This is a genomic window from Paraburkholderia sp. GAS32 (assembly GCF_050434225.1).
GTDB classification, from domain to species: Bacteria; Pseudomonadota; Gammaproteobacteria; order Burkholderiales; family Burkholderiaceae; genus Paraburkholderia; species Paraburkholderia madseniana.
In genome coordinates this window covers 283804-339788 of the sequence record NZ_JBNPVS010000003.1, presented here as the reverse complement: position 1 = coordinate 339788, position 55985 = coordinate 283804, and the positions used below count along the sequence as shown (strand labels likewise).

The 55985-nt window shown below is 61.9% G+C and carries 54 protein-coding genes (2 of these 54 only partly in view); 20 read left to right on the top strand and 34 right to left on the bottom strand.

Annotated elements, in window-relative coordinates:
* Positions 1 to 731: the 3' portion of a cell division protein ZapE gene (zapE, locus tag P3T25_RS05520; protein WP_266258512.1), read on the top strand. 376 nt of this gene lie to the left of the window's left edge; the window shows 731 of its 1107 coding nt (coding positions 377–1107); its start codon lies off the left edge, out of view; it ends in the stop codon at positions 729 to 731.
* 32 nt (positions 732 to 763) lie between these two features.
* Here zapE and tkt read toward each other — a convergent pair whose 3' ends face one another.
* The 3 genes from tkt to P3T25_RS05505 all read right to left on the bottom strand — a co-directional run bounded on the left by tkt (position 764) and on the right by P3T25_RS05505 (position 4697).
* Entirely contained in the window at positions 764 to 2848 is a 2085-nt protein-coding gene (gene tkt / locus P3T25_RS05515; RefSeq protein ID WP_266239273.1) for a transketolase, read from the bottom strand.
* A gap of 230 nt (positions 2849 to 3078) precedes the next feature.
* Positions 3079 to 3324, bottom strand: a complete 246-nt coding sequence (locus tag P3T25_RS05510) for a DUF6723 family protein (RefSeq protein ID WP_093644253.1) — start codon at positions 3322 to 3324, stop codon at positions 3079 to 3081.
* Positions 3325 to 3590: 266 nt separating this feature from the next.
* Positions 3591 to 4697 (bottom strand): porin, encoded by a 1107-nt coding sequence (locus P3T25_RS05505; protein WP_154560508.1) that lies wholly within the window; start codon positions 4695 to 4697, stop codon positions 3591 to 3593.
* A gap of 283 nt (positions 4698 to 4980) precedes the next feature.
* Here P3T25_RS05505 and P3T25_RS05500 point away from each other — a divergent pair, with 283 nt between their 5' ends.
* Entirely contained in the window at positions 4981 to 6207 is a 1227-nt protein-coding gene (locus P3T25_RS05500) for an AAA family ATPase (protein ID WP_266239319.1), read from the top strand.
* 33 nt (positions 6208 to 6240) lie between these two features.
* Positions 6241 to 7992, top strand: coding sequence for a cobaltochelatase CobT-related protein (locus P3T25_RS05495; protein ID WP_154560452.1), 1752 nt, complete (start codon positions 6241 to 6243; stop codon positions 7990 to 7992).
* 16 nt (positions 7993 to 8008) lie between these two features.
* On the opposite strand, the gene P3T25_RS05490 is transcribed toward P3T25_RS05495, so the two are convergent.
* Both P3T25_RS05490 and P3T25_RS05485 read right to left on the bottom strand, forming a co-directional pair.
* Entirely contained in the window at positions 8009 to 8638 is a 630-nt protein-coding gene (locus P3T25_RS05490) for a glutathione S-transferase family protein (RefSeq protein ID WP_266239271.1), read from the bottom strand.
* A 98-nt stretch (positions 8639 to 8736) separates the two neighbouring features.
* Positions 8737 to 9102, bottom strand: coding sequence for a nuclear transport factor 2 family protein (locus tag P3T25_RS05485; protein ID WP_154560454.1), 366 nt, complete (start codon positions 9100 to 9102; stop codon positions 8737 to 8739).
* Between the two features lie 100 nt (positions 9103 to 9202).
* Between P3T25_RS05485 and P3T25_RS05480 the strand changes: the two genes are divergently transcribed.
* The gene (locus tag P3T25_RS05480; RefSeq protein WP_429357668.1) at positions 9203 to 10156 is read left to right on the top strand and encodes a LysR family transcriptional regulator; all 954 of its coding nucleotides are present in this window, start codon (positions 9203 to 9205) and stop codon (positions 10154 to 10156) included.
* 124 nt (positions 10157 to 10280) lie between these two features.
* Here P3T25_RS05480 and P3T25_RS05475 read toward each other — a convergent pair whose 3' ends face one another.
* Together P3T25_RS05475 and P3T25_RS05470 are read right to left on the bottom strand one after the other, a co-directional pair.
* A complete protein-coding gene (locus P3T25_RS05475) occupies positions 10281 to 11114 on the bottom strand; it encodes a class II glutamine amidotransferase (protein ID WP_429357667.1) in 834 nt (277 codons plus the stop codon).
* Between the two features lie 86 nt (positions 11115 to 11200).
* On the bottom strand, positions 11201 to 11878 hold the full coding sequence (locus P3T25_RS05470) for a MarC family protein (RefSeq protein ID WP_154560457.1): 678 nt from the start codon (positions 11876 to 11878) through the stop codon (positions 11201 to 11203).
* Positions 11879 to 12225: 347 nt separating this feature from the next.
* Between P3T25_RS05470 and P3T25_RS05465 the strand changes: the two genes are divergently transcribed.
* The 3 genes from P3T25_RS05465 (at position 12226) to P3T25_RS05455 (ending at position 14693) form a co-directional block, all read left to right on the top strand.
* Positions 12226 to 12441, top strand: a complete 216-nt coding sequence (locus P3T25_RS05465) for a DUF3311 domain-containing protein (RefSeq protein ID WP_154560458.1) — start codon at positions 12226 to 12228, stop codon at positions 12439 to 12441.
* On the top strand, positions 12438 to 13910 hold the full coding sequence (locus P3T25_RS05460) for a sodium:solute symporter family protein (RefSeq protein ID WP_154560459.1): 1473 nt from the start codon (positions 12438 to 12440) through the stop codon (positions 13908 to 13910). The genes P3T25_RS05465 and P3T25_RS05460 overlap by 4 nt, the downstream gene beginning before the upstream one ends.
* 135 nt (positions 13911 to 14045) lie before the next feature.
* Positions 14046 to 14693, top strand: coding sequence for a glutathione S-transferase family protein (locus P3T25_RS05455; protein ID WP_266239268.1), 648 nt, complete (start codon positions 14046 to 14048; stop codon positions 14691 to 14693).
* Positions 14694 to 14758: 65 nt separating this feature from the next.
* Here the strand turns inward: P3T25_RS05455 and P3T25_RS05450 are convergent, their stop codons facing one another.
* Positions 14759 to 15604 carry a phytochelatin synthase family protein gene (locus tag P3T25_RS05450; RefSeq protein ID WP_266239267.1) on the bottom strand — a complete coding sequence of 282 codons (846 nt, stop codon included), beginning with the start codon at positions 15602 to 15604 and terminating at the stop codon, positions 14759 to 14761.
* A 191-nt stretch (positions 15605 to 15795) separates the two neighbouring features.
* Here P3T25_RS05450 and P3T25_RS05445 point away from each other — a divergent pair, with 191 nt between their 5' ends.
* From P3T25_RS05445 to P3T25_RS05435, 3 genes are read left to right on the top strand one after another with little or no spacing between them, the layout of a single operon-like run.
* Complete coding sequence (locus P3T25_RS05445; RefSeq protein WP_154560462.1) at positions 15796 to 16071, top strand: metal/formaldehyde-sensitive transcriptional repressor; 276 nt, start codon at positions 15796 to 15798, stop codon at positions 16069 to 16071.
* A gap of 13 nt (positions 16072 to 16084) precedes the next feature.
* Positions 16085 to 17161 (top strand): CDF family Co(II)/Ni(II) efflux transporter DmeF, encoded by a 1077-nt coding sequence (dmeF, locus tag P3T25_RS05440; protein WP_429357666.1) that lies wholly within the window; start codon positions 16085 to 16087, stop codon positions 17159 to 17161.
* Positions 17162 to 17163: 2 nt separating this feature from the next.
* Positions 17164 to 17370, top strand: coding sequence for a DUF1289 domain-containing protein (locus P3T25_RS05435; protein WP_266239265.1), 207 nt, complete (start codon positions 17164 to 17166; stop codon positions 17368 to 17370).
* Between the two features lie 9 nt (positions 17371 to 17379).
* Here the strand turns inward: P3T25_RS05435 and P3T25_RS05430 are convergent, their stop codons facing one another.
* The 3 genes from P3T25_RS05430 to P3T25_RS05420 all read right to left on the bottom strand — a co-directional run bounded on the left by P3T25_RS05430 (position 17380) and on the right by P3T25_RS05420 (position 21059).
* Positions 17380 to 18525: a diguanylate cyclase gene (locus P3T25_RS05430; RefSeq protein ID WP_429357665.1), complete on the bottom strand. Its 1146-nt coding sequence runs from the start codon at positions 18523 to 18525 to the stop codon at positions 17380 to 17382.
* A 1203-nt stretch (positions 18526 to 19728) separates the two neighbouring features.
* Positions 19729 to 20073, bottom strand: coding sequence for a cupredoxin domain-containing protein (locus tag P3T25_RS05425; RefSeq protein ID WP_154560466.1), 345 nt, complete (start codon positions 20071 to 20073; stop codon positions 19729 to 19731).
* Positions 20074 to 20102: 29 nt separating this feature from the next.
* Complete coding sequence (locus tag P3T25_RS05420; protein ID WP_154560467.1) at positions 20103 to 21059, bottom strand: metallophosphoesterase family protein; 957 nt, start codon at positions 21057 to 21059, stop codon at positions 20103 to 20105.
* Between the two features lie 240 nt (positions 21060 to 21299).
* Here P3T25_RS05420 and P3T25_RS05415 point away from each other — a divergent pair, with 240 nt between their 5' ends.
* Together P3T25_RS05415 and P3T25_RS05410 are read left to right on the top strand one after the other, a co-directional pair.
* On the top strand, positions 21300 to 21491 hold the full coding sequence (locus P3T25_RS05415; RefSeq protein WP_154560468.1) for a hypothetical protein: 192 nt from the start codon (positions 21300 to 21302) through the stop codon (positions 21489 to 21491).
* Positions 21492 to 21608: 117 nt separating this feature from the next.
* Entirely contained in the window at positions 21609 to 22343 is a 735-nt protein-coding gene (locus P3T25_RS05410) for a hypothetical protein (RefSeq protein WP_154560509.1), read from the top strand.
* Between the two features lie 168 nt (positions 22344 to 22511).
* On the opposite strand, the gene P3T25_RS05405 is transcribed toward P3T25_RS05410, so the two are convergent.
* From P3T25_RS05405 to P3T25_RS05385, 5 genes are all read right to left on the bottom strand, one after another.
* Entirely contained in the window at positions 22512 to 24686 is a 2175-nt protein-coding gene (locus P3T25_RS05405) for a M1 family metallopeptidase (protein WP_429357664.1), read from the bottom strand.
* Positions 24687 to 25245: 559 nt separating this feature from the next.
* Positions 25246 to 25455 (bottom strand): hypothetical protein, encoded by a 210-nt coding sequence (locus tag P3T25_RS05400; protein WP_154560470.1) that lies wholly within the window; start codon positions 25453 to 25455, stop codon positions 25246 to 25248.
* A gap of 37 nt (positions 25456 to 25492) precedes the next feature.
* A complete protein-coding gene (locus P3T25_RS05395) occupies positions 25493 to 26149 on the bottom strand; it encodes a glutathione S-transferase family protein (RefSeq protein WP_154560471.1) in 657 nt (218 codons plus the stop codon).
* Positions 26150 to 26195: 46 nt separating this feature from the next.
* The gene (locus tag P3T25_RS05390) at positions 26196 to 26648 is read right to left on the bottom strand and encodes an SRPBCC family protein (RefSeq protein WP_429357663.1); all 453 of its coding nucleotides are present in this window, start codon (positions 26646 to 26648) and stop codon (positions 26196 to 26198) included.
* Positions 26645 to 26980 carry an ArsR/SmtB family transcription factor gene (locus P3T25_RS05385; protein ID WP_154560473.1) on the bottom strand — a complete coding sequence of 112 codons (336 nt, stop codon included), beginning with the start codon at positions 26978 to 26980 and terminating at the stop codon, positions 26645 to 26647. The genes P3T25_RS05390 and P3T25_RS05385 overlap by 4 nt, the downstream gene beginning before the upstream one ends.
* A gap of 136 nt (positions 26981 to 27116) precedes the next feature.
* On the opposite strand from P3T25_RS05385, the gene P3T25_RS05380 reads away from it, so the two are divergent.
* Positions 27117 to 28022, top strand: coding sequence for a LysR family transcriptional regulator (locus tag P3T25_RS05380; protein ID WP_171927111.1), 906 nt, complete (start codon positions 27117 to 27119; stop codon positions 28020 to 28022).
* A gap of 30 nt (positions 28023 to 28052) precedes the next feature.
* On the opposite strand, the gene P3T25_RS05375 is transcribed toward P3T25_RS05380, so the two are convergent.
* A complete protein-coding gene (locus P3T25_RS05375; RefSeq protein ID WP_266239259.1) occupies positions 28053 to 28676 on the bottom strand; it encodes an HAD family hydrolase in 624 nt (207 codons plus the stop codon).
* 274 nt (positions 28677 to 28950) lie between these two features.
* Between P3T25_RS05375 and P3T25_RS05370 the strand changes: the two genes are divergently transcribed.
* Positions 28951 to 29718 (top strand): YkgJ family cysteine cluster protein, encoded by a 768-nt coding sequence (locus P3T25_RS05370; protein ID WP_171927144.1) that lies wholly within the window; start codon positions 28951 to 28953, stop codon positions 29716 to 29718.
* A gap of 32 nt (positions 29719 to 29750) precedes the next feature.
* Here the strand turns inward: P3T25_RS05370 and P3T25_RS05365 are convergent, their stop codons facing one another.
* From P3T25_RS05365 to P3T25_RS05355, 3 genes are all read right to left on the bottom strand, one after another.
* A complete protein-coding gene (locus P3T25_RS05365) occupies positions 29751 to 30902 on the bottom strand; it encodes a branched-chain amino acid ABC transporter substrate-binding protein (RefSeq protein WP_171927113.1) in 1152 nt (383 codons plus the stop codon).
* A 131-nt stretch (positions 30903 to 31033) separates the two neighbouring features.
* Positions 31034 to 32263, bottom strand: a complete 1230-nt coding sequence (locus tag P3T25_RS05360; protein ID WP_171927114.1) for an NAD(P)/FAD-dependent oxidoreductase — start codon at positions 32261 to 32263, stop codon at positions 31034 to 31036.
* Positions 32263 to 32385 carry a hypothetical protein gene (locus tag P3T25_RS05355; protein ID WP_266239258.1) on the bottom strand — a complete coding sequence of 41 codons (123 nt, stop codon included), beginning with the start codon at positions 32383 to 32385 and terminating at the stop codon, positions 32263 to 32265. The genes P3T25_RS05360 and P3T25_RS05355 overlap by 1 nt, the downstream gene beginning before the upstream one ends.
* A gap of 306 nt (positions 32386 to 32691) precedes the next feature.
* Between P3T25_RS05355 and P3T25_RS05350 the strand changes: the two genes are divergently transcribed.
* On the top strand, positions 32692 to 34095 hold the full coding sequence (locus P3T25_RS05350; protein WP_154560478.1) for a PLP-dependent aminotransferase family protein: 1404 nt from the start codon (positions 32692 to 32694) through the stop codon (positions 34093 to 34095).
* 122 nt (positions 34096 to 34217) lie between these two features.
* Complete coding sequence (locus P3T25_RS05345; protein ID WP_154560479.1) at positions 34218 to 35303, top strand: TIGR03118 family protein; 1086 nt, start codon at positions 34218 to 34220, stop codon at positions 35301 to 35303.
* A gap of 106 nt (positions 35304 to 35409) precedes the next feature.
* Here P3T25_RS05345 and P3T25_RS05340 read toward each other — a convergent pair whose 3' ends face one another.
* The 5 genes from P3T25_RS05340 to P3T25_RS05320 form a co-directional block, all read right to left on the bottom strand.
* A complete protein-coding gene (locus tag P3T25_RS05340) occupies positions 35410 to 36765 on the bottom strand; it encodes a sigma 54-interacting transcriptional regulator (protein ID WP_429357701.1) in 1356 nt (451 codons plus the stop codon).
* Between the two features lie 349 nt (positions 36766 to 37114).
* A complete protein-coding gene (locus P3T25_RS05335; RefSeq protein ID WP_154560480.1) occupies positions 37115 to 38278 on the bottom strand; it encodes an epoxide hydrolase family protein in 1164 nt (387 codons plus the stop codon).
* Positions 38279 to 38541: 263 nt separating this feature from the next.
* On the bottom strand, positions 38542 to 39687 hold the full coding sequence (locus tag P3T25_RS05330; RefSeq protein WP_266239256.1) for a porin: 1146 nt from the start codon (positions 39685 to 39687) through the stop codon (positions 38542 to 38544).
* 479 nt (positions 39688 to 40166) lie between these two features.
* Positions 40167 to 40502: a DUF4148 domain-containing protein gene (locus tag P3T25_RS05325; RefSeq protein ID WP_429357700.1), complete on the bottom strand. Its 336-nt coding sequence runs from the start codon at positions 40500 to 40502 to the stop codon at positions 40167 to 40169.
* Positions 40503 to 41510: 1008 nt separating this feature from the next.
* Positions 41511 to 42410 carry a DMT family transporter gene (locus P3T25_RS05320; RefSeq protein ID WP_154560483.1) on the bottom strand — a complete coding sequence of 300 codons (900 nt, stop codon included), beginning with the start codon at positions 42408 to 42410 and terminating at the stop codon, positions 41511 to 41513.
* A gap of 471 nt (positions 42411 to 42881) precedes the next feature.
* Here P3T25_RS05320 and treA point away from each other — a divergent pair, with 471 nt between their 5' ends.
* Entirely contained in the window at positions 42882 to 44549 is a 1668-nt protein-coding gene (gene treA / locus P3T25_RS05315; protein WP_429357662.1) for an alpha,alpha-trehalase TreA, read from the top strand.
* 116 nt (positions 44550 to 44665) lie between these two features.
* Here treA and P3T25_RS05310 read toward each other — a convergent pair whose 3' ends face one another.
* The 4 genes from P3T25_RS05310 to P3T25_RS05295 all read right to left on the bottom strand — a co-directional run bounded on the left by P3T25_RS05310 (position 44666) and on the right by P3T25_RS05295 (position 47839).
* Positions 44666 to 45781: an alkene reductase gene (locus P3T25_RS05310; protein ID WP_171927119.1), complete on the bottom strand. Its 1116-nt coding sequence runs from the start codon at positions 45779 to 45781 to the stop codon at positions 44666 to 44668.
* 212 nt (positions 45782 to 45993) lie between these two features.
* Positions 45994 to 46629 carry a carbonic anhydrase gene (locus tag P3T25_RS05305; RefSeq protein ID WP_429357661.1) on the bottom strand — a complete coding sequence of 212 codons (636 nt, stop codon included), beginning with the start codon at positions 46627 to 46629 and terminating at the stop codon, positions 45994 to 45996.
* Between the two features lie 265 nt (positions 46630 to 46894).
* Positions 46895 to 47398: a lipocalin-like domain-containing protein gene (locus P3T25_RS05300; protein ID WP_429357660.1), complete on the bottom strand. Its 504-nt coding sequence runs from the start codon at positions 47396 to 47398 to the stop codon at positions 46895 to 46897.
* 180 nt (positions 47399 to 47578) lie between these two features.
* Positions 47579 to 47839: a DUF1488 domain-containing protein gene (locus P3T25_RS05295; protein WP_154560487.1), complete on the bottom strand. Its 261-nt coding sequence runs from the start codon at positions 47837 to 47839 to the stop codon at positions 47579 to 47581.
* Positions 47840 to 48079: 240 nt separating this feature from the next.
* On the opposite strand from P3T25_RS05295, the gene P3T25_RS05290 reads away from it, so the two are divergent.
* Positions 48080 to 49573, top strand: a complete 1494-nt coding sequence (locus tag P3T25_RS05290) for an MDR family MFS transporter (protein ID WP_408518232.1) — start codon at positions 48080 to 48082, stop codon at positions 49571 to 49573.
* Positions 49574 to 49632: 59 nt separating this feature from the next.
* Here the strand turns inward: P3T25_RS05290 and P3T25_RS05285 are convergent, their stop codons facing one another.
* Positions 49633 to 50520 (bottom strand): LysR substrate-binding domain-containing protein, encoded by an 888-nt coding sequence (locus P3T25_RS05285; RefSeq protein ID WP_429357659.1) that lies wholly within the window; start codon positions 50518 to 50520, stop codon positions 49633 to 49635.
* A gap of 184 nt (positions 50521 to 50704) precedes the next feature.
* On the opposite strand from P3T25_RS05285, the gene speB reads away from it, so the two are divergent.
* Both speB and P3T25_RS05275 read left to right on the top strand, forming a co-directional pair.
* Positions 50705 to 51691: an agmatinase gene (speB, locus tag P3T25_RS05280; RefSeq protein ID WP_429357658.1), complete on the top strand. Its 987-nt coding sequence runs from the start codon at positions 50705 to 50707 to the stop codon at positions 51689 to 51691.
* A gap of 40 nt (positions 51692 to 51731) precedes the next feature.
* Positions 51732 to 52847 (top strand): polyamine ABC transporter substrate-binding protein, encoded by a 1116-nt coding sequence (locus tag P3T25_RS05275; protein WP_429357657.1) that lies wholly within the window; start codon positions 51732 to 51734, stop codon positions 52845 to 52847.
* 19 nt (positions 52848 to 52866) lie between these two features.
* On the opposite strand, the gene cobM is transcribed toward P3T25_RS05275, so the two are convergent.
* The 4 genes in view from cobM to cbiE are tightly spaced (at most 46 nt apart) and all read right to left on the bottom strand, a layout consistent with a single transcriptional unit that may run on beyond the window.
* On the bottom strand, positions 52867 to 53595 hold the full coding sequence (gene cobM / locus P3T25_RS05270; RefSeq protein ID WP_429357656.1) for a precorrin-4 C(11)-methyltransferase: 729 nt from the start codon (positions 53593 to 53595) through the stop codon (positions 52867 to 52869).
* Between the two features lie 46 nt (positions 53596 to 53641).
* A complete protein-coding gene (locus tag P3T25_RS05265; RefSeq protein ID WP_429357699.1) occupies positions 53642 to 54364 on the bottom strand; it encodes a cobalt-precorrin-6A reductase in 723 nt (240 codons plus the stop codon).
* A complete protein-coding gene (locus P3T25_RS05260) occupies positions 54361 to 55449 on the bottom strand; it encodes a cobalt-precorrin-5B (C(1))-methyltransferase (protein ID WP_266239252.1) in 1089 nt (362 codons plus the stop codon). Before P3T25_RS05260 ends, P3T25_RS05265 begins: the two co-directional genes overlap by 4 nt.
* Positions 55449 to 55985: the 3' end of a precorrin-6y C5,15-methyltransferase (decarboxylating) subunit CbiE gene (cbiE, locus tag P3T25_RS05255; RefSeq protein WP_429357655.1), read on the bottom strand. The gene runs 810 nt beyond the window's last position; only the last 537 of its 1347 coding nucleotides appear in the window; its start codon lies off the right edge, out of view; it ends in the stop codon at positions 55449 to 55451. The genes P3T25_RS05260 and cbiE overlap by 1 nt, the downstream gene beginning before the upstream one ends.

Sequence of the window (55985 nt, the reverse complement as noted above, 5' to 3'; positions counted from 1 at the left end):
ACGATATCGCCGACGCGTTCCTGATGGGCCGGTTTCTCGATACCGCGATCGGCCTGGGCACGCGCATCGTGCTGACCTCGAACTACGCACCGGACGCCCTGCTGTCCGACCCGGAGTTTCACGAGCGTTTCCTGCCGACGATCGAACAGATCAAACGTTGCTTCACGATGATTCACTTCGACGGCGCACGCGATTATCGTTTCGGCGGCGAAGAAGCCGCGCTGTCGCATTTCTTTGCACCGCTCGACGCGGCAACTGGCGACGCGCTCCTGGAAATTTTCGAGCGCTATGAAGGCAACGAGACGCTGGAGCCTGCCACCGTCAGCGCGGCAGGCCGGCCGCTCGCCGCGCGCGCCGCAGGTGCTGCGTTGCTATGGGTGGACTTCGACAACCTGTGCGTGGCGAGCCGTTCACACCTTGACTATCTGGACCTCGCCGAGCATTGGCACGGTCTGATTCTCGACCAGGTGCACACTGAATGGCTCGCCAAAGCGCATACGCTGCAGCGGCTCATATGGCTTGTCGATATCTTCTACGACCGCAAATGCGCGCTGTTCATCGCGTCCGATCAGCCGATCGAGGCGGCGCTGAGCGGACTCGAAGGCGCGCACGATCTGTCGAGAACGCTGAGCCGTCTCGCCGAAATGCAATCGCGCGGTTATCGCAGCACGCTCGACAACACTGCCGGCAGGATTGAGATCGCTGCAGCGCAGACGGTCGTTCAGCCATGACAGCGGCGTGAACGACCGTCTGCAGACACACCCTACGCCTTGCTGCTCTTACCCTTCACCCGCGCAATCTGCTGCTTCGCCGCGTCATACACATGCTCGGACGTGAAGCCAAACCTCTTCTTCAGATCGGCGAACGGCGCGGACGCGCCGAACGTATGCATCACCACCTGCGCGCCGTGCCGCCCGACATAGCGGTCCCAACCCAGCGTTGCCGCCTGCTCGACAGCGACGCGCGCATCCACATCGGGCGGCAGCACGGAATCCTGATAGGCTTCGTCCTGTTGCTCGAAGATGTCCCACGACGGCATCGACACCACTCGCGCCGCGATCCCTTCACTCTTGAGCTTCTCGTAGGCGTCGGCGCATAGCGACAATTCGCTGCCCGTGGCGAGCAGAATCACTTCAGGCTTCTGCCCGTCAGGCGCATCGGCGAGCACGTAAGCGCCCTTCTGCACGCCTTTGGCCGACGCATAGCGCGTGCGGTCCAGGGTCGGCAACGCCTGACGCGACACGACGATGCACGACGGCCGCCGCGGATGTGACATCGCCACGCGCCACGCTTCGGCGACCTCATTCGCGTCGCCCGGGCGCAGCAGGGTCAGTCCCGGCACGCCACGCAGCGAAGCCAGTTGCTCGATCGGCTGATGGGTCGGACCATCCTCGCCGACGCCGATCGAATCGTGCGTGAACACGTAGATCGCCGGCACTTCCATGATTGCGGAAAGGCGAATCGGCGGCTTCATGTAGTCGCTGAAAATCAGGAAGGTCGAACCGAACGGGCGCATATTCGACAACGCGAGCCCGTTCACCGCCGCGCCCATGCCGTGCTCGCGAATCCCGAAGTGCAGGTTGCACCCGCCATAGTCGTCGGATTCGAAGCTGCCCGCGCCTTCGAACTTCAGATTCGTTTTGGTGGACGGCGCGAGATCGGCCGCACCGCCGATCATCCAGGGCACGCGTGCGGCAATCGCGTTGAGCACCTTGCCTGAGGAGTCGCGCGAGGCGATGCCCTTCGGGTCTGTATCGAACGTGGGGATGTCGTTGTCCCAGCCCTCCGGCAATTCATGCGCTTCCATCTGCGCGAATTCGCGTGACAGTTCCGGGTATTGCTTGTTGTACGCGTCGTACTTCGCCTGCCATGCCTCGCGCGCCGCCTTGCCGCGCGCGCCGATGCCCTGCGCGAAGCGTTCATGCACGCCGTCCGGCACGTAGAAGAACTTGTCTTCGGGCCAGCCATAGAACTTCTTGGTCAGCGCCACTTCTTCGACACCGAGCGCCTCGCCATGCGCAGCGGAGGTGTCCTGCTTGTGCGGGGCGCCCCAGGCGATGATGCTGTGGACCACGATCAGCGTCGGCCTGTCCGTGATGCTTTTTGCTTCGGCAAATGCCGCTTCCAGCCCCGCGGCGTCGTTGGCATCGTTTACGTGCATCGTGTGCCAGTTGTAGCCGCGGAAACGGCTCTCCACGTCGTCGCTATAAGCGAGGTCGGTGTGGCCCTCAATGGTGATGCGGTTGCTGTCGTAGATCCAGATCAGATTCGACAGCTTCAGATGCCCTGCAAGCGACGCCGCTTCGTGCGAGATGCCTTCCATCATGTCGCCGTCGCCGCATAGCGCGTACACGCGGTAGTCGAACAGGGGCGCATCGGGTTTGTTGAAGTGGCTTTCGTGCCAGCGTGCCGCCATCGCCATGCCGACGCTATTGCCTAGCCCCTGGCCGAGCGGACCGGTGGTCGTCTCCACGCCGCTGGTCATACGAAATTCGGGGTGGCCAGGCGTCCTGCTGTCGAGCTGGCGGAAATGTTCGATGTCGTCGAGCGAGACGGCGGGCGCACCGGTCGGCTTGCCGTCGTGGTCCACGGCCTTGACGTTCGCCAGATGCAGCAGCGAGTACAACAGCATCGACGCGTGCCCCACCGAGAGCACGAAGCGGTCGCGATTCGGCCACAGCGGCTCGTCCGGATCATAAACAAGGTGGTTTTGCCACAGATGGTAGGCGACCGGCGCCAAAGCCATCGGCGTGCCGGGGTGACCGGAATTGGCCTTTTGCACAGCGTCCATCGACAGCGTGCGAATCGTGTTGATGCACAACTGATCGAGGGCGGGATCGTTTTGCATGGGGACACTCCTTGTTCGGCGGTTGGAGGCATCGCCGGGACGCGTATTGAATCGGCGTGGTCGGCGACCGGTGTTCGTCTGGAAGAACGTGGAAGAACGCTTGAGGACCACAAGGCTCATCGATGATGCGCCGATGCGCGTAAATCTGCACGGCGCGTTACATCCTGTGCCGTGTTGTGCCGATGATTGGAGATGGTTCTTTCAAACGGCTTGCGGCTTTACCTGGCGCGTTACTTCTCGGGGGCCGCACGGTCGGCGGCCACGATCTCGCGGCCGTAGTCGATCGCCGCGCGGCGCGCCTCGTCGGCAGTCGCGTACGGGCCGATCTCGGGTGCGCCATCGAATGGAAACAGAATCCGCCTGTCGGCTTTTCTGACGACTTTCAATCCACCTATGTAACGGCCGTCGCCTGTTCCGTGATAGCTGGCGTAAATCTCGAAGTCGTCGTCAACCACGTCGGCCTTATGTCGCGCCATGTGTATATCCCTATCCCTGCACCTCTGGTCCGGTGCGCCTATTCGAATGGCAGCAAGCTGCGTACCGGCGTTCAGCAATACCTGTTCCACCCGAAGCGGAATCGGCTCAGCGCGAGATTGGGAGGGGAGTAAAACAGCGCGCACTGGAAATCCGATGAACTCGGCTCCAGTGCGCCTGGGCAAATCGACACGCGGTTGTTGTTGCCTCAACGGGTTGCGGCGACCGTCGTACGGACGGCCGTTACGAACGTACCACTGAAGCCGCATTAAAACTGATGCAGCATCCCGACATACGCGCCGGTTTGCGATTCGCCGGCGAGTGGACTCGTGTTATTGGTGGCATCGCGCGGCGACGCTTCAAGCGAAAAATTCGAGTTGCTGCCGTTGCGCACGTAGCCCACCGTGCCGTACACGAAGGTCCGCTTCGAGAGGTTATAGGTGGTGCCGAGCACGTACATCATCGCGTGGCCGGACGGGTCGTGCGCGGCATCGCTGCCGCCGTCGCCGACCTTGATGTAATAGCCGCCCGCCGTTACCGCCCAGCGGGACTGGATGTTGTACGTCGCGCCGAGCCAGTAGTGATCGGCAGTGTCGGCCACGCCCGCCGGTGAATCCGGCGCCGAGTAATGCGTATAGGCGCCCTGAATCTTCCACGCATCGAAATGCACATTCGCACCGGCGAAATATTCGCGCGAAGCCTGGAAGATATTGCTGAAGCGGCCGTTGCTGTCACGCAGTTCGTCGTAGATGCCGCGCACGTCGAAGAGCGGCGAGTGATACGTCAGCATGATGCCGTCGGAGCGGCCAAACTCGCCTGCTGCACCGCTGTTGAACGCGCCCGCCTGATTGCCGAAAGCGTATTGCGCCTGCACGTCGAAGCCCCAGAACACCGGGCTGTGATACTCGACGTTGTTGCTCGTCTGCTGCCAGTTACGTCCGCGCACGAGCGATGCCGACGAAAATGCCTCCTGCACGAACGGGTCGAATTCCCACACGCCGTCGCTATCGATGAACAGATTGCGCCCGGCCTGCAGCGTGCCCCACTGGTCGCTCTTCAGGCCGACGAAAGCACGCCGTGACCACAACCGTCCGCCACCCGTGGTGCCGTTCATGATTTGCAGACCGGTTTCGAGGTTGAAGATCGCATTCAGCCCGCCGCCCAGATCTTCATTGCCTTTGAGGCCCAGCATACTGGTGCCCCAATCGCCGCCTTCCGCACTCCAACGGGTCGAACTGCCGCCCGCGCCATTATTGATGTGATTCAGGTATTCCACGCCGCCGTCGAGACGGCCATATAACGACACGCTGGTTTGACCATAGGCCAGCGGACTGATCACCGCCAGCGCGGCCACTAATTTTGTATGTAGTCTCATCATTGTTTTGCCGTGAGTTTCTTTGTCGAGAATAGAATGTTGTAAAACTACACGTTTCGCGCCGAACTATAGGTGATCGGTGCTTGCTGGCCTATCCGTTTGACGCAATAAGCATTTGCGGACTGCGCGCCCGGCATTGAAAATCCGCAGTGGAATTGGCGCGCCTCAAAAGAAATCCTCATCGATGAGATCGAAAGGTACTCACGATAAGATAGTCGGTCATTCGGCATCAGCCAAATAGAAACGCATTGATCGTTTGCCCATTCATCCTTTGCCACTCGCCATGAACGTGCCTGAACTGACCGAAGACGAAAACCTTGGCCTTTACCAACGTGCGACAGAAAACGGCGCGGAATGGTGGCGCGTCAGCGTGGCGGACCGGCCGGAAAACTATCGGCTCGAGCATGGTGTCGATGGCGGCAACGGCACCGGATCGGTCGATATCGATCTGGTGGTCGACGCGGAAAACCTGCGCGCGAAGCTGAAGAAGTGGCGCCGCGAAGGTTTTGCAATCGATACGCCCGACGCCGCGGACGAAGCAGGCGCTGCAGAACGGGTGGCCTTCATGCCGGAGTTGCAGCGCGTTGCGGCGCTGGCCTCGGCGGCGAAGCGCCATCTGCAGATAGAGGACGCGGGCGAAACGGTACGCATCGGTCGTGTCGACGTGCCCTGCGGCGTCGACAATCCGCTCGTGCCTCGCATCAATCCGGCCTATCTGTTTTCCGAGCGCTTTAACGACATCGTCGAAGATATCGTGGAGAACCGGCGCGTCATGCTGATCGGTCACACCGGCGCCGGCAAGACCAGCCTGATTGAACAGGTCGCCGCGCGCTCGCATCACGGCGTGTTGCGCTCGAACATGAACGGGCAAACCACCGTCGGCGATTTTGTCGGCTTCTGGACGGTCAAGGGCGGCGAGACGATCTGGGTGGACGGCGTGCTGCCCACGGCGATGCGCGAGGGCCTCTGGCTGATCGTCGACGAAATCGATTTCGCCGAGCCGTCGATTCTCGCTGCCCTCACCGCCGTGCTCGAACCGCACGGGCGTCTCGTGCTGAAAGAGAAAGGCAATGAGATCGTCGCGCCGCATCCTGCGTTCCGGCTGTTCGCGACGGCCAATGCGGTCGGTGCGATGAGCCAGTTCCGTCATCTGTATCAGGGCGCGAATCTGATGAACGAGGCGTTTCTCGATCGCTGGCGCGTCTATATGTTGGACTATCTGACGCCCGCCGAAGAAGCCGACGTGCTGATGCGCACCCTCGCCCCGCACATGACACGCGCGCTCGCCGCCACCCTCGCCGCGATTGCCGCCGACTGCCGTGCGGCGTTCGCTCGCGAAGACCTGTCGAGCGCATTCTCCACGCGGCGCCTGCTCGACTGGGCCGAGTTGATGCTGCGCACCGGCGAACCCGAACGCGCCGCCGGTCCTGCGATCTATGCGAAGGTTAGCCCCGAAGACGCAGCGCTGATTCGCGGCATCGTTCGCCATCACATTGCGCCGGCTGCCTGACGGTCAGTGACCACGACACGCACAACACGCACCATGAACGCCATGCACGCAATGCGCGACACGCGAGGCTTCGCGTTTGAATCGACGCTCAGCAAAGTGGCGCGCGTGCTGACCGGGCAATACGGCGTGACGGTCGCCTTCAGTCCGGATGGGCCCCGCGTGGAGCCGGGCCGCATCGTGATTCCCGATTACGAGTTGAGCGGCGGCGTCGAGCGCGACGTGCTGATCGGCTATCTGGATCTGCTGGTGGCACGCGCCAAACATTCGTCACTCGCACAGATGGACGCGCTGCCGCCGGGCGTGGCGGCGAATCTCGCGCAGGTGATCGAGGATCGCCGCGTTTCTTCGCAACTGCTCGACGAGTATCCGGGCGCACGCTGGTTCATCGGTAAACTGCGAGCGCATGCCGCTGAGCAGGCGCGGCAACGCTGGCCGAAGCTGCATTGGCGCGACCGGCTGGTCTGGCTGGTGGAGCGCGCGCTGTGGGACGAGCAACCGACCCGGACCGAAGCGAGCCATTCCCTGCTGGCCGCGCTGCACGCCGCCCAGGATCTGCTGGACGAGTCGCGCAGAAGCCGTTCGACCGCGCATAGCATCGCGGCAGCGCAGGCCTTGGTGGCGCGCGTGCGGGCTTTGTCGGCGGGCGATGTCAACAGCATGGTGTTCACCGCGGATCCGGTTGAAGACATCGACACGGAAACCGCCGCGTCTTCCTCGGCGCCACTCGACGATGACGACACAGCCCTGCCCGATCAGGACAACTCAGCCTCACCGCCGTCCGATAAAAGCGGTGGCGCGCAAGCGGAAAACGCGGTGGGCATGGGGCAATCGCTAGCCGATGCACAGCAAGCGTCGGCACGTTCCGAAGGCGAAGCCGGTACCGCTTCAGACACCGCTCGCGCGCGGCTATCGATTCCGCTCGCCACCGAATTCGACGAGATCACCGACGTCACCGGTCAAGGCGACAGCGCGACATGGCGCGAGCTTCGCGCGCAAGCCCGAGCGGACACCGCGCCGCTCAAGGAGAAACTGGAGCGTGCGCTGAGCGCGGACGAACGCATCCGTTGGCGTCGCGAACAGGAACGCGGAGAGATCGACCGCACCTCGCTCGCCAAACTGGCGACCTCGCCCGGTTACCGCACGCCGTTTCGCACGCAGCGGGCAGCCAAAGGGCGCGACGTCGCGGTGACCTTGCTGATCGATCGCAGCGGCTCGATGGCCGGGCGCAAGATCGAGCTCGCGCGCCTGTGCGCGACCGCGCTGTGCGATGCGCTGACGCAGTTGTCGTTCGACTGCGAAGTGCTTGGCTATTGCTCGCTCGAGTCCACGCCGATGAAGCAACTGTATGAGCGACAACTGGCGGCCGGCGCGGATTTGCAGCGCTATAACCGCTTTGTCGAGCGACTCGATCTGAAAGTCTATAAACGCTTTGGCGCGACGGATCTGAGCGGGATCGCCACGATCGATTGCGGCCACGAAAATCCTGACGGCGAGGCGCTCGCCTGGGCCGCGACGCGGCTCGCAGATCATCAAGCCGAGCGGCGGATCCTGATCGTGTTCTCCGACGGCTATCCGTCGACCGGCGACGGTGACCCGCAGGTACTGCGCCACGATCTGCGCGAACGCGTCGCGGCGATCCAGAAGCGCGGCATCGAACTGCTGGGAATCGGCGTGCTGACCGATGCGGTCGAGGACTTCTATCCACACAATGTGGTGGTGAGCCGCCTTGCCGAATTGCCGTCGACGGTGTTCTCGGTGTTGAGTTCGATGCTGCTGACGCGCTAGTGTCGCGAGTTAGAAGTTACTGAGCGAGTGCCATGGTCTTCGAAATGGCGGTGATCACCGCAGGCCTCGCAGAGACATCCGAAAACCACCGAGCGACATTTGGCGTCTGCTCAAGGCTCGCGCCGACCGACTCGTGCCGCCAGATCCAGCCAAAGTGCGCGATATCCGCGATCGAGAACTCGCGACCGGCAACGAACTTGCCCCGCTCCAGCGCACGTTCAAGTACACCCAACGTGCGGTTGACCTCGGCCAGCGCCCGCGCTGCTGCTTCCGGTGCCGCAGATGCCTGGAGCTTCACCAGGAAGGCCTGCAGGAACGCTGGGCTCAGCCCGGAGGCATGAAAGAATAGTTGTTCGAATACCAGGGCGCGCTCGACGCCTGCCTTGGGAAGCAATTTTCCAGTCGCCTCGGCGAGATAGACCAGTATGGCGGCCGACTCGCTCAGCGCAATGTCAGCTTCGCCCAGGATGGCTTGATCCACCAGGACAGGGACCTTGGCATTTGCGTTCATGGCCTTGAAGGCATCCGACTTCTGTTCACCCTTGCGCAGGTTGACCGGCACGAGTTCATAGGGGACGCCCATTTCTTCGAGGGCGATCGTTACCTTGACGCTGTTTGGCGTTGCGTACGCATGTACTTTGACCATTTGAAAGTTCCTTTGATTTGAATTGTTTCCTGGCATGCCACCCGTTGAGCGCAACCCTCGCTGCGTCGCGATCAAACACCACGTGAGCGTTGCCAGGATTAGGTCGGAAGAGCGTCGAGGAAGACGTAGAGTGCTGCAATCTTGCCGTCACGAACGATGATCACGTCGATGCCGGTGTAGTCCGGCGCTTCGCCGGGCGCGCCTGAACTCCATGCGAGACGCCCGGCGTTGTGCAGAGTCTGTGGCTCGCCAACAGGCGTGTAGACGAAGTGAGGGTGCGTCGCGCGCAGCTCCCCCGCAAACTTGTCGAGTGCGTCATGGCCGAGGAAGATGCCCGGCGGAACGTAGAGCGCACAGTCGTCGGTGTACAGCTCTTTGATCGCGGCGCGACGTCGGATTGGGTCCCCTTCGCCGAATACCTCTTGAAGGTTGCGGTGGAGCAGTTCATGAGTTCGGTCAGACATAGCTATTCTCCTTGGTTCATTCTTTCGGAGAGACAATCTTGCGGCGAAGCGCGATAATGCGAAATAGAAATGTTTGAAATCAATCGTTGCAGGATTGTCGATGTCAAAACTACCGGACTTCGAAGGGATCGCGATGTTCGCCAAGGTTGCCGAGGAGCGATCATTCGCGGGCGCAGCGAGAGCAATGGGGGTATCCGTGGCCACCGTTTCGCGGGCGGTCACCCGGCTGGAAGAGCGCCTGGGCGGCACCCTGTTCAATCGAACATCTCGTCGCCTTGCCTTGACCGACTACGGTCACATGATGGCTGAGCGCGCATCCAAGATCTACGCTGACGCCGAGGACGCGGAGAACTTCGCCCGTGAAACCTCCAGCCGGCCGCGAGGGCTCGTCAAGCTTGCCGCGCCCCTTTCCTTCGGTGCCCGCTGGGTCGCGCCCCTTCTGCCAGAGTTTTTCCGAACCTACCCTGAAATCGCTGTCGATCTTCACTTAACCGATGCCCACGCCGACCTGATCGGAGATGGCTTTGACGCCGCGCTTCGGATCGCGATCCTGGAAGACTCGTCCCTCGTTGCGCGCCTTATCGTGCCGGTGCGCCGCTTTGTCGTTGCGTCTCCAGGCTACCTCGCCCGATACGGCCGGCCGCAGCATCCTGACGATTTGAGAGCCCACCAATGCCTCACCTATGCGAACAGATCCAGGCGTGACGTTTGGCGATTCACGAATGAGGCCGGCGAGGAATGCTCTGTTACCCCTACGGGTCCGCTGCGCGGGACGAGCGTCGAGGCGCTTCTGCCCACAGCCCTCGAAGGCTTCGCGATCACCGAACTCCCTGAGTTCGTCGCCACACAGTATTTCCGCGACAAGCAGCTTGAACCGATACTCACCGACTGGCGCCTGCCTGAGGGCGGTCTCTACTTCGTGACGCCGACGGCCCGCGCCCGTCCCGCCAAGGTGGGCGCGTTGGCAGACTTCCTCATTGCCAGGCTAACTGTCGCGCAATGGAGCGCCGAAGCAATGATGGCGTGGAAGCCACCGAAGCAACGCAGGAAGTAAGCCGTGAGTTGCTCGCGCTCGCTCTCAGTCGACACCCGTTGCGCCGTGGGTCGTGCACACGACGAGGCGGCCCATATTAGTTGAACGAACTTCCAACTCCCGACACCAGCGCATCAAAGCGCGCCTACGCCAGTTGCGGCTTGAACGGATACTGATCGATCTCTCCGCCCCGCGCGACCACGGCCGTGCTCTCCGGAATCTCCTCCCACCAGCCAGGCAAATCCGACAGTGGCTCCGACAACACGAGGAACGCGTCTTCGCCCGCCGTCGCGATGCGCGGGTCGTCCGGATACAGGTCGTGCAGATGCCGGAACGAGGTGCTGTGAAAGAGCGAGCGCGACTGCCCTTCGCTCGAATAGCGAACCGCGACGATCTGCTCGCCATCGGTGGCGCATACGGTCATGTTCAGCGGCTCATCGACACCGTGCTTGCGCCCGATATCCTCGACAAAACCCACCATCCGCTCGAGCGCGGTAACGGGCGCGAGTTCGAGACCGAAGGTCAGCGCGAGAAAAAACAGCACCTCGGAATCCGTCGAACCTTCGATTGACGGGAACAACTCGGGATCGATCGCCAGCATCAGATCGCGGCGTACCAGCGGAAAGTTACGCACCAACCCGTTCTGCATGAAGAGCCACCGCCCGTAACGGAACGGATGACAGTTGGTTTCCTGCGACGGCGTGCCGGTGGCCGCACGGATGTGCGCGACGAACAGCGGCGCGCGGATGGCCCGCGCCGCCTCGCGTAAATTGCGGTCGCTCCACGCGGGCTGGATGCAGCGGTAGCGAAACGGGATGTCGGTGGGATGACCGTACCAGCCGATGCCGAAGCCGTCGCCGTTCGTGGTGGTCTGGCCGAGCCGCGAATGCAGGCTCTGGTCGATCAGGGAGTGTTTGGCGTTGAACAGCACCGTTTCGGGTTGCAGCGCGTTACCGGTATAAGCGAGCCAGCGGCACATGAGTTCTCCTCCGGTTGCGACGAAATGCGACGAGATGTCTGACGAACCACGCGCGAGCCTCGACCAGGCGCGCGTGCCGCCAACCGCTATTTGACCACGGGTTGCATCTGGGCGATCGGAATCAGGAACTCCGAAAAACCGGTCAGGATAATCTGCACGCCGATGCACAGCAGCAGGAACGACGAGACGCGCATCGCAACCTTGGTGCCGTCCACGCCGAGATACTTGGCGAACACCACCGCCCGGCTGTAGATCAGATACACGGTGGCCGCCACCAGAAGCGTGATCACCACCGACGCGATGCTCGACAGCACGAACGCCGAGAGTTTATGCGTGCGGTTCGCGGTCAGCGCGACCGCGGTGGCGATCGAACCCGGCCCGGTGGTGAGTGGAATGGTGAGTGGGAAGAACGCTTTCGACGTGGCGTTATCCGCGTCCACACGCTTGACCGCCGGCTGCTCGGCCGGCTGCGTGTCGGGCGCGTTGAGCATCTGCCAGCCGCCGACGGCGACCGCGAGGCCCCCGCCGATGCGCAATGCCTCCATGGAGATGCCGAAGAAATGGAGAATCGGGGTGCCGACAAAGAAGGCGACAAGCAACACGCACATAACGTTGAAGGCGATTTTCTTGGCGAGCGCCGTGCGGTCTTCCGTGGTGAGCGATGCTGTCCGGTCGAGAAAGACGAACGCCATGCCGATTGGGTTGATGATGCTGATCAGCCCGGTAAAGCCAAAGAGGATGTCCGAGATCAGACTTTCGACCATATGCGATCCGTTTCGGGCAGCGGCGCGGGCGGACTGATCGACTGACTGCCCACCGGCGCGCCACGCCAGGTTGAAGTGCCGGACGCCTTCGGGCGGTCCAGATTGATGCTCGCGTTGCGTGGGTCAGATGATATCGCGGCGCGGCACGCAGATTGGCAAAAAACGGGGCGATGCACACAGCGCGCGGCGCTGCACCGCAGCAGACGAGCGCCGAAAGATGCGCGCACAACTTTCGGAAAGCCTACACTTTTTTGACTTACTTTACGTAACCGAAGCATCAGGCATACAGTCCCCAGCGAAGCCGCACTTTCAACGAGACGTACTTACCGGTTCGAGGAGCTGCCCCCATGTTGCTTCGTGTACTCGCCGCGCTGCCGTTCATCGGCATTCTGCTCGGCGTCCCGTTTGTGAATCGTGTCGAGCCGCTGGTGCTCGGCATGCCGTTCGTGCTGGCCTGGATCGTCATGTGGGTGGTGCTGAGTTCGATCATCATGGCGATCATCTACCGTCTGGACCCGAGCAACCGGCAGCTTGCAACTGATGCCGAGGAGGTCCGATCATGAGCGCACTCGTCATCATTGCGGCCATTACGCTGTTTGCGCTGTACCTGGGCGTGCGCGCGCGGCGCGGCCACGACATGAGTCTCGAACAGTGGACCGTGGGGGGCCGCAGTTTCGGCACTGCGTTCGTGTTCCTGCTGATGGCGGGCGAAATCTACACTACCTTCACGTTCCTCGGCGGCAGTGGTTTTGCTTATGGCAAAGGCGCGCCGGTCTACTACATTCTTGCCTACGGCACGCTGGCGTACATCCTCTCGTACTGGATGCTGCCGCCCATCTGGCGTTACGCGAAGAATCACCATCTCGTCTCGCAGCCGCACTTCTTCTCACGCAAGTACGACAGCCCGGCGCTCGGCACGCTCGTCGCGCTGGTCGGCGTGGCCGCGCTCATTCCGTACCTCGTGCTGCAACTCAAGGGCCTCGGCATCATCGTGGCGACCGCCTCATATGGTGCGATTTCGTCGACGGCCGCCATCTGGATCGGCGCCGCGGTGGTGACGTCTTACGTGACCATCTCCGGCGTGCGCGGCTCCGCGTGGAATTCGGTGGTGAAAGATACGCTGATTCTGGCGATCGTGCTGTTCCTCGGCATTTATCTGCCGTTGCACTACTACGGCGGCTTCGGCGAGATGTTTCACGCCATCGACGCCGCGCGTCCAGGCTTCCTGACCTTCCCGGCGAAGGGTTCGAGCGTGACCTGGTTCCAGTCGACCGTGCTCCTGACCGCGCTGGGCTTCTTCATGTGGCCGCACACGTTCGGCTCGATTTTTACGGCGAAGGACGAGCGTATTTTCCGGCGCAACGCGATGGTGCTGCCGCTGTATCAGTTGATTCTGCTGTTCGTGTTCTTCGTGGGCTTTGCGGCGACGCTGAAGGTGCCGGGCCTGAAGGGTGGCGACATCGACCTGTCGCTGTTCCGTTTGTCGTTGCAGACTTTTGACCCGTGGTTCGTCGGCGTAATCGGCGCGGCCGGGATTCTGACGGCGCTGGTGCCGGGCTCGATGATTCTGACGTCGGCGTCCACGCTGCTCGCCAACGACGTGTATCGCGGCATGGTGAGCCGCAAGGCGTCGGACGCGACGGTGGCCAAGCTCGCACGCTTCCTGGTGCCGGTGGTGGCGCTGGTGGCGGTGGGTTTTACGCTGCATGGCGGCGAGACGATCGTGGCGTTGCTGCTGATGGGCTACAGCTTCGTGACCCAACTGTTTCCGGCGGTGATCTGCAGTTTGCTGCCGCACAACCGGGCGACCAAGTACGGCGCGTTTTGCGGGATTCTTGCGGGCGTCGCGGTCGTCACGCTGACGACGACCATGCATCTGAGTATCGGGCAGTTGATGCCGTTTTTGCCTGACGCGTTGAAGGACGTCAATATCGGCTTCCTGGCGTTGGCCGTGAACGTGATTGTTTTTGCCGTGGTGAGCGCTGTGACGCAGCCGCGGTCGGTCGAGCAGACTCACGCGCCGGTGCATTGAGCGTTTCTTCGCATCTTTCTGCATAGCGGTTGAAGGGGTTGGTCGCTTAAGGCGCCAACCCCTTTTTTCGCGAATCGCGCTAGACTTCGCCCGAATTGAAGTCGATCGAATCGAATGAGTATGCGGAGCGAATGAATGGACTATCGTCTTTACTACTCGCCGGGCGCGGCAAGCATGGCCGTTCACTGGATGATGATTGAAATGGGCATCCCGTTCGATGTCCATCTTGTCGACATCGACGCCGGCAATCAGCGAAACCCTGACTATCTGCGGCTGAATCCCTCGGGCCGTGTTCCCACGCTGGTGGTCGACGGAACGCCGCGCCACGAGTCGGCCGCGTTGCTGATGCTGCTCGCCGAGCGGCATCCTGAAGCCGCCCTCGCGCCGGCTCCGGGTTCCGCCGACCGGGCCGCGTGGCTGGAACTGATGATCTATCTGGCCAACACGCTGCTGCCCGCCATGCGCGACTGGTTTTACGCGGACGTCGACGGCGATCCTGCCGGCGCCGTAGCGGTTCAAGCGCTCGCGCAGCGGCGCATCGAAGAAGCCTGTGACAGGCTCGACGCCGATCTCGCCGACGGACGTGACTATCTGGTCGGCGGCAAGCTCAGCACGGCCGATTTCCTCGCCGTCATGCTGATGCGCTGGACACGCAACATGCCACGCCCCGCGCTCGGCTGGCCGCATCTCGCGCGCTATATCCGCGGGCTGCGGGCTCTGCCCTCGTTCATTGAATTGAATGCGCGAGAGGGGCTTACCGAATGGCGCAACCAGGATGATTGATGCGCGCGCAACTAATTTTCGCTCGTCGGCGGTTGGCGTGACCGCCTGGTTGTGAACAACGTCAGTTAGTTCGAGTTCGCGCGCGTGCCGACGATCACGATGCCGCGTGAAAGTCCGCTCACGTTGTCGACCGCTTGCGCCCCTGCATACAGTTGCGTGACCGGTACCCAGACGGCCGGATACTTGTAGCGCGCCACATCGAGAAGCAACGCGCTGTCGCTCGCCGCGTCGTATGCGGCAAGTGGCGACCAATGGCCGCCCCCTGCTTCGCCTATCTCCACCCGCCTGAAGTTCAATAACGCAAAGCGGTCGCTATGGCCCGTCGTGTCACGAATCAGATCGCGAAACTGACCGAGCGTCAGGTCGCCGGCATGGAAGCTCCTCACCTCGACAGGAAATGCGCTTAGGACCGTGCTGAGCTGGTCGAGCGTCATGCCCTCCTTCGATACTCGCGCGGCGTTGGCCACCTGCGGATCGACGCTGCGAAAAAAATCCTCTTGCGAGAAGAATGGGAAATCCGGGTACTGCGTCGACTCGGGACGGCGAATGCCCAATGCATTGAGCGCCATCACCGAAGTCGCGACCGAACAGTAGGCTTCGTTGCGCTGCGTTTCGAAGTACTGCGAAAGCGGCCAGTACGACTGGTTATTGGCGTTGGCCATCAACCGTTTCTGGCCAACTGGCTGCGTCAGCGCGATCAGGTTCGGTGGAACGGGCAGCGGCCCGTCGGCTGCGCGCGCCGTGCCAGATGCGGGGGCTTGATGCGTATCTTGATGCGAGGTTTGATCCGTGGCTTGATTTGCAGCCGGTGGCAGCGACGCGCATGCCGCCAGTGTCGCCGTCAGCACAACAACAATCCACTCAGGCCGGCTTACGCGCTGCATGGCGCGCATCAACGAATATCTGGACATTAACCCTTCCGCTGCGGATGACTTGGGAACGACTTCGGCCAAGCCGACGCATTTCATCCCGCATCGGCGAACCCCGATTTTTAACACGAAACAGCTCGGCGTGTGAATGTGCGGCCCGGAAGCCGGCGAACTGAACCGCGTCCGTTCGATCTGATAAGATATACCCCCCTAGGGTATTTTCGAGAGCATTCATGGGCCACACGATTCGGGAAAAACAGAAGCTTCTCAACCGCGTTCGCCGCATCAAGGGGCAGATCGAGGCCATAGAACGCGCACTCGAAGACGAACGCGGCTGCGCCGACGTCCTTCAGCAGATCACCAGTTGCCGCGGCGCGATGAATGGTCTGTTGGCGGTCGTGCTCGAGGACCACATCAGAAATCACCTGGTGGATGCACATACTGACGAGGACCCTGTCGGCAGCGCCACCGAACAACTCATCGAAGTTGTTCACAGCTATTTCAAGTAAACCGGAGCAGGACATGAGTGACTTTAGAAACGCTGCCTTCGGCGCGGGGCACGATCATATTTTTCTGGGCGCCGCCCATGAAAAAAACGAACGCAGAACATGGGCGGTGATCGCTTTGTGTACCGTGATGATGGTTGCCGAAATCGTCGGCGGCAGCCTGTTCGGTTCGTTGGCGCTCGTGGCGGATGGCCTGCACATGTCGACGCACGCGGGGGCGATGCTGATCGCGGCGCTCGCTTATACGTACGCGCGCAAGCACGCGAGCGACTCACGCTTTGTATTCGGTACTGGCAAGCTGGGCGACCTCGCGGGATTCACGAGCGCTATTGCGCTGGCCATGATTGCGCTGCTGATCGGTTACGAAGCTGTGTCGCGCTTTCTCTCGCCGGTGCCCATTCATTTCAGTGAAGCGATTCCGATTGCAGTGGCCGGTCTGCTGGTAAATCTGGCAAGCGTGTGGCTGCTGCGTGGCGATCATCACGGACACAGCCATGGGCATGGTCATGGGCACGGACATCATGGTGACGAGCATGAAGAACACGCTCACGGGCACGAAGGTCACGGGCATGCGGATCACGATCACGCAGAGGGTCACGCCCACGACGCTCACGACAACCACGCTCACGCGGCCCATCACGATGCCGAAAGTGCGGCCCAACGGGATCACAACATCCGCTCGGCGTACATTCACGTGATCGCGGATGCCGCGGTCTCGGTACTGGCCATCATCGGCCTCGTTCTCGCGCGTGAATTCGGCTGGCTCTGGATGGACCCGCTCGCCGGCATCATCGGCGCGCTGGTGATTGCAAACTGGTCATACGGGCTGATGCGCGACACGGGTGCGATCCTGCTCGATATCAACCCCGACCAGCGCATGACGGAAAACGTGCGCCACGCTATCGAAGATAACGGCGACAAGGTGCTCGACTTGCACGTCTGGCGCGTGGGTCCCGGTCATATGAGTGCGGTAATATCGGTCGCGACCCAGGAAACGCGCCATGACTCGCGTTTCTATCATGCGTTGCTGAAACGCTTTAACGGACTCTCGCACGTCACCGTCGAAGTCAACCCAGCGGAACAGATCGCCTGAAGATGGCAATTCAATCACCCTGCATCGACATTTGCAAAATCGACGGCAAAACGGGCTTCTGCATCGGATGCCTGCGTACCCGTGACGAGATTCGCGAGTGGAAAAACATGACCGACTACCGGCGCCATCAGGTTATCAATGACGCCTCGCGCCGCAAGGCCAAGGTAAAACCGGAGGTACCGGAGACGCCGGAGACGCAAACGTCCTAGAGGCGCCTGTCAGTTCGCCGGATCAGCGAACGCATAACTGTTCTTGCCACTGCGCTTGACCCGGTACATCGCCTCGTCGGCCGCGGCCACGAGGCGACGGTAATCGCCGACGAGATCCGGAAAACTGGCGATGCCGATGCTGGCGCGAACCAACCCGACCCCCATCTCCTCGTCCGTCTGAACCACGCAGGCGATCAGCCGCCGGGCGATTTCACCGAGTTCCGCGTTCGTCGAAAATTCACGGACCAGAACGGCGAATTCGTCGCCGCCGATCCGGGCGACGACATCGACTTTACGCACCGACTCGCGAAAACGTTTCGAAACCGCGATCAGAAATTCATCGCCGACGCGGTGACCGAGCGAGTCGTTGACCTGCTTGAATCCATCCAGATCGATATACAGCAAGGCAATCTTGCACGGCCCGGTGCGCGCGGGCACTTTCGTCGCCGCCGCTTCGAGCGTGGCAAACAGCTTGCGCCGGTTCGGCAGGCCGGTCATCGCGTCGTGCAGCGCCGCCCATTCGAATTCGTGCGACTGTCCTGCCAGCAGACGATTCCGTTTGGCATACATCCCCAGCGCGGTGATCAGCATGCAGAACAGCAAGGCCGCCGACGCGATCAGCGTGCGTGCGACATGGGCAATCCGCACGCGCACATCGGCGCTGTCGGCATCGCGCTGCGCCCGCCACCAGGCCGACACGGTACCGAGCACGGCGTCCGTGTCGCGCAGATCGGCGTCGGGTGTGAGCGAAGCCGGCGGCAGACGCGGTGCCGCCGACGGGCTCGCATTCACGAGCGCCGCGAGCGACGCGAGGCGATCGGAGAGTTCGGTACGCGCGTGCCGATACCCGGCGGATCTGGCTTCCGTGGCGTCGGGCAGTTGCTGCCAGACGCCGACCAGACTCCGGGCGCTTTCCGCCCGTTCGACCGCTTCGAGAACGAGCCCCGCGTATTCCTGCTTCAACTGATCGGAAAAGATCGTCCGGATTTGCAGCGCCAGATACAGAAGGCCGATCAGCAGACAAACCAGCGCGGTGGCGGCGATCGCAGCCGGGCCCGGCCTGAAGCGGATCGCGAGAGCGCGCCCACGAGCGGCGCGAGGGGGACGCGCCCGCTCAGGGATGGGAATAGATGTCTTGCCGGCTTCCATTGTCATGCTGCCGGTAACTTACGCGACGAAAGAACGAACCCATCCGGGCAAACAGACTGCCTTTGTGCCTGGCATTTGCCGCCGAAGCGGCGCGACGATCCTGCTGCGCGAGACGCGCGTCTCTGCCTGACCGGCCGGACGCCAACTGCTGCGGAGCAGGTTTGGATGGGGGCGCCGCGCGTTGAGCGGCAGGCGTGGAAGACGCGGCCAAAACGGCGGTTGTTGCGTCGGACACGCCGGTTTGGCTAACCGTATGCGCCGGGAGTCGCGTCACTGGACCAGACCAGGAGGCCAGTTTTCCGCCTTCTTCTCCGCCCGGCGCTGCCGCTGCTGCCTGCATTCGTGCTGTTGCCGGTGGATTTACTGTTGCCTGCGTGCCCGTCGTCGCCGGCGCAACTGCTGTTACCTGCGCTCCCGTTGTCACCGCTTTTACTGAGGGTGCTTGCATACCGCCCGCTGTCCCCTCCGCTGCCGCTGCCGCCGTCGCCAATCGCGGCGCTGCCGCGAAAGTTGCCGGTCGTGGCGTCGCAATCGATTTCGCCAACGCCGGCCCTGCAGCGGCTGATGCAGCCGTGCCGAGCGCCTGCCGCGCACGCGCCATGGCGTCGGCATACGCTTGTTGATCGTGGTTGAACCAGACACCGTACGCGACCGTACCCACTACGCCAAAAGCCAGCGCGCTTGCCGTCGCGACACACAGGACAAGACGTCCAAATCGCACAGGCGGTGCCGCAGCCGCCGGCTCAGCGCCAGCATCGAAGCCAATATCCGGACTCTCTACGGCAGATTTTGAAAATTCGGTATCGTTGAACATCGCAATACTCTCCGGAATCCTCACATGTCTGACACGTCGGCAGACATTGTTAATACGATTCAGCGGGGTCGATCTGGCGTTGTTGTTGGAAGAATTTATCCCGCTCGCCGGGTAGCGACAACACGGTAATGCTGCGCTTTAAACGCGCGCTTTGCGAGTCCGCTTTGCGTCGATGAGACAGGTAAAAGATTCAACGCCGCGGCCTATCCACGGGCTGGGCCGCGAGCGCTTGCAGGCCGCCTCCACGTGGCGGTGGAGGCAGCGATGGGGACATGCACGGCAACTCCGCGTCACGCAATAAACACGCCAATCTGGAGCGCGCTTATCGGCAGCGACGGCTTAAAACGCCATGCATGCCCAGTGGGGCGCAGGACGCCCCACACCCGATCCGTCACCTATTGCACGGTGATCGTTTCTTTCATATTCGGGTGGATGCCGCAAAACACCTTGTAGACGCCCGGCTTATCGAACTTGAACTGGAACGAGTCGTTCTGATCGAGCGCGGCGGAGCGGAACATGCCCGCAGCGTTCACGACCGTATGCGGCTCGCCGTCGAGATTTTTCCACGTCACCGTCGAGCCGGCTTTGACCGTCAGCGCCATCGGCGAAAACATGAAGTTCTTGATCACCACGGCGCTGGGCGTTTCCGCTCGCGCAACGGAAAGTCCGGCCGATGCCGCGATGAGCGTTGTGCTCCCGAGCAGTACAAAGAACGCGCGGCGAATAGCATTGTTTTGCATAAGTGATCTCCTGCGAAAAAATTCTGGAATCAAACGAGTGTCGTATCGGCAAGCGTCGCCTTGCGCGGATGACCCACGATCTTGATGCTGGTCACCCCTAGCATCTTCGGGAGCTGATCGCTTGCTACCGTAAGCGGCCCGGGGCCGGGACCGTTGCCGGCGGTCGGCTGCGGATAGGCTGTCGAGCGGGCGGTATGGAAAGTGATATTGCCTTCGACCTTCGACACGATCTGATGAATATGGCCGTTCAACACGGTCACCGAGCCGAAGCGCTTCAGATAGCTCATGGCCTGACCGGCATCGCCTGTGCCCCACCCCCACGGTTCGTAGATCGTCCACATCGGCATATGGGCAAAGACGACGATCGGCGTGCTGGACGAGCGGCCCTTCAGGTCATTTTCGAGCCAGGCGAGTTGGTCGTCGCCGAGACCGCCCAGGCCGTTAGGCTTGAAATGCATCACGTTGACGAGTCCGACGAAGTGCACGCCGTTGTGGTCGAAGCTGTAATAGCCTTTGTTGTCCGACGCCTTGCCGAAGCGGCTGAAGTATTCGGTTCCGGGGCCGTCCGTCACGTCATGCTCGCCGGGCACGGTGTGGAGTTCCGTGATATTCAGACCCGACATCAACTGCGCCGCGAGATCGAACTCCGCCGGCTTGGACAGATGCGTGATGTCGCCCGTGTGGATGGTCAGCGCGGGCTTGACCGGCATGGCGTTGACGTAGTCGATCGTCTGTTTGAGCGTGCCCGCGACGTCCGGGTTGGCTTCTTTGTTGAAGCCGATATGCGAATCGCTGATCTGCAGGAAAAGCGGCACGCCCATGGACGTCGCGGATGATTTCGCGTCGGCCGCGAGGGCCAGTTCCACTGGCGTGAGAATGCCGCCGGCAAGAACGAACACCGTACCTACGCCGCCGAAAGCGAGACATTTCAGGGCGCCACGGCGTGACGGGTTGAATGCAGGATCGGATGAATGATGTGACGACATGTTGACCTCACGATAGGGATTCGCAGGCAAACCGCGGGATCATCCGGCGGGCCACACGACTCGGTTCATCAGGAAGACTGGCGTGCCGACGGTTTTATTCCATGAAAAAGAAAATTAGTGCCGGCTGATGAATCCAGCCGTACAGGCTTACATGTGCGGCGTCTGAACAAACGGGAAATGGGAATAGCCGCGCCGCGGCGGCGGTTATGCAGGTGAGAGCAACTGAAAGGAGTAGCCAACATGGACATCATCGATATGGCCCGTGCCTCGGGCATGGCGGTCATCCTGGACGGCAGGATTGGCCGGGAGGAATACCAGAGCGTGTGCGGTTCGCTATCCGCGCTGCAGCGATTTGCAGAAGCGGTGCGCCAGGGTACGGTGCAACCGAGCGGACATCGGAAGCGCACCGCCGCCCCCACTCGCAGGGCGTGAGGGGCTGAGGAGCTTGAGACGGCCGGCGCGGCCGCAAGCTCGACGCGGTTCAACTGCGGCCTCCCGTGCCGCTTTCCGAAGCATACAAATTGAAAGGAGGTCAATGTGCGCCCGGAATTGTTGCCCGTTCTGCGCCGCCTGCAACTCGGATCGGGCGTGGTGCTGCTTATTTATCTGTTTTTGCACCTGGTCAATCACGCGCTCGGCATCTGGTCACTCGATCTTGCCGGGCGCGGACTCACGCTCGCCCTGTGGATCTGGCATAGCGAGCCCGGCACGATCCTTCTGTACGGTGCGGCCATGCTCCATTTCGCGCTGGCTGTGCGCACGATTTACGGGCGTCGCCACTGGGCGCTCCCGCCCGAAGAATGGATCCGGTTGTGGGCCGGACTCAGCCTGCCCCTGCTGCTCATCCGGCATGCGGTAGCGACGCGCCTCGCGACGTCGCTGTATGGCTTCGAGCCGAACTACGAGCGGATCGTCATATCGCTGATCACGAGCGGCACGCAGGGTCTGCAACTTGCTCTGCTCGCGCCAGGCTGGATCCATGGCTGCCTCGGCGTGTGGTTTCGATTGCGTCACTATCCGGCGATGCAACGCGCGAGGCCCGCCCTGCTGACCCTGCTCGTTGGTTTGCCATTGCTGTCGGCCGTGGGTTTTCTGCGGATGAAGCAGGCCGTCGTGGCAATGCATGTTGTTCTCCCTGCGCCTGATTCGAAACTGCTGATGCACCAGCTTGCACTCGATACGTGGCGTCACAGTCTCGTTTCGCTTTACCTTGCCGTGGTCGTCAGCGCGCTTCTAGCGGGTCTGTTGCGGAATTGGCTGGAGCGCCGACCGAGTTCGGCATGAGCGACACGAGCATTCGACCGCTTATCCACGCGGATGCAGATGTCAGAGCAGGGTAGAAAACGCTGCGCTCGCTCGATGCAGCAGACGTGCCGTGGCCCGCATCGCATGAGGATGCGGGCCACGGCCCTGCCTTTTACTACGGCCCGTACAGCTACGGGCTTTCCGGGCTTATTGCCCTTGCTGCGCTTGCGGCTTCAGCTTGAACTTGCCCTGATAGCGGATCGTCGGACGAAGCGACGGTGGGGTCGGCGCGGTCATCAGCAACTGACGCGCCAGCGGCGTAGCCGTCGGGCTGAGCGAGCCAATACTGGTTGCCCGCGACGGATCCGCCAGACCATTCTTCACCAGCAGCTTGGCCTCGAGTTGCAGACTGGTCAGCAAAACCGGATCCTTCAGCGCGTTCCCCTGCGCCAGCAACTGACTCCACGCGTTGTTGCTGTAGTTCGTCACGTAGTAGTCGAGACCGCTCGGATCCGCGAGCACCGCGGAACAGCCGTTAAGGCGCACCTGCATTTGCGTGTCCTTCATCGCAACCGTCTTGCGCGATGTCAGTCCGTCACCGTAGGCGAGCGTCAACGGAATAGTCCATTGCGTGCCGGGGTACTGGTTCTGGTTCGGGAAGGGCGACTGCTTCAGCGTGACCACGGTCTGATTGGTCGTCAGATCGCACTGGGTGTCGAGCGACAGCAAAGGCACGCCGGTTTGCCGCACGAAACTGTCGCCGATCGCGACCATCGGCTCGCCGCTCGCCTTGGCCAGTTCGTCCCACAAGCGCTTCGGCGTGCCGTTGCCGAGCGCATAGTCGGCCAGATACGACTGCAGCCCTTTGCGCAACACGTCCTCGCCGAGATAATTCTCCAGCATCTTCAGCACATGGCCGCCCTTGTCGTACGTAAAGGCGCTCGCGCTCAGCACGAAGTCGTTCGAGGCCCAGCCGTTGAAGTTCGGCTGCACCGGGAACGAAGTGGATTTCAGATCGGCGTTGATGACCGCATACTTGTTCTTCACGTCGTCGACCCAACTGAAGCGGTCCGGGAAGAAGCGCACCTTGGTCTTGTTCTCGAAGAACGTCGCGAACGATTCGTTCAGCCACACGTCGTCCCACCAGTCGAGCGTGACCAGATCGCCGAACCACTGATGCGCGGCTTCATGCGTCAAAACCGTCACGCCATAGTCGGACATGGTGGTGCCAGGCGCCGGCAGAATATCGTCGGCGAATTCGAGAATCGCGCCCCAGTTCTCCATCCCGCCGAAGTTCAGATCCTTCTGCTCCTTGAACGCGTCGTTTGCGGCGATCGTGTCGAACTTGGTGAGCGGCAACGGAATGCCGGTATAGCGATAGTAGTAATCGAGCGCCTGCTTGGTCTGCTGCATGGCCGGTTTCGCCCAGTCGCGCATGCCGGGCGGCGTGAAGATGCGCAGATGGAGACCCTTATGGTCCGGCAGCGGGCTCGAGAAGTCGTCTTCGAGAATGTCGAACTGGCCACCACCGAAGAAGAGCAGATACGAAGGCATCGGCGGCGTCTTTTCGAACGACACCAGTTTGTAGCCGCTGTCCACATTCACGGCCGGCTTTTCCGCCGCGTTCGAGACGACGTTCCAGTTCTGCGGGACTTCCGCACTCACCTCGTAGGTGGGCCGGAAAGCCGGTTCGTCCCAACCCGGGAACCATTGCCGCGCGAGGTTCGATTCGCCTTGCGTGAGAATCGCGCCGCTCGTCGTGCCATCGGTCGACTTCAGGTCGACGCGGAACACACCCTCCGCCGCGGAACAACCCGGATAGGGATCGTTGCCGCAACTGCCGCCAGTTTTGGCGACCGGATCGTCGTAGGTCTTGAAGTTGATGATGCCGCTCCACTCCATGTGCAGCGAGTAGTTGCCGGCCGCGATCTGCCCGCTTACGGGCCGAAGCTGGTAGAAATCGCCGTCATCCTGCGGCGTGGCGATCAGTTGGATGTTGCCTGGCTGCAGCGTGATCGTGCCGTTCGTGAACTTGACGCGATGCCCGGCAATCGTGATCGCGTTGACGGCCTTCAGCACCTTGATCTGGACGTCCGCGCGGCCGTCGAATGAAGAGAGCGCCGGGTTCGGCCGGAACCACAGCTTGTAGTTGATCGGTGTGACCGTATCGGGCAATTCGACCGGCGGCACGCTCTTGTTGATCGATGCGTCCGCAACGATCGGCGCAGTGGGCGGCGCAAGCGCCACCTCGGAGGCGGCGGTCGGCGCCTGGGCGGACTTGCTCGAGAGCGTCGACGAGCTGTCTGAACCGCCGCAGCCCGCCAGGACCATTATTCCGGCGAACGCCAGGCACTGTATCTGCAATCGGAAATTTATACGCATAGTTAATCCTCGACTGACAAAATCGGCATAAAGAAAGTGCGATGAGTGCTTAAGCTGTGTTTCTCTGTTTTTTCAGCAAAAAAGGTCTCCCGCACTAGCGCCGGATTGCTAGCGAGAATATATGGGCGTGTTACTGCCTCAGCACTTGTGGCTGATTTTCGGATTGCACTTTTTAATAATTACAATACTTTCAGAAAGGCGACGTGAGCCGTTTTTCTGCAGTTTCATGCGATCGCCTGACTGACGGACAAAGCGGCGGCTCGCCTGCGTCTCCGAGCAGGTGGACAGGAACCGGGTCAGTTTTAGCGACAGTGCGTAGCCTAGATTGGCAAACGTTCTCGTGTCAACTTCCTTTCACAATCTTTCCTGAATGAGTGCACTACGTATGCAAATAGAATGGATGAAGTAATCGGCAGAGTTAATACTCTAAAGGCGGGATACGCGCACATTTCTACGAGAAACTTTATTTTATTGCAGTGCGGAGTGTGCTATTAGACGTGGCGACAGCCAATGTTTTTAAAATTAACTAGCTGTTGAGTCCACGAAAGAAAATAAACCATTAACGAATGAAGTGGCCGCAAATCGGCATCGCACTCAGGCGCGCATAGAACGACGACTGTCCGCCGCGGACATCGGCGAATTGATCGGCCGCCAACGCGGAGCCGGCGGCAGCGCCGATCGCGATCAACACGATCGCGATTCGGCGCAGACGCCCGGCACGGCCGATCAGCGTGCCCGACACGCTACGCCAACTGGCGAGCAAAGTCATGGCGACTGCAACGATCGCGCAGCACATAGTCGTGCCTTCAGGCGTGGAGCGCAGCGTTCGCAGCGGAAGTGCCGGAAGTCTCCGAGCGCACCGGAAACGGATTGCGCCATGCTTCGATGGTGTTCAGCTGATCGTGCCAGCGCTGTATTTCCGGAAACTCATCGAGCGGCATGGCGGCTTTTTTCGCATAAGGCAGCGCGATGGCAACGGAAAAATCCGCGACGCTCAGGCCGTCTCCGAGCAGCCATTTGCGACCTTTGAGTTGCTGGTTGAGCACGCGGGCAGACTTCCGAAACATGCCCTGTTCTTCAGCGACTTTCGACGAGTCGGGTCCGCCGAGTGCAAACATCGGCTTGATGATGGACTCGAAGTAAAGCGCGCCGGCGTGCGGATAAAAATGGTGGCTGTTCCAGCTGAACCAGCGCAGAACATCGATCTGCCGGTCATCACGCGGCCAGAGGTCGGACTCTGCACGCTGCGCGAAATGGCTGATGATCGCGTCCGCTTCCCAGATGATTCGCTCGCCGTCGACGAGGCACGGCACCTTGCCATTCGGATTGATCGCCAGATAGCCCGGCTTGCTCTGCTCGCCCTTCGTCAGATCGACCAAGGCATAGTCAATCGGCAAGCCTAAATATTTCGCTACTGCACAGGTTTTCCGTGGAGCCAGTGTTTCAGCGTAATAGAGCTTCATATTCAACCTCGGTATGAGTTGAGTTCGTTTCCGATGCGCGTCAGCGTCAGTTGTCTTCGACTTCCGGTTGCGCCACGAACGCGTCGAGCTTATCCAATGCGGGGCTCCAGCCGGTCTGATGAGCGTCGCGTTCGGCCTCGTCGAAGAACTGCGCGTGCGTGAGAGTGAGCTCGGTTCCGTCTTCAATGGGGCGCAGCCTGATGGTGACGAGCGAGCGCCACTCGGGGGTGGTGACCCACTCCCACGTAAAGACGAGCTTGCGGTCCGTTTCGACTTCCAGGTATTCGCCGCGGCAGTCGTGCGTTTTGCCGTCCAGTGTCTGGAACACCACGCGAAATTGGCCGCCCACGCGCGGATCGGCTTCGGCGCTGAGCACTGGCCCCGCGTCAGGCCCCCACCAGCGCGCCATCAGTTCGGATATCGTCCACGCTGCATAAACTCGGGCTGGCGGGGCTTTGATGCGCCGCACGATAGTCAGGCTCGGCTTTTCCTGGGTCATTCCTCGTGTCCCTCCACAAAATCGGCAAGCCGGTCGAGGCTCGCGGACCAGAAGCGCTCATAGCGCCTCAACCATGCCATCGCCTCCTCCATCGGCCCTGCGACCAGATCGACCGAAACGGTCCGTCCGCTCTTGGTACGCGCCACCAGACCCGCGTCGCTCAGCACGTCGAGGTGCTTCATGACCGCCGGAAGCTTGAGCGGCAGTGGCCGCGCGATTTCCGTAATCGACAGGCCGGGCTCCCGCTCAAGGCGAGCGAGGATGGCCCGGCGTGTCGGGTCCACGAGGGCGGAAAACGTACGATCGAGTTGACTGACTGGAGACTTTGCCATATGGTGAACTATAGGCAGTGAACGAACGGTGTCAAGATTTTTTGTGAGCGAGCCACGGCGCGCGCACTCCTGTTTGCGGCCCATCGCCAGTCCGTTCTAGACTGCGGATCGGTCACATTCGAGAGGACAAGCCGGTATGGACCTTCTTCAAGGCATGGCAGTGTTCAAGCGTGTCGTCGATGCATCGAGCTTTTCGAAGGCGGCCGATTCGCTGGAGATGCCGCGCGCGTCGGTGTCGACGCTCGTGCAGAATCTGGAGAGCCATCTGGGGGTACGCCTGCTGAATCGCACCACGCGCAGCGTGCAGGTCACCGACGACGGCGCGCTCTACTATGAATACTGCACGCGCATTCTGGCCGAGGTCTCCGACGCCGAGTCCGCGTTGTCGAACAAGCGGTTGAACCCGCGCGGCACGATTCGGGTGGATACGTCCGCCACTTTTGCCGCTAACGTGCTGCTGCCCGCCATGCGCGATTTCTATGCGCGCTTCCCGGACATCACCGTGAAGCTGGGACTGGGCGACCGCAACGTCGATCTCATGCAGGAAGGCGTCGATTGCGTGATCCGGATCGGCGTGCTCGACGATTCGAATCTCGTCGCGCGGCCGATCGGCAGTGTCCGCATGAGCATCTGCGCCGCGCCGGCGTATCTCGAGCAGATGGGCGAACCCGCCACGCCCGACGACCTCGACCGCCATCGAGCCGTCAATTACTTTTCCGCGCGCACGGGGCGTACCTATCCATTAGAGGTTCAAGTGGACGGAGCGCGGGTCAGAAAACCACTGGACGGCATACTCGCGGTCAACGAAGGACTGGTGTATGTGATGTCCGCAATCGAAGGATTGGGGATGATTCAGGTTCCGCGCTTCATGGTCGCAAAAGCGATCCAGGCCGGCGCGTTGCGCGAAATCCTGCGCGCCTACCCATGCCCGCCTCTGCCTCTTTCCTTGCTGTATCCGCATCGTCGCCTGAGCATGTGCGTGCGGGTATTTAGCGAGTGGGTTCACGAACTCGCGCAGAATAATCCGGACCTCAACGGCTAGCAGTACGGTTAACCGCGCATCCCGGCCGCCTCACGTCCGCTCGATCAATCCGCAACGCTCCAGCTCCGCCGACAACGCTTCTGCACTGACAAACTTGTATCCCTGCAGACCGGCGTCGCGTGCGCCGGCCACGTTGGCATCCGTATCGTCGACGAAGAGCGTTTCGGCCGCTGGAACACCGAGTTGCTCCACGCAGCGAAGATAGGTTTGAGCGGCCGGCTTCGCTGCGCCGAACGCGGCGGACGCATAGACGTGCGGACCGAACAGTTGCGCGACCGGTGGATTCAGAAAGCCGATATGGTCGGTGAGCAGGCGGCAGTTGTTGGTGAGCACGGCGATCCGGTGGTGTTCGGCGACGCGTTCGGCGAGTGCGAGCACTTCTTCATTCGGCGTGATCGATGCGTGGCGCGCGCTCAGCCAGTCTTCCCGACTGACGGGATAATTCAGCAGTTCGCCGAGCGCGGCCAGATAGTCGTCGTCGCTGATCTGCCCCGCGTCGGCACGAGCTTCGAGCCCGGAACCCCAGATCGCGTGCCGTACAGCCTCAGGCGTCTGCCCGGAAATTGCCGCCAGACGATCGACCCGCGCCGAACGGTCGTAGTGGGACAGGACGCCCTCCATGTCGAACAGGACCAGCGTGATGGATGCAGTCATGCTGTCGGCCTCGCATCGAAAGCTTCTAGAAATCAACATGCCATCCGACTGTAGGCCATCGGACGACGATCGGTTTCTATTGTGCCTCGGCTGGCCGGCGACGCCATGCGCCGCATGAACGAAAAGAGATCAAGCGTACAGGCGCAAACCGCCGCCAGGCAGGGACCTTGGGCAGCGCGGCGAGTCCACAGCAAAAATTTATCGGATTCACAGTCAGAATCTTTCCTCCGCCTCGACTAAGACCCGCGTAGACTCTTGCGACGAGGAATTTAACGTGAACGACATCAATTTCGAATGCACTGCATGCGGCAAATGCTGCCACGATTTGCGCCTGGCACTGACGATTGCCGAGGCTATCACCTGGCTGGAGCGCGGCGGCCACATGGAACTCATCTGCGAGGCCATACCGTGGCCCGTCGAGCCCGAGCCGGGCAATGCGCAAGCTGAGTACAAACGGGCGCGTTCTTCGCCTGCAATGAGCGGAAGCCTGCCTGTCCGTATCTCGATCGTTCTCGCCGCGGCGTTCGATGGAGCCTGCCCCAATCTGGGCGCCGACATGCGCTGCGGAATCTACGAACAAAGACCGCTGGTGTGCCGGATCTATCCCGCTGAAATCAATCCTTTCGTCGTGCTGGCACCGGAAAACAAGGCGTGCCCTTCAGATGCGTGGCAGAAGACGCCGCTGCAAAGGCACGGAATCCTTGTCGATGCTACGACCGTCGAACGCGTCGAGCAGTCGCGTCGCGCGAATCAGCTCGAGGCGCCGCTGCGCATGCAGGTATGCCTCGAACTGGGACTGAACCATGCCGCGCTCGCGAACGAAGGCTTTGTCATGATTTCGCCGGATAGCGAGGCGCTGCTGACTGCCCTGCGCAAGATTCGCGCGACGCCGGAATCGCAAGACGCAGCCGCGCAGTGGACATTTGTGTCGAATCGGGCGGGAACCCTGGAAACGCTTCTGTCGGTGGGCGCCACCGGTCACCTCGCTGAACCCACCGCTGCCGGCAATTCCCGGTATCACGGATTTTTCCCGCCCTCATAACCGCAGAACCGCCGGCAGCTTCTGGCAGAGAACTATGCTCCGCTGCCGCCCACCGTCTTGATGCTCTTCCATTGTCCTTGCTGGACCTGAAACAGCGTGTACGGCGGCTTGATCAGATCGCCATACGGGTCAAAGGTGATGTTGCCGGTTACACCGGTAACCTTCACTTTCGACAGGCTGTCGACGATCTTCGCGCGATCGAGCGAATCGGCCTCGTGAATCGCCTTGATCATGGCGAGCGCGGCGTCGTACGCAAACGGTGCGTACAGTTCGACATCCTGATTGAAACGCGCCTTGTAGCGCTTGCCGAACTCCTGCGCGGCAGGCAGCTTGTCGAGCGCCGGACCCGGCTCGAGATCCTGAGTACCGTCACCTGCCGTGCCGGCGATCTGCAGGAACGCATTGCTCTTCAGCGCACCCGCGCCGAACAGTTGCGCTTGCATGCCGAGCGAGCGCATCTGCTTGACCAGCATCGCGCCCTGTTCATCCAGACCGCCGAAGAAAATCAGATCGACGTTCTTGCTCTTGAGCGTCGTCAGAATGGCGCGAAAATCCACGGCCTTGTCATTCGTGAACTCACGATCGACGATATTGCCATTCGCTTCCTTTGCGCCCTTTTCGAACGCATCCGCGAGCCCTTGCCCGAATGCCGTACGGTCATCGATGATGCCGATGCGCTTCGCCTTCATCTGCTCCACCACGAAATGCCCCGCCACGACACCGCCAATGCCGTCGTGCCCCATGGTGCGGAACACGTTCTTGTAGCCTTGTTTGGTGAGTTGCGGATTGGTGGAGCCCGGCGTGATCATCGCAATGTTCGCCTGGTGATAGACCGTCGACGCCGGAATGCTACACCCCGAGTTGTAGTGACCGATCACGCCGACTACGCCGTCGTCGACCAGTTTCTGCGCGACCTGAATCGCCACGCGCGGGTCCGCCTGATCGTCCTGCACATCGAGCACGAATTTGACCGGTTTTCCGCCGATCACCGGATGTTTCGCGTTCTCTTCATCGAGCGCTAATTGCGCGCCATACTGCAGATCCTTGCCGACCCGTGCAACCGGTCCGGTCAACGGTCCGACGAAACCGATCTTGACGACTTCAGGATCGGCCGCCCACGCAGACGGTAGATACGTGACGAGTGCACAAACTGTGGCACTCAACAGCCAATTGCGGCGATTCATGATGCGCTCCTTGCGAGATGTAACGTCGCGCGATGTGTAGGTTGGCCGATCCGATGCGCGACGCGTCGAATCCGTCCTGCGGTGCTAGTCGTGAAACAAGAAAATCGGTGCGGTCAAAACCTCTACGAAAGTCAAAAGCGCGTGGCCGAGTAAGGCGCGAGATCGAGCGGCGGCGCCCGCTGCGCGATCAGATCGGCGACGATGCGCCCGCTCACCCCCGCTAACGTCAGTCCGAGATGCTGATGGCCGAATGCGTAGATCACCCGTTCGCTCACACGCGAGCGTCCGAGCACCGGCACACCGTCCGGCAACGTCGGACGAAACCCGAGCCAACTGCTATCCGGCTTATCGAGCGCGGGTAACGCGCGTTTCGAAGAAAACGTCAACAGATCGATCAGCGAGCGGTTGCGCGTGTCGCCAAAACCCGCCAGTTCGACCGTGCCGGCGACGCGCAGGCCGTCGCTCATCGGCGTCATGTAAAAGCCGCGCTCGGCCCAGCCGACCGGTCGCGAAACCAGTTGTTGCGCGCCGGGAAAGCGGACGTGATAGCCGCGCTCCGTGTCGAGCGGAACCGCGTCGCCGCATTGTTTGGCGAATTGGGCGGAGCGCGCGCCAGTGGCGATCACAACGTGACTGAAGCGGCGCGCGGCGCCTTCGATCGTCACGCTCGCGCCGTCAGCCGCAGGCTGCACTGCGTCGACGGTCGAGCGCTGCAGTGTCAGCCCCTGGTCGGCAAGCTGCAGATAAAGCGTCTGCAGAAAGCCATGTGGATTTGAGAAATGCCAACTGTTACTGAACAATACGCCGCGCTCGAATATCGGCGCGAGCGACGGTTCGAGCGCACGGATGTCGCTGCCGCCCAGCACGTCGAAGGCAACGCCTAACTGGCGGCGCAGATCGAGTGCAGGACGCGCGGCATCGAACGAAGCTGCGTTCGAGTACAGATAGAGACATTCGCGGGGCCGGACGAAACGCGCCAGTTCCGCGTCTGCAAGCAGCGGCGCATATCCGTCCTGCGCCTGATCGAGCAACGCGGCGAGTGCCGTGGCGCTCGCCTCATAGCGCCGCGGCAGCGAGCTCATCATGAAACGCGCGAGCCACGGGGCGAGGTGCGGCAGGTAACCCCAACGCAATCTGAACGGGCTGTCGTTCGATAACAGAAAGCGCGGCAAATCGCGAAACACGGACGGGTTGTTGACCGGAATGCACGCATAGTGCGCGAAGGTCCCCGCGTTGCCGAAGGACGCACCCTGCCCCACGCCGGCCGGATCGAACAGCGTGACTCGATGGCCGTCGCGCATCAGCGCCGCAGCGCTCGCGAGGCCGATGAATCCCGCACCGATGATGGCAATCTCCGGCATCACTCGCGTCCTTGCATTTCGCAGCCGTCGCCCGAGAGCGCGTGCATCGTGACATGCCGCTCACTCGCCAGCGCGCCAGGCTTCGGCGCGGATGAGGCTGGAGGAGACTGCGGAAAACTCATCTGGAAACTCCTGCGGACAGAATCAGGACACTGCCCGGCGACGCCATGGCACGCACGCCACCAGACAAACTCTGGCAATCAGAATCACACAATATTTTTTTGTGTGCAATTAAAACTCACATTGTGTGGCCCTGGCATTTTCCCTGGATGGCCTATGGCGCAGTCCTTGCAAACACGGGCGCACCGGACGCCAACCGTTCTGGAGCGCCGTTTTTAGGCGTTGCGGCGGCGCTTGTCTGGTATAGAATCGGCAAAATTCCGCACAATCGCGGACAAAGTCGATTTTGTATGGAGACATCAGTTCTTATGGCTTCTGGCAAAGACACAGCGCGTGGGGCCAACGGGGCGCCGGCGCAGACGAAGCGTTCCACCTATGTCGAGGTGTCCAGCTCGATCGAGAACGAGATTCGCAGCGGCGTCTATCCGCCGGGCAGCCGCCTGCCGCCGCAGCGGCAACTGGCTACCGAACTGGGCATCAATGTGTCGACGGTCTCCCGCGCGTACAAGGAATTGCAGTTGCGCGGACTGGTGATCGGCAGCAAACGGCGCGGCTCGCTCGTCACCGGCGGTGCCATGCCGAGCGTCGACCCTGCGCCGCCGGCCAGCAACGCGGCGATCGACCTGACCGTCAACCGGCCGGCCACCGGCGAATTCCTGAACTGCCTCGCACGCACGCTGGCAGAATTGCCGCGCGATCCGCGTTATCCGCAATTGCAGGAGTACCAGCCGCCGCAAGGTCCCGCCTGGGCGCGCGCCGCCGGCGCCCGCTGGATGGCCGCGCCGGGCTTCACACCGGCGCCCGATCACGTGGTGGTCACGAGCGGTGCGCAGCACGGCTTGTATGCGGTGCTGAACAGCCTGATCGGCACCGACGGCGTAATCCTCGCCGATCAACTCACCTACTACGGGTTGAAAGCACTGGCTCCAGTGTTCCAGTTCGAGATCGTCGGCATTCCAAGCGACCGCGAGGGCTTGCTGACCGACGAGGTGGAGCATGCCTGCCGCCGTATGCCGGTGAAGGCGATTTTCACCGTACCGAATCTGCAGAACCCGACCGTGACGACGATGAGTCTCGAGCGCCGCATGGCGCTCGTCGACATTGCCCGCCGGCACGGTGTAGCGATCATCGAAGACGACGTTTACGGGCCGCTGGTTTCGCAGCGGCTGCCGACCATTGCGAGCCTGTGTCCGGAACTGACGTTCCACCTCGCGGCGACCTCGAAGATTCTCGCGCCCGGCTTGCGGCTCGGCTACCTGCTGAGTCCGCCGGACAGTTCCGCGCTGTGTGCCGAGGCGGTGCGCACCACCGCGTGGATGCCCGCGCCGATGTCGATGCTGATCGCTTCGATCTGGATCGAGGATGGTACGGCGCGCCACATCATGGACGCGCAGCTTGCCGAAATTCGCGCGCGACAGGACCTGGCTCGCGAGTTGCTGCCGCAGGAATTGCTGCAGACCGACCCAGCGTGCATGTTCGTGTGGCTTAAGTTACCGCCGCCGTGGCGTGCCGATGATTTTGCTGCGAATGCGAAGGCGCGTGGTGTCGTGGTGATGCCTTCTTCGGCGTTTGCGGTGGACAGGTCGGAGATCGAACATGGCGTGCGGATCAACCTCGCCTGCGCGACGAGCCGCGATCAACTCGTGAGTGCGTTACGGCTGTTGACGGGCACGCTGAAGGATCGTCCTCGGGCACTGTTCGGCACGATCTGATCGACGGGCACCCGGGCCGTCGCCTCAGATCAAATCAAATTTTTCAACCGCCAAAGGAATAAACCCGCCACCCAGCACGTTCAATAACCGCAACAACCATCGGTCCTGAGAGAGGTGCGGTCATGAAGTCTGTGCTTACAGTGTTGAGCGCCGTGGTGAGCGGCGTGGCGTTGACGGGTCTTGTCGCGTGCGGGGGCGGTTCGGGGTCGATCAATACGCAATCATTTACTGCGACCACGCTGGTCTCCGATGGCGCGGTTTCCGCGCCGCACACCGACGCCAATCTGAAAAATGGATGGGGCATTGCGTTCAATCCGAAGGGTGTCGTCTGGGTCGCCGACAACGGAACCTCAGTCGCCACGCTCTACGATGGCAACGGCGTGCCGCAATCCCTGGTCGTCAGCATTCCGAACGGAACCAGCGGCCCAGCGAATCCGACCGGCATCGTATTCAACGGCACGACGGATTTCACGGTCAGTCAGGGTGGCAAGTCCGGCGTAGGCGTGTTTATCTTTTCCGGCGAAGGCGGCACGATCACCGCATGGGCGCCCGCGGTCGCGCCCACGAACGCGATCGTCATGTTCGACGACGGCAGTGGTGGCGCGGTCTACAAGGGGCTCGCCCTCGCCAGCAATGGCACGGCGAACTTCCTCTATGCCACCGACTTTCACAACAACAAGATCGACGTGTTCGACAAGAACTTCGCGAAGGTCGCCATGTCCGGCAACTTTCAGGACGCTGCGCTGCCGGTAGGCTTTGCGCCGTTCGGCATACAGGCAATTGGCGGAAAACTCTTCGTGACCTACGCCAAACAGAACGCAGTCGCGCATGACAACTTAGACGGCCCTGGGCTCGGCTTCGTCGACGTATTCGATACGGGCGGCAAGCTACTGCAGCGCTTCGCATCGGCTGGCCCGCTGAACGCACCGTGGGGCGTCGCACAGGCGCCGGGCAACTTCGGCCGCTTCAGCGGCGACATACTGATCGGCAATTTCGGCGACGGCACGATCAACGCTTTCGATCCGGCAAGCGGGCAATCCCTCGGCACCGTCAACCTGTCGAACGGAACCACGTTCGTGCAACAGGGGCTCTGGGGTATCGCGTTCGGCAACGGACTCGATAATCAGCCGACCAACACGCTGTTTTTTGCTGCGGGGCCTAACGACGAAGCGGATGGGGTCTATGGGCGCATCGACGTGAAAATGTGAACGACGCCGCGCGCGTTGGCGGCGCGCGCGGCGCAGTGCCGAATGGGCGCTCGCGATTCGAGTGAACAGGTTACCTGACTGCCGCACACGATCTTCGCCTCAAGTGTCACATTTCGGCGGCGCTGTCTTCCCCATACCGCATGCCACGCGCGCCCAGCAAACGGTACAGCGTCGCGCGTGAAATGCTGAGTTCGCGCGCGGCGTCGCCGAGCCGCCCACGATGGCGCAGCAGCGCGAGTTCGATGGCCTGCCGCTCCGCTGTCTCGCGTGCCTGCGCAAGCGTCAGGGGCGCGGTCGCGACGTAACCCGACAGTTCGAGATCGTCCGCGGTAATCGTGCGCCCCTCCGACATCACAATGGCGCGACGAACCCGGTTGATCAGTTCCCGGACATTGCCGGGCCAGTCGTATTGATGCATCGCCGCGATCGCGTCGGGAGAAAAACCGTAGAGCCGGCGGCTCGCATCTTTCCTGTAGCGATCCAGTGTGTACAGCGCGAGCAGTTCGATGTCCTTGCCGCGCGCGCGAAGCGGCGGCTCGTCGATTCTCAGCACGCACAAGCGGTGATACAGGTCAGCACGAAAGCGCCCGTGTTCGATCGCGGCCTCCATATCGACGTGCGTGGCGGAGATGATGCGCACGTCGACATCGATCGAACCGTTGCCGCCCAGGCGGTCGATGGTGCTTTCCTGCAGAAAGCGCAGCAGGCTCGCCTGACTCTCGAACGGCAGATCGCCGATTTCATCGAGAAACACGGTGCCGCCGTGCGCGGCTTCGACGCGCCCTATTCTGCGTTGATTCGCGCCGGTAAAGGCGCCGCGCTCGTAGCCGAACAACTCGGACTGCAACAGATGCGGCGGAATCGCACCACAGTTGATGGCGACGAACGGCGCGTTGCGACGCGGCGAGTGCGCGTGAATCGCCGCTGCCGTCAGCTCCTTGCCCGTACCGGATTCACCGGAGACAAAAACGGGCGCGTCGGTGGTGGCCACTTTGCGGATCGAGCGGAATAACGCGAGCATGGCATCGCAGGTGCCGATCATCTCGTCTTCTGCCGAGGACGTATCGACGAACGCCGGCTCGCCGAGCGAGATCATGCCGCAGGCATGGCCTACCGTATCGACAATCCTGACGTTCGCAGCGGGGAGTGTCACGTAATCGAAGCAGTAGTCGCGCACCAGCCTGCGTATGGCGGCGTCATCGAGTTCCGGCGCGGCGGTCATCGCGACCCAGCCGATGTTTGGCATCGCGAGGCAAGCTTCCAGCGCGGCAATGTCACAGGGATCGAACACGCTCGACAGATCGGCCAGCCCGGCCGCCAGCGAGCCATCATCCACGGCCTGGCGTACGTCACGAACCGAGCCGATGACTTCGACCTCCCAATCGCGCTCCTCGAAACTCGCCAATAGATCCGGCGAAGGATCGCGCGTGAAGTAGATGACACGCCGCTTGATGGCCTTCATTTTCTGCATTGTTTTTTTGTTTTCCCGCCGAGCCTGCTCTGAAACCTGTTGCGGTCAGACCCATCGTCGCGGCATTGTTCTTGTTGCTCCATGGCCGCGGATGCCTGTCCTCGCGAATCAGGCGCGTACCGGGAGCTGCCATTTCATGATGCATCGGGTTTTGGCGAGTCGGCGGTGTTGCAGACGTCGGCTGACGAAAAACCGGATGCGACAACGACGGTCGATCATACGCGGCTGCATGGTCGCCGTGGTGCGTCCTGACCTTATTTGATGATTGAATCCGCAAGCGCACCGCGCGGCGCATCGGAGTCGCTATCGAACTGGCGTCTTGTGCGCCGCCACAGTGGCGTCAACGCACCTCGCGCCGCAACTTCCTGAAAAACTTGCGAATCTCGGCAGCGAGCAAATCAGGTTTTTCCATTGCAGCGAAATGCCCGCCGCTCGGCATGTCGGTCCATTGCACGACGTTGAAGGTTCGCTCGAGCCACGTGCGCGGTGGGTGATTGATCTCCTTTGGGAATTGGGCGAATCCGACCGGCGGCACGACGCGTTGCCCCTCGGCGAAGCGCATCGGCTGCAGACGGTTTTCCCAATACATCTGCATCGCCGTTCCAATACTCTGCGTGTACCAGTAGAGCGAAATGTTGGTGAGCAACTCGTCTTTCGAAAACACCCGCTCGATGTCGCCGTCGCAATCGCTCCACGCGCGAAACTTCTCACCGATCCATGCAGCGAGCCCCACCGGCGAATCGTTCAGCGACGCCGCAACGGTTTGCGGTTTCGTGGTGTGCATATGGGCGTAGCCGCCTTCCAGCGCGGCCCATTCAGTCTTCTCCCGCAGATAGGCTTCCTCCGCGGGCGTAAGCGGTGTCTGCGCGGTACCGCTCGCGGGCTCGTATGAGCTCGGCAGAAAGTTGAGATGAATGCCGTCGACATGCTCATGATGCCGCGCCGCGAGTGCGATCGAGACGCCGGCGCCCAGATCGCCGCCTTGGGCGCCAAAGCGCTCGTAACCGAGGCCACGCATCAGTGAAGCCCACAAATCCGCCACCTGAAACGCGGAAGTACCGGGCTCTACGGGAGCCTGCGAGAACGCAAAACCGGGCAGCGATGGAACGACGACGTCGAATGCATCGGCGGGATCACAGCCGAATGCGCCCGGATCGCATAACCGGTCGAGCAGTGCGTGGAACTCGAAAAACGATCCCGGCCAGCCATGCGTAATCACGAGCGGATAAGACGCCGGGCCGACCCCGCGCCGATGCACGAAGTGCACGCGCTGACCGTCGACCTCGGCGAGAAATTGCGGTTGCAGATTCAATCTGCGCTCCGCCTCGCGCCAATCGAAACGGTCGACCCAGTACTGCGCGAGTTCGCGCAGCCAGGCAGAATCGGCGCCCTGCTGCCAGGCAGGGGACGGCGTCGCCGGTGCCCAACGTGTCGCGTGAATCCGCCGGCGCAGATCGTCTATGTCAGCGTCAGGCACGGCAATCTGAAACGGCTCTATCTGCATGTCAGTTCATCCGGCACAGGGGGTGGGGATAACAGGCGCTTCGGATCCGATAGCGCTGTTCACGGCAAACCAGCAAGGGCCAAGGCACGAAGCGAGCATGAAGCGCACGGCGCGCACGAAGCAATCTGCATGGTACACAATGAGCGCGATTCTCGTTTAGCGCGCCGGAGACCTTCATGGTTGCAGCGCTCACTGCTCTACGGCAAACAGGAAAGCCCGCGAAATGCGGGCTTTCTTTACAGCTTACTGCCTACACCAGCCGCTCAGAAGCGGTGACGGATACCCACCGTGCCGACCACCTGCGAATCGGTCGCCGAGCGGCTCACGCCGACGATATCCGCCGTGATGCCCGAGTCCCCCACGCTGCCGACGTGCTGGTATGCCGCTTCAACATACACATCGGTACGCTTGGACAAGGCATAGTCGGTCTGCAACGTGATCTGCTGGTACTTCGGACTCGCGCCGTTCAGACGTGCATCGGTGTACGTGTATGCGCCCGACACCGTCCATGCCGGCGTGAATGCGTAACGTGCGTTCACTTCATAGTTCGTGAAGCGCGCGCTGCCGCTGGTCAGCGCGAAGCCGCTCGTCGTGCCCGAGGCCGAAGATCCGATCGACGTTGCGTTGCTCAGTTGCGTCTGCGTGAACACAAGGCCGACGTTGGCCGCGCCGAACGCGTAGTTCACGCCAGCGCCATAGGTGCGCTGAAGGCCCGCGTTGAACGTGGAGTCGCCGCTTGCCACGGCACCGCTCGTGTTGGTCGTCGAGCCGCCGCCGTTGAGTTGCAGGTAGCCCGCAGCGAACTTCAGGCCGCCGAATGCGTACGATGCGCCGACGCTGTAGGCGCGGCTGTCCGCGAAGCTGCCCGCTGCATTCGAGAAGCCGTACAACGCACCGAACTTTAAGCCGCCGTAGTCGACACTCTGGAACTTGACCGAGTTGTTGATACGCACGGAGTTGTTCAGGTTGTCGTTGTCGTACGGGTGCGATGCGAGCGTGCCGCCGTATTGCGTGCCGTTCAGCGCGAGCGGGGCGAGATAGTCGACCACGCTGTCGTACTGGCGACCCAGCGTGACCGAGCCGAACTGGTCGCTCGACAGACCGACGAAGGCCTGACGGCCGAACTCACGGTTGTTCTGCCCCAGCTTGCCGGTCGACAGATTGAAGCCGTTTTCCAGCACGAAGATCGCCTTCAGGCCGTTGCCCAGATCTTCCGAACCGCGCAGGCCCCAACGGTCGCCGTTCAGGATGCCGCTGGCTTGCTGAAAATTGCTGCTGCCGCCCGAATTGCTGGTGTAGGTCAGACCCGTATCGATCAGGCCGTACAGCGTGACCGAGCTTTGTGCGTGGGCGGCACCCGCGGCGCCGATGAGTGCGAGCGAGAGGCCCGACAATACGAATTTATTCATGGATTTCTCTCCTGATTCGAATAGCGGATGCTATCGAGCGGCCGAGAATATCTCACTAATCGCAAGACTGTTTTTCAGTTAATTACAGCGTTGTGTTTATGCGACGTAAATGATTTTTCAGATTGCCGATCATTTCACGTAACAGCCGGTCTGCCGCCAGAAATTAAATGGGGCATGCTCCTCTCGCGAGCATGCCCCAAGTGCCTGATTTAATGCCTCTCCCGGAGAATCAAGCCGGCGCAAAATAGCATGGCGAATCTCTTCCAACAACGCATCCCGGGCGATTTATATTCCAATTAATTTCAATTGAAATAAATTGGAATATCTTGCCAGATAAACAAACTCATTCAGGCGATTATTTCGGAAATTGAAAATAGTCATTGTTAGTTTTAAAAGCCGCCGAAAAATCGTATTGCACGGACAAACCCAGTTCTGCCCGGCTCGCTGCATCGCTGCGTTAACCAGCGCGCTGAGCCGCGTCACGGACGCGGTGCGCCAGTCATGCTCGGTGCGCCGCCGGGGCCCGCCGGGTCCGGATTGCCGAACGTGGGCAGGCTGCCGTCGGCGCGGGCGCGGGCGATCTCCGCGCGTACCTGCGCGCGGGTTTTTGGCCCGCTCCCGGATTTCAACAGCGTGCTGGCGGCGGGCGCGATCTGAGGTGGCGATGGCGCCGGTATCGCTTGCGGGGTTAGCTGGGCTTGTGGGGCTTGTGGGGTTAGTGGGCCTGGTGGCGCTGATGTCGGCTCTGTTGGCTCTGTTGGCTCTGTTGGCTCTGTTGGCTCTGTTGGCTGTATCAGCCGTATCGGCGCTGACACGGCAGGCGCGTTGATTACGTTGGAGAGTACCTTCGCCTCGGCCGGAACAGAGGATGACGAGTTCGCAGCAGCAGGTGCGCCAACGCCACTCGTTCTCCCGCTCGACAGGCTACCCGCGCCAACCGCGGCTACTGCGGTTTCGGGAGCATGCCGGGTCTTCGAGTCACTGGAGGACGCACGGTTCGAGTGTTCGCGCGTCGCTACGTAGCTTTCGTGCGAGTGGCCTGTTTTCCCTGAAGACGGCGCCGAAGATCGCGCCGATTTCGCCCCTTGTTGCGTTGGCTTCTTCCCATGCACAACGGCCAGCGCGTGCTGCGTCTGCTTCGCGCGCGCCTCGACTTCTCTTTGCAGCGCGAGAACCTGATCGTCGTCCCGATGTGCTGAACGCACCGCGTCCAGTTGCGCCCGCGCGGAAACAAGATCGTTGCGCTGCAGACTATTGCGCGCCGCCTGGAGGTCCCCGGCAATGGCCGCCGCTGAATCGCTGTGTGCAGCGACCGGCCCGGAACTCACTGAACCAGTTATCGTGTCGCCACGTGTGGTGCGAGATGCATTGTCACGCTCCAGGCCGAGTTCGTCCGTTGACAGCCAGCTTTTGTCCGCTTGCGAAATATAAGCCGCGATCGCAACCGCGCCGACAAACAGGCCCGTGAGAACGATCTTCCTGGGTTCGCTAACCATGACGTCTCCCTCTCGAATCGTGGACATGCGCGTTTGCCGTATCGCAAACGGGCCCGAATTCATCAGAGGGTTCGCAGCGAATCAATCGACGCCGCCGCAACGGCCGCGAGTTCGGGCCGGCGCAGTCACGCACGAATAAGAGTGCAAGCTGGATGCGTGCTATCTACTATTTATAGTCGCCAAACGTCGATTCGTCCGCTTGCGTAGGGCGTGTTGTCCGAAAAAGCCAGCTTACTGACCAGGCTTTCCTAGGACGATTGTTTGAACTGCGAAGCAATAAATGCGAGTTTGAATCCGGCGTTTGAATTCGGCGAATGCAGCGCAGAGCTACACAAGCGGACCTTCAGTCTGCTTGCCTCGCACGGCGACCGCAATCGAGCTGCCGACAATCAACGCAATGCCGAACAACGACATGCTGCCGATCGTCTCGCCCCACACGATGTAACCGAACAGTGCAGCCCACACGATGCTCGTGTAGTTATACGGCGCGAGCGCACCGGCGTCGGCCTGTCGAAATGCCATCGTCATCAGCAACTGCCCTGCCGTGGCGAACCCACCGAGCAAGGCCATCACTGCGAGTGCTTCGATCGAAGGCGTGCGCCACGCGAAATATAGCGATGCCCCGGTGACGATCGTGCCAATCACCGTGAAGTACAGCACCGTGGTGCCCGAATCGTCGGTGGCGCGAATCCGCTTGATCTGAATGATCGACAAAGCACCGAAAAACGCGCTCGAAATCAGCAGGACCGGACCGAGCCAACTCGAATGCGAACCGTCCGGACGCACCACGAACAGCACGCCGACAAAACCGATCGCGGCGGCAAGCGCATCGCGCGGCTTGAGCGTTTCCTTCAAAAGCAGCGGTGCAAGCACGATAACCAGCAAAGTCTCCGAGTAAACGATCGCCACCGCTTCGCTGAGCGGCACATAGGGCAGCCCTGCAAAGAACAGCCCTGACGCGCCGAGTAACGTCAGCGCGCGCAAGGTCTGTCCACGCACATCCATCTGCCTGAGACGCTCGATGAGCGGCTTGCCGCGCAGGCAAACCGCCACCGCAGGCAACAAGCCGAACAGCATCCGGAAGAACGTCACTTCATTGGCCGGATAGGCGAGCGCCACGGATTTCGCCAGAGCATCGACGAGGGCGAAGCAGAACATCGAAACGAGAATCAGCGCGACGCTGCGCAACGGCACGGCTCTATTCCGGACGGCGGTGATGGGCGGCATGGGTTTTCCTGGGAACGCGCGAAGCAGCGCGTCGCTTAGGTTTCGCCTCCGGTGAAAGGGAGGCGTAATCGGAAAACGGATTATGCCTGCTGCGCCCCGCGCGATCGACTGGAAAAACCTGAACAAACAGCGCGCGTCGATCAAGGTGGAGTATGTGCACGGCGCGGGTCCGGCCAGCATAGCCCGGCGGCGCAGGGCCCCGGGGCACTCAGAATCGTGCCGTCGGATTCGCTCGTGACGTCGAACTGAAGGAGGCTTAAGAAGGCTTAGTTAGTCGCTCGGCAGCGCGCAAGCTGCCGAGCGACTGGTGCAGTCGAATGCCAGCGGCTTGCGCAGCGCACCTCGGCGCATTCCTCGCGCATAGTTTGAACCGGCCTCCGTTTTGTGCGATGCTACCCGCGCCCCTGCAAACATGAAAAGAAAGAGGGCGTGAGGCAGACCAATCCTGTTGTCCATTCCTCAGGAGGAGACATGATTGTGTCATCGCAATTGCGCCGCATCGGCCTCGCCCGTCGTCTGACATTCGCCCCGCCGCTGGGCGCTGCCAGTTTAAGAAAAGCATCCGCCGTTTCCAGCTTCGTTTTCCTCACCAGTCTCATCGGCGTCTGTCATGCCGACACCCAGGTCGGCGGCACGCTTCCTCCCGCTCCCGACAAGCTATACGGCGATCTTTTCATAGCCGTGCAAACCGCGCAGATTTATCCGGACCAGAAGACTTTCGTCGACGCAACGCCGAACGCCGATCCTGCCGCGATCGTGCAACTGTACGAACAGCAGAAGAACAATCGCGGTTTTTCGCTGGCGAACTTCGTCAACCAGTACTTCACTCCGCCGAGCGAACCTGTCATCACACCCCCGGCGAATCAGACGCTGCGCGAGCACATCAACTGGCTATGGCCTGCCCTCACCCGCACCACGACGAGCGCGCCGGCAAACAGTTCGCTGATCCCGTTGCCGAAGCCGTACGTGGTGCCGGGGGGCCGTTTCCGCGAGGGCTACTACTGGGACACGTACTTCACGATGCTGGGTTTGCAGGAGTCGGGGCACGAAGATCTCGTCGACAACATGCTCGACAACTTCGCCTATGAGATCGATACGTTCGGCCACATCCCGAACGGCAATCGCACCTACTACCTCGACCGTTCCCAGCCGCCGTTCTTCTCGTACATGGTGGCGCTGGCGGCGAAAGTGGAAGGCCGCAGCGTCTATCAGAAGTATTTGCCGGCCCTGCGCAAGGAGTATGCGTACTGGATGCAGGGAGAGACCTCGACGCAACCGGGTCAGGCAACCCGCAACGTCGTCGTGATGCCGGATCGCACGGTGCTCAACCGCTACTGGGATGAACTCGATACGCCGCGTGACGAGTCCTATCTGGAGGACATTCAGACCGCCAGGCAGGCAACGGGCCGCAATCCGAACGAGGTCTACCGCGAGTTGCGGGCGACCGCCGAGAGCGGCTGGGATTTCAGCTCCCGCTGGTTCGGCGACAACATGACACTCGCGACGGTGCGCACCACATCGATCATCCCGGTCGATCTGAACAGCCTCATGTTCCACCTTGAAATCACCATCGCGAAAGGCTGCGGCGAGACGCGCGATTTCCGCTGTGTCGGCGAGTTCGCTGAGCGCGCCGCCAAACGGGCGCTCGGCATCAACAGGTACTTGTGGAACGCCAAGGGCTACTACGGCGATTACGACTGGACGCTTGCGAAGCCGCGCGACAACAAGACTGCGGCGATGGTGTTTCCGTTATGGGTCGGTGCGGCGTGGCCGGACCGCGCGCAAAAGACGGCTCAGCAGGTGCAGTCCGTCCTGCTGCAACCGGGCGGCCTTGCGACGACCACCTACAACACCACGCAGCAATGGGATGCACCGAATGGCTGGGCGCCATTGCACTGGGTCGCGATCGAAGGCCTGAAGCGCTATGGCCAGGATGCGCTTGCGCAGCAGATCGGCACGCGCTTTCTGGCTGACGTGAAAGGCGTTTACGCGTCGGAGAACAAGCTGGTCGAAAAGTACGTGGTGGAAGGTGCGGGCACCGGAGGGGGCGGCGGTGGCGAATATCCGCTGCAGGACGGCTTTGGATGGACCAACGGGGTGACGCTCAAGCTGCTCGATCTGTATAGCCCGGGTGACTGATCTGCACGGTGAAGCCATGCAAGGAGGCGCACACGTCGCCCATAGCGGCGTGTGCGCGGAAGCGCCGATTACGAAATCAGCCCTGCGGTTCGCTGCGTGACGAAGCCCAGGCTCACTCAGCGCTTCGCGTCTTCGTCCATCGTCGGGTAATCGATGTAGCCTTCCGCGCCGCCGCCATACATCGTGTTCTTATCCGGCTCGTTTAGCGGTGCGCCGACCCGGAGCCGCTCGACCAGATCCGGATTCGAAATAAAAGGTCGGCCGAACGCGATCAGATCTGCCCGTTTTGCCTTGAGCGTCTTCTGCGCGAGCTCCCTGTCATAGCCATTGTTTGCCATGAACAATCCGTCGAATGCCTGGCGCAACACCTGCAGATCGAAGCCGCCCTCGACGTCACGCGTGCCCCCCGTGTCGCCTTCGATGACATGCAGGTAGACGAGCTTGCGGGCATTGAGTTGCTTCACCACATAGGTGAAAAGGGGTTCGGGATCGCTGTCGGCGATATCGCCGAAGCTGCTGAGCGGAGAAATACGCACGCCGACGTGCTCACCACCCCAGACGTCCGTCACGGCATCGGCCACTTCCAGCAACAGGCGCGCGCGATTTTCAATCGAGCCACCATATTGATCGGTTCGTTGATTGGTCCTGTCGCGCAGAAACTGGTCGAGCAGGTAGCCGTTTGCCGCGTGGATTTCCACGCCATCGAAACCGGCGGCCTTCGCGTTTTGCGCGGCCAAACGATATTGCTCGACGATGCCCGCCATTTCCGAGGTTTCAAGTGCGCGCGGCGTGACGAGCGGCACGAAGCCGTCGTCGGTATAGGCCTGGCCTTCGGGTTTGATCGCCGACGGCGCTACGGGCAACGCATTACCCGGCTGCAGCGACGGATGAGAAATACGGCCCACGTGCCACAACTGCAGGTACATATGGCCGCCCTTCGCATGCACGGCATCGGTAATATGTTTCCACGCCTGCACCTGGGCATCGTCATAAATGCCAGGCGTGAACACATAGCCCTTGCCTTGCGGTGAAATCTGCGTCGCCTCGGCGATGATGAGACCGGCTGTTGCACGTTGCGCGTAATACTCGATGGCCAGTTCGCTCGGCACATCGGCCTCCTTCGCGCGACTGCGCGTCAGCGGCGCCATCACGATGCGATTGGGCAACTGCAGCGGCCCGAGCGCGACCGGTTCGAACAGGTAACTATCGATGTGCGCGGATTCGGTCGACATGGCGGCTCCTTGAAAAAGATCCAATGCATCGAAAGGCGGCTAGCTGCCTGACTCGTAGCGCGCCATCGAGCGGCGTCATCGGCGCGCGTTGCAACACACGGTGGAGCGGTGTCGTCGGCTCCAGGCGCTCTGGCAGTATAGGCGGCTATCCGGAACGCCGAAGAGGTTTTCCGGTTTTACCGCGCCCGCTTTTCGCGGGCCGCCATGCACGGCTAGACAACATAAATTTCAGGGTTGTCCACCAACGGCAGAAACTCTCCTGTGCGCCCATCGAGTGCGAGCATTGCGCCGCTTTCGATATCGAAGATCCAGCCGTGCAGTCGCAGCGATTTGTTCGCGAGGCCCACGGCCACTGACGGATGCGTGCGAATGTTCGCGAGTTGAGCCATCACGTTGTCTTTGACCAGGGCGTCGAGACGCTCTGCATCTGACGCATAAGTTCGCGATGCGTTGATCGCTTTCGCCGCGTCGGCGTGACGGAGCCAACCCGCCACGGCCGGCAGATGGTCGAGGTTCTTGCACGTGCAGATCGCCGTCATCGCTCCGCAATTGGAGTGCCCGCAGATCACGATATCCCGCACACCCAGTACCGCCACTGCGTATTCGACGGTGGCCGACACGCCGCCTGGCTCCGGGCCGTAAGACGGCACGATGTTGCCCGCGTTGCGGATCACGAACAACGCGCCGGGCTCCACCTGGGTCAATAACTCGGGAACGACACGGCTGTCCGAGCAGGTCACGAACAGCGTGCGCGGACTTTGCGCAATCGACAAACGTTTGAACAATGCGCTTTGCTGCGGGAAGACTTCGCGTTGAAAGCGGATGAATCCTTCTATGATTTCCTGCACGACATTCTCCGGATAGTCAAAGCCTCAGCCTGCCGGGTCCGCGGCAAAGGTCCAAGGCGTGTCTGCGATCGGTTGGCGCGACTATACCGCAGCGCGAATCGTATGCCCGCAAACACCACCGCCCAAGACAAGTTCGACAACGCGTAGAGGCCACCGAACGTAAGTCCGCCACTCACGCTCATGTACTTGATCGCGTTGAACCTGATGACGTTGCTCATGCGCACCGGGCGGTTCAGATTGTCACCGTGATTGCAGGCGAGGCGCGCTATTTGATTCGTTGCCACACGACTTTCGACGATCCATAGCCGAAGGCGCCGGGCGTGATGTATGTCAGCCGGTCACCGTCGAGTGTAAATGGGCGGCGCTGGACATCCGCGTCCCAGTTCGGAAACGTACTCTTTTGAATGTGAAAGACGATAATCCGCGCCGCCGGGTCCACGCTATACGTGCCGAAATGCGCGACGCTGCCGCGAGCGATCTTTGCGTTCTCTTCCGCCGTGCCTTGCTGCCTCTCCCCAGAAGTGAACTTCGGCAGATCGGAGCTCAGCACGAGCAGCACGTAGCGCCCATCACTGCCGAAGACGAGTTGCCCTTGCGGATGCGGACCGAGCAATTCCACTTCGTTGCCGCTCCTCGCCACCGTCAACGAGACAAGCGACCACGACCCCACGAGGCTGTCCGCTGCTTGAGCAAAAGCGTTTCGCACTGGCGCGCACCATGCTGCGAGCGCGATCACGATGACGGCGAAGACTCGGTAAGTTGATTTCATGACGCTCTCCACGCGTGCGAGGACATGAGGTCAGACGAATCCATCGCGCTCCGCGGGTGCTGCGGATTGGGTTCGGGTGCTTTGAAGCCTAGGTGGTTTGCGAATGAAAAGCTATTGGAGCAGGCCCGGCGCGCAGATGCCGGACCGCCCCCCTAAGTCAAGAATTGGGCCGCTCAGCCCTCAGTTGAAATCCGCGGTTTCGAGCTCCACGGATCGTCCCCCGTTTTTTTCGAGGACCCGCCGCGTAGCGTTTTCAATCCGCGCGCGATTGGCCTCGAAGGTACCGACCAGATCGTGGGCCGATGGTCCCGCGTTGCCGAAATGGTCGTTCAACGCGTCCAGCGACACGCTGCACCAGACGTCAGCCCCATCGACATTGGCTTCGAAGGCGACGCGCGCCGCTGCCACCACTTCACGGCGTCCGGTGAATTCGATCCTCATAATGACCCTCCATTTGGCGAAAGTAGCGGTGAACGCGCAAAGGCTGTACCAGGCTGCCGCTTTAAAGCCGAATCAAAGCGACTTGAGCCTGGCCATCGCTGCACGCGTTCAGAGCGCACATTCTCCGCAAGGTGCATACTCGACATCGGCCGCTTTTGTGCGGCCGCGCTTTTGCGTCGCGGCGTGTGTGCCACCTTTCACGCCGTCAGACGCTTCCAACATCCTAATACTACCCGCCCCATGTCCCGCAGCCCGCAATCGTCGCGTCCTTTAGTCATTGCCGCAGTCATGGCATCAATGGCGATGGTCGCCATCGAAGCCACCATCGTTTCCACCGCCATGCCGCAGATCGTCGCGCAACTCGGCGATCTGCATCTGTATAGCTGGGTTTTTTCATCGTTCCTGCTGACGCAAACCGCGATGACCGTGGTATTCGGCAAGCTCGCCGATCTCTATGGACGCAAGCCGGTCATGCTTGCCGGCATCGCCATCTTTCTGCTCGGCTCGGTGCTGGCCGGCTTCGCCTGGTCGATGCCCGCCATGATCGTATTCCGCCTGATTCAAGGCGTCGGCGCGGGCGCGATCCAGCCGGTCACGCTGACCATCGTCGCCGACCTCTATCCGGCGCGCGAACGCGGCAAGGTGCAAGGTTATCTCGCCAGCGTGTGGGCCATTTCAGCGGTGGTCGGGCCGATGGTGGGCGGCTTCATCATTCACAACCTGTCGTGGGCGTGGATCTTCTGGATGAACGTGCCGATCGGCCTTGCCTCGGCAGCCGGCTTCATCGCGTTCCTGCGCGAATCGGAACGGCATGCGCGTCCGTCGATCGACTTCGCGGGCGCGGCGCTGTTCATGGCGGCGATCGCCGCGCTGATGATGGCGCTGACTTACGCCGGCGACGACGACATCGCCAAGGCATCGCTCGCGGGCGGCGCGTTCATGCTGTGCCTGCTGTTGTTCGTGTTCCAGGAACGCCGCGCAACTGAGCCGATGATCTCGTTCGCGCTCTGGAGCCGCCGGCCGATTGCCGCGTGCAATGCAGCAACCGTGCTGTCCGGCATGATCCTGATGGGCTCCACCACCTTCCTGCCGATGTATGTTCAGGGCGTGCTGCACCGCTCTCCGGTGGTCGCCGGTCTGGCGCTCACGATGATGATGGTGGGCTGGCCCGCGGGCGCGACGCTCGCGGCGAAATCATTTCACCGTATCGGCTTGCGGCGCATTCTGATCGGCGGCAGCGCGTTCATACCGATTGGCGCGGTGCTGTTGCTGTTCCTGGAGCCTGGCGGCTCGCCGCTCATCGCCGCGTTCGGCTCGCTCATCATGGGCTTCGGCATGGGCACGTCGAGCGTCAGTTCGCTGGTGCTGATCCAGGAGATCGTCAAGATGGATGAGCGCGGCAGCGCTACCGCGTCGAATCTCTTTTCGCGCAATCTCGGCAGCACGCTGGGCGCAACGCTGTTCGGCGCGGTGCTCAACTTCGGGCTCAGCCACTCGAAGGACGTCGCCGTGGTCACGTCGGATCAGTTGAAGGCGCTGTTGCAGAATCAGGTGGCGAGTCTTGCCGACAGCGACATGATCCGCATGGTGTTGCATCAGTCGCTGCACCTGACTTTTATCTCGATCTTCGCGATTGCGATTTTTGTGGTCGTGCTGCTGGGCTTCGTGCCGGCGATCAACATCGGGCCGGCGAAGCAGGTGCCGCTTGAAGCGTTATCGCCGCTTGAGGACTGAGCTTCGCTACGCGCCCGGCACCAGCGTGACGTTTGCCTTCGCCATGAAACTGCGGCGCGTCAACCACCGTCTCGGCAGAGCCTCACCATCCACGCATAAACTGCATCCACCGCCGCGGAGCGCGCCGGTTGGGCGGAGCGCATCAGCCAGAGCGGCGCGAGTGCGAAGCCCGGGACCTGCGGCAGGACCTCGACCCGCCCGCTCGTCAACGCGTCGCCAGCGGTGAGCCGGGACACCATCGCGATGCCCGCTTCCCGCTCGGCTGCCGCCACGAGAATGCGGGGGTCGTCGACCGTCATCGCGCGCCGCGTGCGCAAACCGCCGCGCCTTAACTCAGGTAACCACGGCGCCCACTCCGGACGCTGCTCAAGCACCAGCAACGGCGCCTGCGTCAACACCTCGGGAAAGGGCATCGAGCGCAGACGGCGCGCGGTCACGGGCCCGCAGACAGCGACCGCCTCCTCGTCGAGCAACGGCTCGCAGATCACTTCGGGCGTGCGGATCTCCTTCGCAGAAACGATCAGGTCGACATCGACACGATCGATCTCGTTGACCTCGTCCCCGGTAACGAGCCAGATCTCGATGTTCGGCATGGCCTCCGAAAACGCCGGCATGCGCGGCATGATCCAGCCGATCGCGAACTGCGGCGCGCAATAGATGATCACCGAGTCGGGATTGCCATAGGGTTCGATGCGATCGCGCCCATCCGCGAGGGTCGTCATCGCCGACGTCACGGTCTGCGCAAACAGCACGCCGGCGGCCGTCAGCGCAACGCCGCGTCCAATCCGCCGAAACAGCGGCACCCCGGCCCACTCCTCGAGTTGCTGGATCTGATGACTGATCGCCGATTGGGTCAGCGCGAGTTCTTGCGCCGCGCGCGTGAAGCTGCCGAGGCGCGCGGCGGCGTCGAAAGCGAGCAAGGCCTGCAGAGGGGGAAGTCTTCGCATCGGGTCGCCACGGTCAGGGGAGGTATTAAAAATATCGATACTTCCAGCAAGATTCTTCGCTTTTCGCCGGAATATTGCCTCGCAATCATAGCGCCAGTTGCCCTCCACACGCCGCATGCTGTTTCGTCAGACATGAGAAATATTTGTGTGACGGCACTCACTGAAACTGACCGGATCGACGTGTATGACCCTGAACCTGAACGCTTTGCACCCCGCCTCGACCGCCCCTGCCGCGGGCACTGACGCGGCCGGCCAACCCCATGCGCCCACCTACGCCGGCGTGCTGTCCTTCATGCGCCGGCCCTATACGCGCGATCTCATCGGCGTCGACGTCGCCGTATCGGGCATTCCGCTCGACCTCGCGACCACCTTTCGCCCCGGCACGCGTTTCGGCCCGGCGGGCATGCGTGCCGCCTCGGTGCAACTGGCCGAACTGGGCGCGTTTCCGTGGGGCGTCGACCCGTTCGATCATCTGAACGTGGTCGACTACGGCGACTGCTGGTTCGACGCCCACAACCCGCTCGGCATTCGCGACGCGATCATCGCCCACGCCCGCGAGATTCTCGCCACGGGCACCCGCATGCTGACGCTCGGCGGCGACCACTACATCACCTACCCGCTGCTGGTCGCGCACGCTGAAAAGTACGGCAAGCCGTTGAGCCTGATCCACTTCGACGCGCATTGCGACACATGGCCGGACGACAACCCCGATTCGCTGAATCACGGCACGATGTTCTACAAGGCGATCCGTGAAGGGCTGATCGATCCCGCGCGATCGGTGCAGATCGGCATTCGCACCTGGAACGAGGACTTCATGGGCGTGCGCATTCTCGACGCGCCGTGGGTCCACCGCAATGGCACACAGGCGACCATCGACGAAGTGCTGTCGATCGTCGGCGATGCGCCCACCTACCTCACCTTCGACATCGACTGCCTCGATCCGGCCTTCGCACCCGGCACGGGCACGCCGGTGGCGGGCGGCCTGAGCTCGGCACAAGCGCTGGAAATCGTTCGCGCGCTGGGCGCCGTGAATCTGGTCGGCGCGGACGTGGTGGAAGTGTCGCCGCCTTACGACCACAGCGACGTCACCGCGCTCGCCGCGGCCCACCTTGCCGCCGACATGCTGTGCCTGATGCGCAATCAGAAGCTGCAACGCCATCAGCGCATGTAAGGCCGCGACCGCTCTGTTGAATCCTCTCTGGACGACCATCATGCCCCACACCTTCATGAAGCCGAGGCCGACCGCGCCGCTGCTGGCAGCGCTGTTGTTCTGCGCGTTCGGCACCGCCGCGCACGCCGACGAAAAGCAGCTCAATCTGTACAACTGGGCCGACTACATCGCGAAAGACACCGTGCCGAACTTCGAGAAAGAGTCCGGCATTCACGTGCAATACGATGTCTACGACGGCGACGAAACCTTGCAGGCGAAACTGCTGACGGGTTCTACCGGTTACGACGTCGTGGTGCCGACCTCGAACTTTCTCGCCCAGCAGATCGCTGCCGGCATCTACCAGAAGCTCGACAAATCGAAACTGCCGAACCTGGTGAACCTCGACCACAGTCTGCTCAAGCTGGTCGCCGATGCGGACCCCGGCAACCAGTACGCGGTGCCGTGGGCGTGGGGCACCACGGGGCTCGGCTACAACGTCACGCGGGTCAAAAAGATTCTTGGCAACGATGCGCCGCTCGATAACTGGGACATCCTCTTCAAGCCCGAATATCTGAGCAAGCTGAAGAGTTGCGGCGTATCCCTACTCGATGCGCCGACCGATGTGTTCGCGGTCACACTGCACTATCTCGGGCGCGATCCGAACAGCGTGAATCCGGCCGACTACCAGGCCGCGTACGACGCGCTAAAGAAGATCCGCCCGTACATCACGCAGTTCAACGCGACGAGTTATATCAACGATCTCGCGGGCGATGACATCTGTTTCGCGTTGAGCTGGTCGGGTGACGTGTCGATGGCGAGCCATCGCGCGCGCGATGCCAACAAGAGTTACGAGGTCAAATACTTCATCCCTCAAGGCGGTGCGCCGGTGTGGTTCGACATGATGGCGATCCCGAAGGATGCGCCGCATCCGGAGGCGGCGCTCGACTGGATCAACTACATCGAGCGCCCCGAGGTTCATGCCGGGATTACCAATGAGGTGTTCTATCCGAATGCGGACGCCGCCGCGCGCAAATTCGTGCGGCCGGAAATCCTCAACGATCCGACCGTGTATCCGCCTGAGTCCGTGTTGAAAACGCTGTTTCTGCTCAAGCCCTTGCCCGCTCAGATCAAACGTCTGGAGGGCAGGTTGTGGGCGCAGTTGAAAACAGGGGGATAACGAATCGGCGGTGTACGGATCAGCCGCCTTTCGCGTACAACGTCGACTCCGCGAATCCTTCAGCCGCCAGCACCTGTCCCACCAGGATCAGCGCAGTCCGCTCTATGTTGGTGGACTGCACTTTGCCGACGATATCGTCGAGCGTGCCGGTGATCTTTTCTTCATCCGGCCAGCTCGCACGATAGATCACCGCGATCGGACACGCGCCGCCGTAATGCGGCCGTAGTTCATCGACGATGCGGGCAAGATGGCGCACGCCGAGGTGAATCGCCATCGTCGCGCGATGTCTCGCGAGGTCGGCGAGTTGTTCGCCTTCCGGCATCGTCGTTTTGCTTGCAAAGCGCGTGAGGATCAGCGTCTGCGAAATATTGGGCAAGGTGAGTTCGCAGCCGAGGGTCGCCGCGCATGCCGCGGTTGCCGTCACGCCCGGTACGACCTCGTAGGGAATGTCGAGTTCGCGAAGTCTGCGGATCTGCTCGCCGATCGCGCCATACAAGGACGGGTCGCCGGAATGCACGCGTGCCACGTCCTGGCCTTTGTCGTGTGCGGCCTTGAGTAACGCGACGATCTGATCGAGGTCGAGTTCGGCGGTATTGACGACTTGCTCCGCGCTATGCCCCTCGAGCACAGCGGCCGGCACCAGCGAGCCGGCGTACAGGATCACGGGGCAGCCGCGCACAAGGCGTTGCCCTTTCACCGTGATCAGTTCCGGGTCGCCGGGACCCGCGCCGATAAAAAACACCGTCATTCGTTACTCCATGATTCGTTTGGCCGGCATGACATGCATGCGCCATTTAACCTGAGACTTGCAACGCTTCCAGCAAGTCGGCCACGCTAGCAAACTCGCGATCGACTGCGGGCAATTCAGGGCGTCGCAGCATAACCACCGGCAAGCCGCGTTCGCGCGCGACCTCGAGTTTCGCTTCGGTGGCGCTGCCGCCGCTGTTTTTGCTGACGACGACATCGAATGCTTCCGCGCTGAACAGCGCTCGCTCCCCTTCGAGCGTAAACGGCCCGCGTGTCGCCAGAATTCGCGCACGTGGATTGGCTTCGTGTGCGCCGAGGCAGCGTATTGTCCAGAATTGCTGCGGCGGGATTTCGTCGAGATGCGCGAGCGGTTCGCGTCCGAGCGTGAACAGTGGTCGCTTGAATGAAGCAAGCGCGGCCGTAAGTTCGGTCCAATCGTCGACCATGCGCCAGTCGTCGCCAGCTTGCGGCTGCCAGCCCTCGCGGCGCAGCGCCCAGCACGGTACCTGCGCGGCGCCGCTCGCTTTCGCGGCATTGGCGCTGATCTGCGCGGCGTACGGATGTGTCGCGTCGATCACGAGGCTAATGCGTCTGTCCTCGATATAACGCGCCAACCCTTCGCTGCCACCGAAGCCGCCCACGCGCACCTCGCATGACAGATCGTCCGGCACCTTGCCAAGGCCCGCGAGACTGTACACATGCTCAGGGCCGAGCTGTCTGGCGATCCGCAAAGCGTCGCCGGTGCCGCCGAGCAGCAGGACCCGCATTATTGCGCGGCTCCGATCAGATTGCCCTGGCGATCGATCGCAAACATTTCGACCGCGACCTGCGGCGGCACGATAGCGCGCGCGACGGCCAGCGCGTGACGGCAGACGATATCGCCGAGTGGTACCTGCCGCGCGTGAGCCAACGCGACCGCCTGCTGACTCGTATTGGCGGCGAGGATCGCCGCCTGCAACGCGTCGTCGGCGCCATACTCCGCAGCCCAGGTCGCAAGCCGTTCCAGATCGATGCTCGAATTGCGGCTATGCAGATCGAGATGCCCGGCCGCCAGTTTGCTGAGTTTGCCGAAGCCGCCGCACACGCTCAAGCGCTCGACCGGCGCACGCTTCATATGCTTGAGCACCGCGCCGACGAAGTCGCCCATTTCGATCAGCGCGATGTCCGGCAGACCGTAATGCGCGCGCATCGCGTCTTCGCTTGCGTTGCCGGTGCAGGCCGCGAGATGCAGGTAACCGTTCGCCCGCGCGACGTCGATGCCCTGATGAATCGATGCGATATAGGCCGAGCACGAGAACGGCCGGACGATGCCGGTAGTGCCGAGAATCGACAAGCCGCCGAGAATGCCGAGGCGCGGGTTCATCGTTTTCAGTGCAAGTGCTTCGCCGCCTTCGACGCCGATCGTCACTTCGAAGCCGCCGCCGTACCCATGTTCCGCCGCGAGCTCGGTCAGATGCTCGGTCATCATCTTGCGCGGGACCGGATTGATCGCTGGTTCGCCGACGGGCAGCGTGAGGCCGGCGCGCGTCACGGTGCCAACGCCTGGCCCTGCGCGGAAGATCACACCCGGTTCGGCAAGCAGTCGCACGCGGGCGAATACGATCGCGCCGTGTGTCACGTCGGGGTCGTCGCCAGCGTCTTTCACCGTGCCCGCTTCCGCGCCGTCGGCGGTCAGGCGGCAGAACACCAGCGGCATCGGCACATGCTGGCCCTTCGGCAACACGATCTCCGCGACCTCGCTGACGATACCCGCGAGCAACAGACGCGCGGCCGCGAGCGACGTCGCGGTGGCGCAACTGCCGGTCGTGTAGCCGCTACGCAGCGGCGCGGGTTGTTCGGGCGTCTCTTCGCGCATTACGGGTGGGGTGGTGAGTCTGCGGGGGTGGCTGAGGTGCCGGATGTGCATATGGCGGCATTGATGCCACTAGCGCCGTTCGTGCTGCTCGTATTGCTCGTGCTGTTCGCGCCGCTCGCACGGAACGTGCCGTCGGCGCCGTCAGCCAGCTTCGTGACCTCCAGCAGCGTGATCGGCAGCGCCTGGCGCCACGTATCGAAGCCGCCAAGCGGCTGTGCGTCGGCCAGCGCAATGCGGGTCAACGTGCCACCGTGTTGCTCACGCCACGCTGCCAGCGCGGCCTCGCCTTGCAAGGTCACGGCATTGGCAACCAGACGTCCGCCGTCGCGCAGACGCGCCCAGCACGCGTCGAGCACGCCCGGCACCGTCACGCCACCGCCGATGAACACGGCATCCGGCACAGCCAATCCTTCCAGCGCATCAGGCGCGCGGCCAGCCACCAGTTGCAGACCCGGCACGCCCAACGCATCGCGATTGTGCTCGATGAACCGCTGCCGCTCCGCGTGCCCTTCGATCGCAATCGCGCGGCAGGTCGG

What these genes read in the sequence shown, in the direction of transcription:
- tkt (WP_266239273.1), bottom strand. Translation starts at nt 2,848, where the DNA reads ATGCAAAACGATCCCGCCCTCGATCAGTTGTGCATCAACACGATTCGC.
- P3T25_RS05510 (WP_093644253.1), bottom strand. Translation starts at nt 3,324, where the DNA reads ATGGCGCGACATAAGGCCGACGTGGTTGACGACGACTTCGAGATTTAC.
- P3T25_RS05505 (WP_154560508.1), bottom strand. Translation starts at nt 4,697, where the DNA reads ATGAGACTACATACAAAATTAGTGGCCGCGCTGGCGGTGATCAGTCCG.
- P3T25_RS05500 (WP_266239319.1), top strand. Translation starts at nt 4,981, where the DNA reads ATGAACGTGCCTGAACTGACCGAAGACGAAAACCTTGGCCTTTACCAA.
- P3T25_RS05495 (WP_154560452.1), top strand. Translation starts at nt 6,241, where the DNA reads ATGAACGCCATGCACGCAATGCGCGACACGCGAGGCTTCGCGTTTGAA.
- P3T25_RS05490 (WP_266239271.1), bottom strand. Translation starts at nt 8,638, where the DNA reads ATGGTCAAAGTACATGCGTACGCAACGCCAAACAGCGTCAAGGTAACG.
- P3T25_RS05485 (WP_154560454.1), bottom strand. Translation starts at nt 9,102, where the DNA reads ATGTCTGACCGAACTCATGAACTGCTCCACCGCAACCTTCAAGAGGTA.
- P3T25_RS05480 (WP_429357668.1), top strand. Translation starts at nt 9,203, where the DNA reads ATGTCAAAACTACCGGACTTCGAAGGGATCGCGATGTTCGCCAAGGTT.
- P3T25_RS05475 (WP_429357667.1), bottom strand. Translation starts at nt 11,114, where the DNA reads ATGTGCCGCTGGCTCGCTTATACCGGTAACGCGCTGCAACCCGAAACG.
- P3T25_RS05470 (WP_154560457.1), bottom strand. Translation starts at nt 11,878, where the DNA reads ATGGTCGAAAGTCTGATCTCGGACATCCTCTTTGGCTTTACCGGGCTG.
- P3T25_RS05465 (WP_154560458.1), top strand. Translation starts at nt 12,226, where the DNA reads ATGTTGCTTCGTGTACTCGCCGCGCTGCCGTTCATCGGCATTCTGCTC.
- P3T25_RS05460 (WP_154560459.1), top strand. Translation starts at nt 12,438, where the DNA reads ATGAGCGCACTCGTCATCATTGCGGCCATTACGCTGTTTGCGCTGTAC.
- P3T25_RS05455 (WP_266239268.1), top strand. Translation starts at nt 14,046, where the DNA reads ATGGACTATCGTCTTTACTACTCGCCGGGCGCGGCAAGCATGGCCGTT.
- P3T25_RS05450 (WP_266239267.1), bottom strand. Translation starts at nt 15,604, where the DNA reads ATGTCCAGATATTCGTTGATGCGCGCCATGCAGCGCGTAAGCCGGCCT.
- P3T25_RS05445 (WP_154560462.1), top strand. Translation starts at nt 15,796, where the DNA reads ATGGGCCACACGATTCGGGAAAAACAGAAGCTTCTCAACCGCGTTCGC.
- dmeF (WP_429357666.1), top strand. Translation starts at nt 16,085, where the DNA reads ATGAGTGACTTTAGAAACGCTGCCTTCGGCGCGGGGCACGATCATATT.
- P3T25_RS05435 (WP_266239265.1), top strand. Translation starts at nt 17,164, where the DNA reads ATGGCAATTCAATCACCCTGCATCGACATTTGCAAAATCGACGGCAAA.
- P3T25_RS05430 (WP_429357665.1), bottom strand. Translation starts at nt 18,525, where the DNA reads ATGACAATGGAAGCCGGCAAGACATCTATTCCCATCCCTGAGCGGGCG.
- P3T25_RS05425 (WP_154560466.1), bottom strand. Translation starts at nt 20,073, where the DNA reads ATGCAAAACAATGCTATTCGCCGCGCGTTCTTTGTACTGCTCGGGAGC.
- P3T25_RS05420 (WP_154560467.1), bottom strand. Translation starts at nt 21,059, where the DNA reads ATGTCGTCACATCATTCATCCGATCCTGCATTCAACCCGTCACGCCGT.
- P3T25_RS05415 (WP_154560468.1), top strand. Translation starts at nt 21,300, where the DNA reads ATGGACATCATCGATATGGCCCGTGCCTCGGGCATGGCGGTCATCCTG.
- P3T25_RS05405 (WP_429357664.1), bottom strand. Translation starts at nt 24,686, where the DNA reads ATGCGTATAAATTTCCGATTGCAGATACAGTGCCTGGCGTTCGCCGGA.
- P3T25_RS05400 (WP_154560470.1), bottom strand. Translation starts at nt 25,455, where the DNA reads ATGACTTTGCTCGCCAGTTGGCGTAGCGTGTCGGGCACGCTGATCGGC.
- P3T25_RS05395 (WP_154560471.1), bottom strand. Translation starts at nt 26,149, where the DNA reads ATGAAGCTCTATTACGCTGAAACACTGGCTCCACGGAAAACCTGTGCA.
- P3T25_RS05390 (WP_429357663.1), bottom strand. Translation starts at nt 26,648, where the DNA reads ATGACCCAGGAAAAGCCGAGCCTGACTATCGTGCGGCGCATCAAAGCC.
- P3T25_RS05385 (WP_154560473.1), bottom strand. Translation starts at nt 26,980, where the DNA reads ATGGCAAAGTCTCCAGTCAGTCAACTCGATCGTACGTTTTCCGCCCTC.
- P3T25_RS05380 (WP_171927111.1), top strand. Translation starts at nt 27,117, where the DNA reads ATGGACCTTCTTCAAGGCATGGCAGTGTTCAAGCGTGTCGTCGATGCA.
- P3T25_RS05375 (WP_266239259.1), bottom strand. Translation starts at nt 28,676, where the DNA reads ATGACTGCATCCATCACGCTGGTCCTGTTCGACATGGAGGGCGTCCTG.
- P3T25_RS05365 (WP_171927113.1), bottom strand. Translation starts at nt 30,902, where the DNA reads ATGAATCGCCGCAATTGGCTGTTGAGTGCCACAGTTTGTGCACTCGTC.
- P3T25_RS05360 (WP_171927114.1), bottom strand. Translation starts at nt 32,263, where the DNA reads ATGCCGGAGATTGCCATCATCGGTGCGGGATTCATCGGCCTCGCGAGC.
- P3T25_RS05355 (WP_266239258.1), bottom strand. Translation starts at nt 32,385, where the DNA reads ATGAGTTTTCCGCAGTCTCCTCCAGCCTCATCCGCGCCGAAGCCTGGC.
- P3T25_RS05350 (WP_154560478.1), top strand. Translation starts at nt 32,692, where the DNA reads ATGGCTTCTGGCAAAGACACAGCGCGTGGGGCCAACGGGGCGCCGGCG.
- P3T25_RS05345 (WP_154560479.1), top strand. Translation starts at nt 34,218, where the DNA reads ATGAAGTCTGTGCTTACAGTGTTGAGCGCCGTGGTGAGCGGCGTGGCG.
- P3T25_RS05340 (WP_429357701.1), bottom strand. Translation starts at nt 36,765, where the DNA reads ATGAAGGCCATCAAGCGGCGTGTCATCTACTTCACGCGCGATCCTTCG.
- P3T25_RS05335 (WP_154560480.1), bottom strand. Translation starts at nt 38,278, where the DNA reads ATGCAGATAGAGCCGTTTCAGATTGCCGTGCCTGACGCTGACATAGAC.
- P3T25_RS05330 (WP_266239256.1), bottom strand. Translation starts at nt 39,687, where the DNA reads ATGAATAAATTCGTATTGTCGGGCCTCTCGCTCGCACTCATCGGCGCC.
- P3T25_RS05320 (WP_154560483.1), bottom strand. Translation starts at nt 42,410, where the DNA reads ATGCCGCCCATCACCGCCGTCCGGAATAGAGCCGTGCCGTTGCGCAGC.
- treA (WP_429357662.1), top strand. Translation starts at nt 42,882, where the DNA reads ATGATTGTGTCATCGCAATTGCGCCGCATCGGCCTCGCCCGTCGTCTG.
- P3T25_RS05310 (WP_171927119.1), bottom strand. Translation starts at nt 45,781, where the DNA reads ATGTCGACCGAATCCGCGCACATCGATAGTTACCTGTTCGAACCGGTC.
- P3T25_RS05300 (WP_429357660.1), bottom strand. Translation starts at nt 47,398, where the DNA reads ATGAAATCAACTTACCGAGTCTTCGCCGTCATCGTGATCGCGCTCGCA.
- P3T25_RS05295 (WP_154560487.1), bottom strand. Translation starts at nt 47,839, where the DNA reads ATGAGGATCGAATTCACCGGACGCCGTGAAGTGGTGGCAGCGGCGCGC.
- P3T25_RS05290 (WP_408518232.1), top strand. Translation starts at nt 48,080, where the DNA reads ATGTCCCGCAGCCCGCAATCGTCGCGTCCTTTAGTCATTGCCGCAGTC.
- P3T25_RS05285 (WP_429357659.1), bottom strand. Translation starts at nt 50,520, where the DNA reads ATGCGAAGACTTCCCCCTCTGCAGGCCTTGCTCGCTTTCGACGCCGCC.
- speB (WP_429357658.1), top strand. Translation starts at nt 50,705, where the DNA reads ATGACCCTGAACCTGAACGCTTTGCACCCCGCCTCGACCGCCCCTGCC.
- P3T25_RS05275 (WP_429357657.1), top strand. Translation starts at nt 51,732, where the DNA reads ATGCCCCACACCTTCATGAAGCCGAGGCCGACCGCGCCGCTGCTGGCA.
- cobM (WP_429357656.1), bottom strand. Translation starts at nt 53,595, where the DNA reads ATGACGGTGTTTTTTATCGGCGCGGGTCCCGGCGACCCGGAACTGATC.
- P3T25_RS05260 (WP_266239252.1), bottom strand. Translation starts at nt 55,449, where the DNA reads ATGCGCGAAGAGACGCCCGAACAACCCGCGCCGCTGCGTAGCGGCTAC.